Source organism: Nonomuraea sp. NPDC051941 (assembly GCF_044593615.1).
Map to the genome: position 1 here is coordinate 1 of NZ_JBIUCF010000072.1, position 52,269 is coordinate 52,269.

Here is a 52,269-nt window from a genome sequence, read left to right on the forward strand (position 1 = left end):
GTGAACTGACCATGAAGAGCCCGGAGTTCGCCGGCATGTGGTCCGAGCACCGGGTCAGGAAGTGGGACCTCGCGACCTACCGCATGCACCATCCGCTCGTAGGCCGCATGCAGCTCAACCTCCAGACCCTGAACGTCCCGCAGGAGGAAGGCCAGCGGATAGTCGTGGTGACCGCCGAGGCCGGCACCGGGTCAGCGGCGGCGCTGAGCCTTCTCGCCCGGGCCGGTGGTCCGAGCGGTGTTCGGCCCGTGCGCCGGACGGGGCGAACCGAGGCTGCGGGATCCCCGTGGCACGGGGCGGACGGCCAGGCCGGGGAGAGCGTTGATTCCCACCATGATCGCGATGTGTCACTGGAGCGCTAGGCGAGGTCGACGACTTCGTGCATGCGCAGCCGGCGGTTGAACTCGCCGGTGATCCGCGCGACGACGGTGCGCGGCAGCAGGCGCGCGGGCCAGGTCATGGCACGGTTCACGGCCCGGCCCGGGTAGGACACCGCGCGTCGCCGGGCGTAGTCGTCCAGCGTACGGGCCGCGACGGTGGCCGGCGCGTCGGCGACCCGGGAGTTGATCGTGGCCGAGGTGCCGTCGAAGAAGCCGGTCGCGATCGCGCCGGGGTGCGCGGCCATGACGTGGACGCCGGTGCCGCGCAGCTCCTCGGCCAGCGCCTCGGTGAAGGAGAGCACGAAAGCCTTGGTCGCGGCATAGCTGGCCTGGTAAGGCATGGGCTGGAAGGCCGCGGTGGACGAGACGTTGATGATGCCGCCGGAGCCGCGGGCGACCAGCTCGGCCCCGATCGCGTGGGTCAGCGCGATCAGACCGACGACGTTGAGCCCGACGGAGCGCAGTTGCGGCTCGAGCGGGCGGCTGAGGAACGGGCCCGCGCTGCCCGCGCCGGCGTTGTTGAGCAGCAGATCGACGGTCAGGCCGCGGTCACGCAGCTCCCGCAGGACCCGCTCCGGACCATCCGGAGCGGCGAGGTCACCGGTGATGACCTCGGCGTCCGACCTGCCGTGCCGTTCCCGAATGTGTGCGGCGAGCTCCCGCAGGCTCCCGTCCGAACGGGCCAGCAGGATCACCCGCGCTCCCCGGCGCGTCAGCTCCAGCGCGTACGCCCGCCCCAGCCCCTTGGACGCGCCCGTGACGAGCGCGGTGACGCCGCGATAGTCGTCGGCCACAAAGACCTCCATTGCTTCAAGTCTCGAAGCATTGACGCTAGCACGATCCTTCGAGACTCGAAACACCGGTAGAATGGCGGCATGACCACGCCCGAGCTCACCGCGGTGGTCGCCGCGACCCACGACATCTGGATGCGGACCAACGACCTGATCGGGCAGGCGCTGGCCAGGCACGCCCTGACACCGGCGACGTTCCAGGCGCTGTGGGCCATCGACCCGGCCGAGCCGCCACCCTCGATGAAGGTGATGACCGAGCGCCTGTACTGCAACGCCCCCAACCTGACCTTCATCACCAACCAGCTCGTCGATCGGGGGCTGGTGGAGCGCGCCGTGGACCCGGCCGACCGCCGCTCTCGCGTCCTGGTCCTGACCGCCAAGGGCCGCGAGGTTCGCGACGAACTGGTCCGGACGGCGCTGGAGAAGACCCCGCTGGCGGCTCTGAACCGCGACGAACTGCGGCAGCTCATGGTCCTGCTGAACCGCGCCGTCCGCTCCGGCTGATCTGCCCGAGGCGGCCCAGCGTGGGACCGTCGGCGTCCGGCGGTCCCACGCTCATGCCGTTCGGTGGAGCCTACGGTGCGATCGACCAGAGCTGGCAGGTGTTGTTGAGCCACATCCACAGCCGGGCCGGCGTGCCGTTCGCCGTGCCGCAGTTCTGGTCGTCGAGCACCATGCCGCTGTTCTCGACCACCAGCTCATATCGGCCGTTGCCCGCAGGGATGACCGCCCACTGCTGGCAGGTGTTGCCGAGCGGCTCCCACAGGTTGACGGCCGTGCCGAGGGCCAGCCCGCAGTTGACCGCATCGAGCACCTTGCCGGCGTTGACGTTGGTGATCGTCCACTTGTTCGCGCCGACGCTGTTGAAGCGCCACTGCTGGCAGGTGTTGCCGAGCGCCTGCCACTGGTCGATCTGCGTGCCGTTGGCCGTGCCGCAGTTGACCGCGTCGAGCACCTTGCCGCTCGTGAGGTTCGTGAGCCGGTAGGTGGCTCCGTTCACGGGGAAGGTGACGCTCTTGCTGTAGCCGACGGAGACGACGTTGGCCTGCACGGCGTTCTCCGTGGCGTCGCTCGGGTAACCGCTGGTCATCACGCCTTCGAAGAAGGATCCGACGGAGCCGTTGCTGTTGTCGCCGCCGATGCCGAGGATGATCGCGCCTTGCTTGGTCATCGGGTTGTAGCCCGCCTGGGTGGGCAGCGCCCCGTTGTACCGCGTCGCCAGGCTGCCGGACTGCGCGTTGCCGTCCTTGATGGCGTATGTCGAGGTGCCGTTGTTCTTCAGCATCGCCGTCACGAACGCGGAGCTGCGGCCGGTGTTCGCGGTCCAGGAGCCGTTGCCGCCGGCGAACAACCCGTTCTCGAGGTCCGCCGCGACACGCGGTCCGCCCGCGCACGGTGAGAACCAGCAGAGCGTGCCGAAGTAGATCGCGTCCATGTCGCCGTTGCCGGTGTCCATGTTGTTGGTCTCGGCGTTGCCGTAGTCGAAGCAGCACCGGTTGTTGACGTGAGTGCCCTCGGTCACCATGTACATGCCCTCGGGCTGGCTGCCGGTGGCGACACCGTTCGTCGCGTTGTTGCGGTAGCCGTTGCCCGCGGAGATGTAGACGCCGTAGACCTTGTGGCCACCTGCCGTCACGGGCAGAGCCGCCGCGTTCGCGCCTTGGTCGGCCGTGGGATTGGCGCCGCCGCCGGGAGCGATCGTGAGGTCGTTGTGGCGCGACGTCTGGTCGTAGATGCGAACGATCGTGCAGTACGTGCCCGAGCAGAAGGAGTCCTGGGTCGCGGCGTTCGCGTAACCGCCGGCGCTGAGCACGCCGATGTTGGTCGTCGCACCGTCGGACCAGCGCCGCACCTGGTAGAGCGCCCCGTTGTAGGAGCCGAAGAGCGCACGGGTGGTGCTGTGAGCGGCGACGCACGGTGTGCCGCCGCTCGCGTAGATGTCGCAGGACAACGTGCCGGCCGCCTGTGCCGTGCCTGGCACGGCGACCAGCGCGGTGACGACGAGCGCCGCGAAGGAGGCGACGGTGAGGGCCGTTCGCCGCCAGTGGCGCAGAGACCAGAAACCCATTGTATGCCTTTCGTGTGCGGCGAGGCAGCGCAGTGCCCGGCGATGACTATTTGAGAATTGTTAGCGCTAACAAAATTTGTCTGTTAGCGCTAACATAGTTACCTCTGTATCAACGGGCTATTGCACGGTTCCTTGGCGCGGGACCGTCGGCATGGCTCTACGCACTCTGACGTGCGCCGCAGGTCAGTCACCGGCGAGCGCTCCGCTATGACATGCAGGTTTCCGCTGCGTTTCGACCAAAGTGTCATCAACGATGCGGCGGCTGTCAATACCCGGCGAAGATCGCCTTCTACAGGAGAACTTGGCAAAAAGCGTTACGCCAAAACAGAACTGTCATGGCCCCGGCGCCATGGTGAGGCGTCGGGGCCGCGTGGATGAAGGTTGAGCAGTCGTTCGGCCGATTACCTCAGCGCGCGGCGCGCGAGGTGACGTGCTCGATGGCCTTGACGGCGAGCTCGGGCTGGTCGAGGTAGATGTAGTGCCCGCTGTTCTTGGCGGTGCTCAGCTTGCTCCGGCTGGACAGGCCGAGCCACTTGCGCTGGCCCGCGGTCCACGCCCGCTCCAGGCTCGGCCCGTACGTGGGGATGGCCGCCAGGTACTGCTTGCCGTGCTGGATCACCTTGACCGGGATGTTCCCGGCGGAACGGACCTTGCCGTCGGTGATGACCAGCTTCTCCGGGTTCTTTCCCTGGAATATCGCGAGGTTCTGTGCGCGCACCTCGGCCGCCGGGCCCTTGGCGGAGGCGGGGATCGTCGTGGAGATGTCGGCGACCATGGTCGAGGGTGTGGCGTCCATCAGGACCAGGCCCTTGACCCGGTCCCGGTGCTCGGGGGCGTACCTGGCAGCGATCAGCCCACCCAGCGAGTGCCCGGCCAGGACGACCGGGTTGTCACCGGCGATGCGGTCGAGCACCCCGGTCAGGACCTTGCCGGTGCTCGCGAAGTTCTGCGGCCCATCCGGCTGGTCGCTGCCGCCCGCACCCAGCCGGTCGTAGGAACACACCCGGTTCTTCGCGCTCAGCGTCTTCTGCAGGGCGGCCATCTTGCCCAGAGCGTCACCCCCGCCGTGCAGCAGGACGACGACCGGCTTGCCCTCCGCCAGGTCGCCCGAGCACGACACGTTCACCGACCGCCCGCCGACCTCGATCTTCTTGGTGCCGGAGAACGGATGAGCCTTCCGCGGCGTGGAGGCGAAGGGGTCCCAGTCCTCCGCCTTGGTGGAGGAGAAAGGGTCCCAGTCCGCCGCCGCGGCGCTCCCGGTACCGGCGAGTCCCACACCGACCACGGTGCAGCACAGTACGGCCACAGCGGATGCCTTGAACTTGCGGAGCATGATGTCCTCCAGTCAGAGAAATGACCGAATTGCTGCGGCCATGACGTAACGCTATGGAATCGACAGCCCCGGAATCGTCACCACCTGGGGGACATTCGCCGGTAGCTCGCACGGGGGACAAGCGCGCCGCACCAGACGTAGCCAAGGCCGGCAACCCAGGTATGGCAGGGCCGTCAAGGGCTGAGAGGCGGGCGCCGCGGGAATAGCATGGCCTGGTGGGCTCGTTGTGGCCGAAGTGCTCGCCCGGCGACGGGCGCCGTTCCCGGTGATCGCCCGTTCGGCTGCGGCCATGGCCACCACGACACGACCCTTCTTGATCCACCGCTGTGCCAGGAGTGTGCATGACCGACCGCCTCACCGCCGGGCTGATCAGCCAGGCGGCCGAACGGCTGCGGCCGGTGATACGCCACACCGCACTGGAGCCGAACCAGCGGCTGTCCGACCTGCTCGGTGGTCAGGTGCTGCTCAAGCGCGAGGACGCGCAGGTCTGCCGCTCGTACAAGGTGCGCGGGGCGTTCAACCTGATCGCCTCCCTCACGGATGAGGAACGGCGGCGCGGCGTGGTCTGCGCGAGCGCGGGCAACCACGGGCAGGGCGTCGCGTTCGCCTGCGCCCGTCTGGGGATCAACGGCCGGGTGTACGTCCCGTCCACCACGCCACGGCAGAAGCGCGAGCGTATCGCGGCGCTCGGCGGCGACCGGGTGGAGGTCGTGGTCGGCGGCGGCACCTACGACGAGGCGAGCAGCGCCGCGCACGCCGACAGCGAGCACACCGGCGCCATCTACGTGCATCCGTTCGACGACGTCAGGACGATGGCCGGGCAGGGCACGGTCGGCCTCGAGATCCTGGCGCAGTGCGGGGAGGCGCCGCACACCATGGTCGTCCCGGTCGGCGGAGGCGGCCTGATCAGCGGCATCGCCGTCTGGCTGCGCGAGCACTCACCCGCCACCCGCATCGTGGGGGCCGAGCCCGCCGGAGCGGCCAGCATGCGCGCCGCCCTCGACCACGGCGAGCCTCTCGCCCTGCCCGAGTTGGACACCTTCGTGGACGGCGCCGCCGTCGGGAGGGTGGGAGACGCCACGTTCCCCCTGGTCAAGGACCTGGTAGACGAGGTCGTGGCGGTCGATGAGGGTGCGGTGTGCACCGAGATGCTGGATCTCTACCAGACCGACGGCATCATCGCCGAACCCGCCGGAGCTCTCGCGGGTGCCGCGGCCCGTGAGCTGCTGCCCAACGCCTCCGGAGGGCCGGTGGTGTGCGTGGTGTCGGGCGGCAACAACGACGTCAGCCGGTACAACGAGGTGCTGGAGCGCTCTCTTGTGCACATCGGGCTGAGGCACTACTTCCTGGTGACCTTCCCGCAGCGCCCTGGCGCCCTGCGCCACTTCCTGGACGAGGTTCTGGGAGAGGGCGAGGACATCATCGTCTTCGAGTACGTCAAGAAGAACAACCGTGAAACCGGCCCGGCGCTCGTCGGCATCGAACTCGAGCGGGCCGGCGACCTCGACAGCCTCCTGTCCCGGATGAAGGCCAGCCCGCTCACGGTGGAGCGCATCCCACCGGGCTCGCCGCTGTTCACGTTCCTTCTCTGACGTCCCGTGCCCGCAGGCCACGCGTGCGGTCAGGCCGAGGTCTCGGAGGCGCCGCGTGCCGCCAGCATGCGCCGCATCAGGTCGATCTCGGCCTTCTGGGCGGCCAGGATGGCGCCGGCCATGCGGCTGACCTGGGGCTGCTCACTCTGAACGGCCGCTTGGGCCATCTGCACGCCGCCCTGATGGTGCGGGATCATCAGGCGCAGGAACAGCACCTCGGCGTCCTTGCCGTCGGCCTGCTCCAGCTCCTTGATCTGGGCCGCGGTGGCCATGCCGGGCATGGCCTTGTTCGTGCTGTGGTGGCTCTGGCCCATCCAGGCCATGCGCGGCTGCAGCGAGGCCTGGGACAGGCCCCACATGTCCAGCCAGGCGTACATCTGCCCGATCTGCTGCTGTTGAGTGGTCGCGATGTCGTAAGCGAGCGTCCTGACCTCGCGATCGCTGGTGCGATCCCGGACGATGAGCGCCATCTGGACGGCCTGCGCGTGATGAGCCTGCATGTCACGGGCGAACCCCGCCTCCACCGAGGCGTCCGCGGGCGGCCGGGGGTAGAGGAGTCCGAGGCTCAGGACGGCCACCGCGAACGCCAGCGCGGCGGTCGCGGGCACCAGCACGCGGCGCCGCCGCAGAACGGCCGGCAACCTCATGCGGACGGCTCCCCGACCCCGCCGGTGCAGGTCGCCCCCGGCTCGGGCGTGCCCGGGCCGTTGATGTGGGTGCGCAGGAACACCGGCAGTCGCGGATCGTCGGCGCTGTCGAGTTTGAGCTGCTTGCCCCAGGAGTTGAGCGCGACCGGGGACGACAGGCCCGGGTAGGGGGACAGGAGGACGAAGTCGCGTCCCCTGGCCTGGTCGAGCAGCATGTCGAGCTGTTCTTTGGGCAGTCCCGGACGGTAGGCCACCCAGACCGCTCCGTGCTCCTGGCTGTGGACCGCGTTCTCGTTGCGGATCGGATCGGTGTAGACGCCGCAGTTCTGCCAGGCCGGGGAGTGATCCCCGCCGACGGGCGGCGCCTGCGGATACGTGACCGGCTTGCTGGTGTGGTTGCGTTGCGTCACGTTGACCGTCTGCACCGCGTCCAGGGACGTGCGGGCACGGTCGTCGAGCCAGAACACCGTCACCGCCGCGGCCAGCGCGCCGACGCCGGTCACGGAGACGCCGATCACGGCGATCCGGCGCCGCCTCTCCTGCCGTCGCTGCTGAGCCTGCAGCGCGGAGAGCCGCTCCTTGATCGTGCCCTGCAGCTTGTCGCCCATTCGACTGCCTCTCCTTACGAGCTTCTACGTTACGTAGAAGTTCTACCGCATGTCGAATACAGAGGTCGTAAGAGCAGCTGGTGCACTCAGTTACAGAGTCGGCGTCCGGGGAAGCGGAACGGGGTGCTCATTCCTGTCGAACAGGACACCGGAGACCGTCACCCTTGGTGATCGTCATCATCGTCTCTCTGGGGGCGGCGTGCCTTCTGGGTATCGGCTTCGTCGCCCAGCAGCATGCCGCGTACCGCGAGCCGCTGGAGGAGATGCTGCACGCGCGCCTGCTCCTGAACCTCATGCGCATGCCGTTGTGGCTGGTCGGGCTCGGGCTGATGGTGTGCGGCCAGATCCTCGGCGCCATCGCGCTCCGGTATGCGGACGTGTCGCAGGTGGAGCCGCTTCTCGCGATGAACCTGCTGTTCGCCCTGACCGCGGCCCATGTCATCTACCAGGAACCGTTCGGCCGGACGCTGCAGCTGGGCGCCTTGCTGGTGAGCGGAGGAGTGGCGCTGTTCCTGTTCGCCGGAAGGCCCCAGGGTGGCCGCCTCCCCGATCCGGTCTCCATACGGTGGCTCGCGGCGCTCCCGGTGGTCGTGGTCGCGGGGGCACTGGTCCTCTTCGGCCTGCGGCGGACCCTGAAGGTCAAGGCGATCTTGCTGGCGGCCGCCGCCGGGGTGCTGTACGGCCTGCAGGACGTACTGACCCGCGGCTCCCTGCTCACGCTGGACAACGGGCCGAACATGCTCACGACCTGGCAACTGTACGTCTTGCCGTGCGTCGCCGTGGTGGGGTTGCTGCTCAATCAGAGCGCGTTCGACGCCGCCCCGCTCCAGATCTCGCTACCGGCCACCACGGTCGCGGAGCCGATCTGCGGGATCGTGCTGGGTGTGGCGATCTTCGCCGAGCGCCTGCAGGTCACCCCGGCGGCGATCGCAGGTGAGGTGGCCGGTTTGGTCGCGATGGTGACCGGCATCGTCATCCTCGGCCGATCCCCGTTCCTGGCCAAGCCCGCGCAGCCCGTGCTCCAAGGTCCGCACCGAAGGGAGCGGTGATCCGGACACGGACTCCAGGCTCAGAAGACCTGGGCCAGGCACCCCAGGGCGACGGCCACCACGATCGTGGCGACCGCCAGGGCTCTTACGGGTTTGGGTATGCGCAACACGTTGCCCCTCCAGGTTTCACAGGCAGTACCGCACGAGCCATTCGTCCTCGTCATAGACACCCCGCGCGGGGTCCGGCGCGGTGGCCGCACGCTCTTCGACCGTGTCCTCGAGCCGGATCCGCTCGGGCAGCCGACCGAAGCGGGCACGGCGTGCCGATTCGGCGGGGTCCTGCGCCGGCCGCACGTCAGGCGGCTTTCGCGTTGATGGTGACCGGGATGTTGCCGCGGGTCGCCTTGGAGTAGGGGCAGATCTGGTGGGCCGCGGCGCCGAGCACGTCGGCCGTCTGCTGGTCCACGCCTCCTAGCTCCAGGTTGAGCACGGCGCTGAGGCCGAACTCGCCGTCGTCGCCGTGGTGCAGGGTCACCTCCGCCGTGATGGCCGTGCTCGTCAGCCTGATCTTGCGCTCCGCCGCCGCCCTTCTGACCGCGCCGAGGAAGCAGGAGCCCCAGCCCGCGGCCAGCAACTGCTCGGGGTTGGTGGCCCCGCCCGCGCCGCCGAGCTGCTTCGGGATGGCGAGCGTCGTGTCGAGGAGGCCGTCGTCGGCCTGGACCCGGCCTCCGTTGCGGCCTTCTCCCGTGACGGTGACGACTCCGGTGTAGCTGACAGCCATGGCTTTCCCTCCAAGGTTTCCGGGGACGCATCGTGCGTCACCTGTTCAACTGGTGACGATATTGGCAAAGCCGTGCGTCACCTGTCAAGCCGGTGACGAGTCCTGGCGGCGGAACAGGCTCGGGTCCCGTTCGGCCCACAGCTCTTCCTCCAGGTGGTGGTCTCGCCACTCCTCCGGCGGGTCGGCCAGCCAGTCGTGGCCGAAGATCGTGTACGGATGATCCGCGCGCACGCGCTCCACCTCGTACTGGCCCAGATACGCCATCAGCGGCCGCCACCACGGCCCGTTCGCGAGGATCAGGTACGAGGCCGCCAGCCCCGGTTCGTGCAGCCAGCCGCGCATCATCCGCGCCTGGAACACGTCCGTGACGGGAGACGGCTTGGCCTCGAGGGCCGGGCAGATCAGATGCCGCGCGATCGCGATGTGCGCCCCGGGCGGCACCGCCCCGCGCCGGCTCACGTCGTGCCAGACGTCGCCCACGACAGGGTCGGCCTCCAGCTCGTCCGGCTCCGGCGTCCGCAGGGTCAGCCAGCTCATGAAGGCCCGCAGCCGATTGCTCTCGCGGCACCGGAGCAGGGAGAACGCCTCTGGCTGACGGCCAAGCCAGAACCGGACGGACGCGGCCGTGAACTCGCCGCCGCTCTCGCGCGCCATGGTGACGAGCTCGTCGTGGTCGGCGGGGGTCGCCTCGGACACCCGCACGTCGGCCTCGCCCACCTCCGAGACGTACCGGCGCACGACCCCGCCGCGCCGGCGCAGATGGCTGATCGTCCGCATGGCCGCCACGCTCTCCTGCGGTTCGCGGGCGTCGCGCAGGAGCTCGTCCATGACGTAATGGCGGATCCGCCGGTGCATCCGCTCGTAGCCGAGGGGGTCCCGCCACCGCAGGTCGTGGTCGAGGGCCTCGCACAGCACACCGTTGATGTCCAGACCGTGAGCGGCGGTGTCGACGCACGGTTGCGCCCGGAGCCAGTCGAACAGCTCCGCCGCCCGTCCACCCGGCACCACGGCGTCGAGGAGATCCTCGGTGGTGTGGCGGGCGTGCGCGGCCACGTGCAGCGCCCACCGGTGCGCGTCCGTCGGCGCGCTCCCGGCCAGGCGCGCGAGCACGTCGTCGACGACGTGGCGAACGGCGTCACGGCGCGGCGGTTGTCCCGTGGCCGACATGCTCCTGCCGACCTCGGCGGCGAGCGACAGGGCGAAGGGGTTGCCGGCGGCGAAGTCCACGATGGACCGCCGGAGGCCGGGGTCGACGCCGCGGGCCTCCACCAGCGCGGTGGACTCCGGAGCGGTGAGGACGTCGAGGTGGCGCATCACGATCGTCCCGGACCAGGCCGGATCGACGAGCCAGGCGGCGCTCGGCCCGGTCCGGCCCGCCACCACGATGATCGTGTCCCCGGGCAGCCGGCGGAGGTATTCGTCGCGCAGCCACGGTTCGAGGTCACTCAGCTCCTCGAAGGAGTCGATGAGCAGGATCGGGCCGGAAACGCCGGAGAGCTCCTCCGCGAACCGTCCGAGGTGTTCGCGCGCCTCCGCGGTCGCCGAGCCGTGGAGGTGCCACACCCGCCGCCCCGCGGCGATGGCGTCGTCGGCGAGCCGGCGCAGCAGCGTCGACTTGCCGATGCCGGCGGGGCCGCGGAAGAAGAGCAGGCCCGGACGTTCCCCTCGGCTCCTCTTCAGCAGGTCCCGGAAGGCGGCGCGCTCCGTGTCCCTCCCGACGAACCGCCAGTGGGAGGTCTCATCCGGGGCGCGTACGGCGGGCCGCTCGGCCCATGGAGCGAGGGCGAACTCGTCGTCGTGGTCCGCGTCGGCCCGCAGGATCCTGTCGTGGATCTCCCGCAGCCGCGGCCCCGGGCTGACGCCCAGCTCCTTGCCCAGCAGGTCGTAGACCGTCCGGTAGACCTCGAGCGCCTCCACCCGCCTGCCGCAGCGGTACAGAGCGAGGAGGTAGATCTCGTACAGGGGTTCTTCGAGCCGGTTCAGCTGGATGAGCAGCGGGAGCTCGGCCACCACCTCCGCGTGCTCCCCCCGCTCCAGGCGGAGCTGCAGCAACTCCTGGGTGGCGATCAGCTTCAGTTGTTCCAGCCGGAACCGCTCGCATTCGGCGGCCTCGCCCGGGACCCCGGCCAGCGCCGTGCCCGTCCAGAGGCCGAGCGCCTGCTCCAGACGGCTCGCGGCCGCCGCGACGCGCCCGCTCGCGCGCTCCTGCCTGGCGGTTTCGAGCAGATCGGCGAACTCGGTGGCGTCCAGCGCGCACAGCGCCGGGTCGAGCATGTAGCTCCCGGACTGGGAGCTGATCGCCGACTCCAGCCCGCATTCGGACAGCAGCCGCCGGATGCGGGAGATGTAGGTCCGGATGACGGCTTCGCCGGTGGCCGGCGCCCGGTCGCCCCACACTCCGGTGATCAGCTCACCCGTCCGTACGAAACTGCCGCTGTTGACCAGCAACAGCATCAGGACGGCCTGTTGTTGCGGGGCGCCGAGATCCAGGCGCGTCTCACCGTAGTAGAGGCCGGGCGGCCCGAGAACGGTGAACCTGCAGGGAGCCGAGACTCCAATCACGATCGGGCGTTTTCCTTACGATTGCGTGGTGCGGGCCCGCGGTAGTAGATCCCGGCCCGGACCGTCCTCGCGAGCGTCACGTGACGCCGTACGTGTACGTCATCCCAGGCCGGCACGGCCCACGCCGGGAAAAGTCAGAAAACTCACAGAGCACCGACAACCCGGTCAATGCGCCCGAAGTCCCGACCCAGCGTCAGTAGGGTCGGTCAGGGAGTAAGGCGTCGGTGACGCTACGCGAGAGGGCGGGGGAACCTCGATGAGCGGGGTGAGCTTCGGGCTGTTGGGCCCGATCAAGGTCTGGAGTGGCGGCGAAGAGCTGGACACGGGGTCCCCGCAACAGCGGGGAGTGCTCGCCCTGCTGCTCCTGAGCCAGGGACAGCAGATCACGATCGACGGGATCGTGAGCGCGTTGTGGGGTCGCGAGGCGCCGCGCAGCGCCGTCGTGAGCACCCGTACCTTCATCTCCCGCCTGCGCCGGGTGCTGGCCGACGGCAGTGCGGCCGGCCTGGGCACCGAAGCGGAGATCAGGTCGGTGGGCCGCGGCTACCAACTGGTCGTCGACCCCGGCGCGGTCGACGTGACGGTGTTCCGCCAGGCCACCGCCGCCGCCCGCGAGGCCCGCGAGCAGGGGAAGATCGCGGAGGCGTCCGGGCTGCTGCGTGGCGCGCTGGCGCTGTGGCGCGGACCGGCGCTCGACGGGTTGGGCGGCGCCTTCTTCGAGGGCCGCCGCGCCTGGCTCGAACGGCTGCGCGCGTCGGCGGTGGAGGAGCGCTGGGCGCTCGACATCGAGCAGGGCGACTGCCGCGACGCGATCGCCGGGCTGACGCTCGCGACGGCGGCGGAGCCCTATCGCGAGCGGTTGTGGGAGCTGCTGATGTGGGCCTTCGACCGCGACGGGCGTCGCGAGGAGGCCCTGTCGGCCTACCACCGGATCGCCCGGCTGCTGGACGACGATCTGGGGCTGGAGCCCGGCCCCGGGCTGCGGAGGATGTACGCCCGGATCAGGACGGCGGCCGGCGCCTCACTCGTCTGAGCCGCACGAGGTCCTGAGCACCCGCGCGAGATCGGCCCGGGAGCTCACCCCCAGCTTGGGGAAGATCCGGTGCAGGTGGGTGCTGACGGTCCGGTGAGAGAGGTACAGCCGCTGTCCGATCTCCCGGTTGGTCAGCCCCTCGGCGGCCAGCTGCGCGATGCTCAGCTCGTGCGGGGTGAGCTTCTCCCGCGCGTCCGGGTCGCGGTTAGGGCTCGACTCCCCCGCTCCACGCAGCTCCCGTCGTGCGCGCTCGCCCCATGCGGCCATGCCGAGCGCGTCGAAGGTCTCCCTGGCCGTACGCAGGTGCGTCCGGGATTCCGCGGCCCGGCGCCGCCGCCGCAGCCATTCGCCGAACGCCAGATGGAGGCGTCCGCGTTCGGCGGGCCATCCGGTCAGGTCCGCCCGCAGCGCGGCGGTGAACAGCTCCTCCGCCTCCTCGTCCGGGGCGAGCACGGCACGCGCGTAGCGCAACCCGATGTGCAGCGCCGGTGACGGCGTCGATGCGGCCAGCGGCTCCAGGTCGCGCAGGATGTCCCGCATGGCGTCGGTCCGCCCGGCGCGCACGGCGGCCTCGGTGAGCTCCGCGAGGCAGTAGGCGCGCAGGGCCAGCTGGTGGGCGGGGTCCGCGGGGTCGAGGATCCGGCTCAGGGCGGCGAACGCGTCGTCGAACCGCCCCTCGCTCAGGGCCGCGAGCCCGCGCGTGAGCTGGACGGTGGCCAGGACGGGCCGGGCGCCGACGGGGAGCGCGACGCGTTCCGCCTCGTCGGCGAGGGCTCTGGCCTGCCCGTGGTCGCCCCTCAGCGCGGCGATCTCGGCCTGGACGGCCGTGGCCAGCCCGTACACGAACGGCTGGCCGGTCTCCTTGGCGAACGTGGCGGCCTCCGCCGCAGCCGTCAGGGCCCCGGCCAGGTCGCCGAGCCGCGCCCGGCTCCACGCCAGAACGGCCAGCGCCCGGGGCAGCAGGCCGAGCCGGCCCTGGGCGCGCAGGACGGGCGCGGCCGCCGCGGAGAAGCGGGCGGCCAGGTCGAACGCCCCGACCTGCAGCGCCGCGCTGCCCAGGTAACGATCGCCTTCCGGGTCGGCGCCGGCCACGGCGGCCAGTTCGCGCAGCCGTTCCAGAGTGGTGCCGCCTCGCTCGAACGGCGCGACGTACGCCGCGACCGCGACCAGGCGCGGATCCCCGTCGGGAACGGGCAGCCGGTCGGCCACGTCCAGCAGCGCACGCCGGGCGGCCGGGCCCGGTTCGGACCAGAAGCAGCGCATGGCGGCGCCCCACAGGATCCGGACGGCCGGCTCGACCTGCCCGTCGGCGGCGACCGAAGCGGCCAGCTCGGCCAGCTCCGGAACGCGGGAGAGGTCCTCGCGTACCCCGTCCTCGAAGCTGCTGAGCAACCACGCGGCGGTGGCCCGCCGGCGCGGCGAGAGTTCGAGGGCCTGCGCGTCGCGCACCAGACGCTCGGACGTGCCGCGGCTGCCGGCCTCGACCGCGAGCTCGGCCGCTCCCAGCAGCCTGTCCGCCTTCCTGTCCTGCCTCTCGCTCAGCCGGGCCGCCTGCTCGTACGCCGCGATCGCGGCGGCGACCCCGCCCCGGCGCCGGGCCCGGCCGGCCGCGCGATCCAGCTCGGCCGCCACCGCCTCGTCGGCTCCGGACGTCGCGGCGGCCCGGTGCCAGGCCCGCCGGTCCGGCTGGTCGCGCAGCGTCTCGGCGAGAGCCAGGTGGGCCTGCCTGCGTTCGGCGAGCGCCGAAGCGGCCGGGATGGCCGACCGCATCAGGGGATGGCGGAACCTCACCGCGCCGATGCCGAGCTCGATCAACCGGACCTCGACGGCCGGTGCGAGGATCTCCAGCTCGGCCGCCGACCCCAGGATCACGCCCGTGGCCGCGAGCGTCTCGGAGACCGAATCGCTCTGGTTGAGCGCCGCGACCAGCAGCGCAGTGCGGGCCGGCGCGGGCAGGGCGGCGACCCGGGCGGTGAACGCGCGCTCGAGACGCTCGCTCAGCGGCAGCATCGGGCCGGGCTCACCCCGATGTTTCATGGCCGCCGGCAGTTCGGTCAGCGCCAGCGGGTTCCCGGCGGCCTGCGCCAGCAGCCACGCCCGGGCCGTCGGGGTGAGGCCGGTGGCGGTCGAGTCCAGGAGCTCGGCGGCGACCTCGTCGGAGAGGCGGTCGACGGGCATCGGGGACAGCCCTGCGTCCTGCAGGAAAGAACGCTCGCCCTCCCTGAGGGTCGCGACCATGCCGATGGGCTCGGACTCGATCCGGCGCGCCACGAAGGCGAGGATGTCGGCGCTGGCGCAGTCGAGCCAGTGCACGTCCTCGGCGACGACCAGCAGCGGCTGGACGGCGGCCGTCTCGGCCAGCAGGGTCAGCGTGGCGAGGCCGATGAGGTACGCGCTGAGCTCGGCCCCCTCGGCGAGACCCAGCGCGCAGCGCAGGGCGTCACGCTGCGGGGCCGGCAACGCGTCCACGCCCGCCCGGACCGGGTACAGCAGCTGGTGCAGCCCGGCGAAGGCGAGGTTCCGCTCGGCCTCCACGCCGGTCATCGTCAGCACGCGCAGGCCCGCGGCCGACGCCCCGGAGACGGCCTCCGCCACAAGCGCGGACTTCCCGATGCCGGCCTCTCCCCGCAGGAGGACGCCGCTGCGCTTCGCAGGGTCCTCGATGAGCTCGGCCAGGGCCTTCAGCTCGGCTTCGCGTCCAAAAAGGCGCATGCTACGGCGCACCTCCCCTCGGCCGCTCCGTTCGAATCCCGCCGTGACCCTACCGAAAGCGCCCAGGTAGGACGGACCGTCAACCCGACGTATACGTCCGGGACAGGCGCCTGCCCCAGGCGCCGATCATTCGTCAACGTGACCTCCTCCCGCTGCTTCTACGCTCCCCGGCATGTCGACCAACACCGAGGCCGCGGCCGTCACCGAGACCCGCCTCATCCACGCCTTCCACCGGCGCGCCACGACGTTGTTGTGCGAGGCCGCGCTCAAGCCCTCCGTCCCCCTCGCGGCCCTGGCCGAGCTGCGCGTTTTCCTCGTCAAGAACCTGCGCCACCATCACGAGACCGAGGACCGCCAGCTGTGGCCGATGATCGCGGCGGTGGCGCCGGAGGCGGCGGAACGGTTCGCCGCGCTGAGCGAGGAGCACGACGACCTCGATGTCACGCTCGACGTCCTCGAGGCCGTGCCGATCCGCGCGGACGGCGACCGCCCGGGACTGCTGCGGGCGGCCGAAGCGGTTCGGGGCCTGGTGCATCGGCATCTGGAGCACGAGGAGCCGCTGCTGTTCCCGGCGTTGCGCGAGCACATCTCGCCGGACGAGTGGGCCGCGTTCTCGCGCGCGACCGTCGCGACCTCGCCGACCGAGGCGGCACACCTGATCGTGGGGTTCCTCGACCAGGTCGGCACGCCGGAGGAGGTCGCGCTCGTCCTGTCCGGCCTGCCGGAGCCCGCGCAGCGGTTCGTGCCCGCGATGCGCGAGCAGGCGCGCGCCGCCCTCGCGGTCCTGTCCGGCGCCACGGAAGGCTGAGCGCACGCGACACCCGGACTCGCGGCGCCCTTCGTCGACCGGCCGGCCTGAGCAGCCCGGCTATGGCTTGTATGCGCGTCGTCAACCGTTCGTATGCAGGCGGTGCCTAGGGTCGTACCGGGGCAGGCTTGCCCGGCCGTACCGTTCGGGAAGGAGATCCATGACCGACGCCGCGCAGCAGTGTGTCGACCACGACGTCGGCGGCCTGTGCGGCGCTCAGCTCGGGCAGGTCCTCGGCGGCGTGCACCATCAGCGGCGGCAGGACCGTGGCCGCCCAGCCGGGTGGCAGGTCGGAGCGCAGGAGGCCCTCGTCGGTGGCGCGCCGCAGGAAGGCGTCGACCTCGTCGATCAGGCCGCGGCGGCGCTCGCGGAGCGTCTCCTCGCGGAGCATGCGGCTCGTTTCCACGGGCCATTTGCGGTTGACGGCGATGATGCCCTCGACGTAACGGTGCAGCGCGACCTCGACCGGGGCCTCGCGTAGCCTGGCCGCCTCGATGGCCTTCTCGACCGCGTCGTAGCGGGCTCCGTAGACGGCGGCCATGAGGTCTTCGCGGGAGGCGAAGCGGCGGTAGACCGTGCGGCGGTCCACTCCTGCCGCGGCGGCGATGGCGGCGATGGTCGCCGAGGGATCGTCGGCGAGCATGCGGGCGCCTGTGCTCAGGACGCGTTCGAGGTTGCGTGTCGCGTCTGCTCTCATCCGCACAAAGATACCCCTGTCGCGTGGCACATGAAGCAATTTAGTGTCACATTAGTGAGGCAGTTATCGTCGTCCAGGAGTGAGGGAAGCGTGGAATCGCTCGTCTCGACAATGGTGGGCCGGGATGGCGTCCAAAGGGAGTTGTCCGCGTTCATGGCGGCAGCCGGGGGGCAGGCCCTCATCCTCAGGGGCGAGACCGGGGTCGGCAAGAGCGCCCTGCTCGACCATGTGGCCGGCCTCGCGGCCCTGGAGCACCACCGGGTGGTCCGCGCCGCCGGGGTCGAGGCGGAGACGGAGCTGCCCTTCGCCGGCCTGCACCAGCTGCTCTATCCGCTGCTGCCCCACTCGGCCGGGCTCGACGAGGGCCACCGGGCCGTCTTCGACGTCGTCTTCGGGCTGCGCGAGGGCAGGGCGCCGTCGGTCATGTCCCTCGGCATCGCCGTACTCGACCTGCTGTCCCTGGCGGCGTCGGAGAAACCGCTGCTGCTGTTGCTCGACGACGGCCAGTGGATGGACGCCTCCAGCGCCGAGGTGTGCGGGTTCGTGGGGCGCCGGCTCACCGGCAGCCCCGTGAAGATGCTCGTCGCCGTACGGTCCGACGTCGGCTCGCGGTTCGACACGGCCGCGCTTCCCGAGCTCCCCGTGGCGGCCCTGGCGGAGGAGGCCGCCGGGCAGCTCCTGGACCTGCGCCATCCGCGGCTCGACCCGCACACCCGGCGCAGCGTCCTGGAGCACGCCATGGGCAACCCCCTGGCGCTCCTGGAGCTGCCAGCCTACCTTGACGGCGGCCACACCGGCCGCGACCTCGGATTCGGCAACATCCCGCTGTCGCGCCGCCTGCAGCACGTCTACGGTGTCCGCATCGAACGCCTGGCCGGTCCCGTACGCGAGGAACTGCTGCGCGGCGCCCTCGACGGCGTCGGGGCGGGACCGGGCGGCAACCGCGCCCCCGGCGCCCGCCACCGCATGCGCGAGGCCGACGAGGCGGTCGCGGCCGGCCTCCTGGACACCGACCCCGCCACCGGCGACCTCGTCTTCCGCCACCCGCTGGTCCGCGCCACCGTCGTCCAGCTGGCGACCCCCAACCAACGCCGGGCGGCGCACGCCGCGCTCGCGCGGGTGCACCGCGACGACGTCGAGCGGCGCGCTCGCCACCTGGCGGCCTCGGCCGTGGATCCCGACGAGGAGGTGGCCGCCGCGCTGGAGGCCGCGGCCGACTCGGCGACCCGGCGCGGCGGTGCGGTCGCGGCCGTGGCCTGGCTGACCCGCGCGGCGGAGCTGAGCGAGACCCCCGCCGACCGCTCCAGGCGGCTCGGTGACGCCGCCTTCATCGCCGGGCATGCCGCGCTCCTGGACCAGGCGCGGAAACTCGTCCGCTCGGACCTGCCGCCGGGCGCGAGCGAGTCCCCCGCCACGGTCGTCACATCGGCGTACGTGGCCCTGTACGAAGACGGCGACGTGCGATCCGCGCATCGCCACGTCGCGGCGGCGATCGAGAGCCTGCGGGAAGACGGCCCGCACGAGCCCGCCGCAATACTCTCCCGGCTGGTGAACGTGCTGCTGGCCATCAGCCAGTACGCCGGCGATGCCGCGCTGTGGGAGCGCACCGAGCAGCTCATGGACTCTCTGGGGGACCGGGTCGACACTCGCTCGGCGATCTACCGCGACGCCTGGAGCGACGTCGTCCGTCACGGTGCGGGCGTGCACGAGCGCGTCGAGCACGCGTTCGCCGACGGCTCGGAGCTGGAGCCGTGGGACGTCTCGCGCCTGTCCGTGGCCGCCTATCACGTCGACACGCTGCGCCAGTACCGCCCCTACCTGCAGCGCGCCGTCGACCGCGAGGTGGAGACCGGCGCCGTGGCAACCGGCATGACCATGCTGCACCTGATCATGCTCGACCAGCTGGCCGCCGGCGAGTGGGACGACGCCGAACGGACGGGACAGCGCGCGCTGGAGCTGACCACGTCCCATGGACACGCGCTGTTCGCCCACCAGACCCGCGCCTACCTCGGGCTCATGGCCGCCATGCGCGGCCAGGTCGAACAGGCCCGGGAGGCGCAGGCCATCCTGGACGCCTGGGCCCGCCCGCGCGGCGTGGGGTTCCTGACCCAGATCGCCGACGCCATCGGCACGGCGGCGGCCCTGGGCGAGGGCGACTACGAAGCCGCCTACCTGTACGCCATCGGCATCACGCCGCCAGGATCGTTCGAACGCTATGCCCATCAGGCCTCGCGCACGCTGCTCGACCTGGTCGAGGCCGCGGTGCACACCGGGCGCCTGGAGCAGGCCCGCCGGCACGCCCAGGCGGCCTCCGACGCCGGCCTGCCCGGCGTCTCTCCCCGGCTGGCGCTCATCACGTACGGCGCCCTGGCGCTGACGGCCGCCGACGAGAAGGAGGCCGAGGACATGTACGCCCGTGCCGAGGCTCACCCTGCCGGGGCCGGTTTCCCGTTCGAGCTGGCGCGCATCCGCCTGGCCCACGGTGTGCGGCTCAGGCACACCCAGGGGCCCAAGGCCGCCCGGCCTGTCCTGGTCCGGGCCGCCGAGTCCTTCGAACGGCTCGGCGCCACAGGCTGGGCCGAGCGGGCCCAGGCCGAGCTGCGTGCCTCAGGGACGCCCGTCCGGGGCTCGCTGTCCTACCTGACCACGCTGACCTGGCAGGAACGCCGCATCGCCGAGCTGGCCGCGAGCGGGCTGACGAACAAGGAGATCGGCGAACGCATGCGTCTGTCCCCGCGCACCGTCAGCTCCCATCTCTACCGCGTCTTCCCGAAGCTGGGCATCACCTCGCGCGCCGCGCTGCGCGACGCTCTGGGCAAGGCCGGCGACGGCGGCGTGTGAGCCCCCTTCACCACTTCGACGGGTCGGCGCTCACCCCTCGCTCGGCGAGCCAGACCAGCACATGGTCGACGACCGCCCGCCAGCCGCTGTCGACGACCAGCGAATGGGCCCGGTCCGGGAACTGCTTGAGGCTGCTCATGGCCGTCGAGTCGCCGTACAGCTTGTACACGGCCCGGGTGACGTGGTCGGGCACCAGCCGGTCCTCCTGCCCCGAGATCAGCAGCAGCGGGCCGCGGCGGGGGTTGCCGTGGTCCACGACCGCCCGCGGGTGCCGTACGGCGCCGCCGTGTCCCAGCTCGGCCAGCAGCCGGCGCGGCCCGGGGATCACGTGGCGCTCGAACAACTCGGCCGACTCCTGCTCGGTGACCGCGTTGGCGAACAACCGCCGGAACCTCTCCGCGTCCATCGACACCGGCCACGGCTCCCCGGAGGCCGGGCAGGTCGCGTGGCCGACCGGGGCGGGGGCGATGGCGACCGCGGCCCGGCCCTCGTTCGCGCCGAGGAGGTGCTGCGCGATGAGCCCGCCCACCGAGTGGCCGACGATCACGGGCGGGGTGTCGAACGAACGGACGATGCGCGCGTAGTGATCCGTGAGCGCGTCGAGCCCCAGCTCGTGGAGCGTCTCGGGATGCCGGCGGGCCTCGCCCACCGTGGCGGGCTCTCCCGGCCAGCCCGGCGCGTGGACGGCGAACCCGAAACTGGAGAAGCGCTGGTTCCATGACTCCCACGACGACGCGTGGAGCCACGCGCCATGGATGAAGACGACGGGAGTGGGGTTCACGGATCCTCCAGCTCGTACGGGCCGTGGCTCAAGAATCGTCCAGTGGCGCATGGGGCGGAACCGTCGAATGACTTAACGTTCCGCTCCGCCTCGCGCCGCTGGTCCGGAGGGTTTCGCGTGGCCCGTTCGCCGTGTCTCACCGTCATGTGACTGATGCGCCGGCTTCTCCCTGCCCGAAATAGTGCGAGATATCGCATTCCTGCTGTTTCGACATGGAGGATTCCACATGCTCAACAGGCGTACCTTCGGTAAGGTCCTCGGTCTGGCGACCGTCGCCTCGCTGGCGGGCCCGGCCGCCTCCGCCACCACGCGTGGGACGGCCCCGACGTCGCCGGCCGCCTCTTTCGCCGCCCTGAAGCAGGTCAAGGCCGGGCTGCTGGACATCGGTTACGCCGAGGCGGGGCCGGCCCGCGGGCCCGTGGTCATCTGCCTGCACGGCTGGCCGTACGACATCCACAGCTTCGTGGACGTCGCCCCGCTGCTGGCGGCGCAGGGCTACCGGGTGATCGTGCCCTACCTGCGCGGTCACGGCACGACGCGGTTCCTGTCCACGAAGACGTTCCGCAACGCCCAGCAGTCGGCGATCGCGCTCGACATCATCGCCCTGATGGACGCCCTCAAGATCGACAAGGCCGTTCTGGCCGGCTTCGACTGGGGGTCAAGGACCGCCGACATCATCGCGGCCCTGTGGCCGCAGCGGTGCAAGGCGCTGGTGTCGGTGAGCGGCTACCTCATCACGAACCTCAAGGCCAATCTCGATCCGCTGCCGCCGAAGGCCGAATACGCCTGGTGGTACCAGTACTACTTCGCCACCGAGCGGGGCCGGCTGGCCATGGAGAACAAGGACAAGCGCCACGACCTGACCCGGCTCGTCTGGGACACCGTCTCCCCGACCTGGAACTTCGACGACGCCACCTTCGAGCGCACGGCCGCGGCCTTCGACAACCCCGACTACGCCGCCATCGTGATCCACAACTACCGGTGGCGGCTGAGCCTGGCCGACGGTGAGCGCCGTTACGACGGCCTGGAGCAGCGACTCGCCGCGCGGCCGGTCATCAAGGTGCCGACCATCACCCTGGACGCCGAGCGCGACCCCTTCACGGCGCCGCCGGGCGACGGCTCGTCGTACCGGGAGATGTTCACCGGCGCCTACGAGCACCGCGCCCTGGCGGGCATCGGCCACAACCTGCCACAGGAGGCGCCCACCGCCTTCGCCCAGGCCGTCGTCGACGTGGACCGCTTCTGACCGCAATGCCGAGACAGCCTGCCGGATGAGATCCGGCAGGCTGTCGGCGTGTCCGCGCTGGTTCCGTCAGACGGTCTGCGTCCGCGGCGAGCGGGCACGCCAGGCCAGCAGCCCGGCCTGGATGATGAAGAACACGCCGCCGCCGGTGGCATAGACCGACAGCACGTCGAGCGAGGCGCCGTCCCCGAGAGCCTGGATGTTGTAGAAGATGCCCACGAGGAACGACAGGCCGCCGGCGATCAGGATCGGCCACTGCTTGCCCAGCTCCGGGCCGCGCCGCCGCAGCCCGACCAGCGCCTGCGCCGCACCGGAGACGACGGCCCAAGCGCCGAACACGTGCAGCACCGGCGCCACCCCGCCCATCCCCGCCAGGCCCACGGCGACGGCGGCCAGCGTGCTGAGCACCCCGTTGAACAGCGTCAGGCGGCGCTCCGATCCGTCGGGGAGCGCACGCAGGTCGATCAGCGACGACACCGCGTCGATCAGCGGATAGACGACCAGCAGGACGATCGCGAGGGTGTCGATGGGGTCGTGCGCCAGGGCGAACGCGGCGGCCCACGCCACGGCCAGGACTCCACGGCCCAGGTACAGCTTCAGCAGGGGTGACGCTTTCATGATGGGAGCCTTTCCAGGAAGTCAGTGCCGGACGGGGGCGCAGTAATAGCTGCCGGCGTCGGCCGGGTCGCCGTGGCCGGAGTAGCGGGAGATGAGCGGGTACCGGCACAGCTCGCGCGTCACCGTCTTGCCGGAGGAGTCCGTGATGGCGGCCTTCAGCGTCTGCGGGGCCTTGCCCTGCTCGACCCAGGCCGTCAGGGCGCCGAGGGCATCGGTGGGCTTCGGGCCGGTGCTCGTCTCGCCGGCGCAGTGGGCGACGCCCGGCGCCAGGAACAGCCGGTAGAAGTCGTCAACCTGACGCGCACCGCCCATGGCCAGCTCCACCCGCCGGCGGTAGTCCACGGTGCCCTGGGCGGGAATCAGCTGGTCGGCCTGGCCGTGCCAGGTGAGGAGCTTGCCGCCGGACCTGCGGAACGCCGACAGGCCGGGGTCGTCGGTGCCGATGATCGCGTCGTACTCGGTCTGGGACTGCTCGAAGAGCTTGGCGAACTCGGCGTAGGTGATCGTCGAGAGGTCGTAGGAGGGCTGCCGCTTCAGGAACGTCGAGACCCAGGTGGCCGGTACGGGGAACGGCGCGCCCACACGCTTGCCGTTCTCGTCGAGGCGGGTGCCGGCGAGGTCGAAGCCGGCTCCGATCGGGATGCCGGCCCACAACTTCTTGCCGGACGGGGTGCGGGGGCCGGCCCAGATCTTGCGTACGACGGCGGCGTCCGCCGCGGTGATGGTCTCCCGCCCGCCCTCGCACTCGACGCTCTTGCCGATGAGCTGCCGCGGGTCGAAGGCGCACGTGGCGGGGTCGCCGATCAGCCCGTCGGGAGCGCCGTCGAGCGGGTCGCAGGCCTTGACGGCGGCCTCGTTGAAGGCGTTGAACTTGCAGGGGGAGGGGAAAGTGTTCTCCTCGTTCATCACCACCTGCGGCCACAGGGTCGCGACCTCGAACTCGTCCCAGTTGATCGCCGGCGCGGTGGCCAGGATGCCGTCGAAGTCGTCAGGGTGGCGCTGGGCCTCCATGTAGCCCTGGCGGCCGCCGGTCGAGCAGCCGTTCCAGTACGCGTAGGAGACCGGCCTGCCGTAGACCTCGTTGACGACCTGCTTGCCGACGACCGCCATCTCGTGCTGGGACCGGTCGGCGAAGTTCTTCAGCAACGGTGTGTTGATCTCGCCGTCGCTGTTCAGGGCCCAGCCGGTGTCCAGGTACGTGCTGACACCGGCGTCGGTGGTCGCGGCGGCGTAGCCGCTCTTGATCGCTCCGGCCAGGCCCGCGCCGTAGTCGCCGGCGGCGAAGGCGCTGCCGCCCGCCGCCTGGAACCGGCCGGTCCAGCCCGTCTCGGGCAGCCAGACCCGCACCTTGGCGTGGTCGCCGACGCCCGGGTGGGTGAGCGTGACCGTGACATCGCAGTAGGCCGGCACGTCCGGAATTTTCACCACCTCGGTGAACGGCGGCACGGGCTGGATGGTCAGGGTGCCCGCCTCCTGGCGCACCGCCGTCACGGACTCCACCGTGGTGCCGGACGGGGCGTTCACAGAGATGGACGAGCACGTGAACGGGGTGGCGGCGGCGGAGCTCGCGGTTCCGGCCGAGGCCGCGGCCGGCAGGCACGCCGCCGCTGCCACTCCGGTCGCGAAGATGATCAGAAGACGTTTCATGACGTTCACTGTCGTTTCGCGACCGGCACCGGCACATCAGTCAGTTGACGGTCAGCACCGGCCGGCCGCTCCGGGTGCAGGTCAGCGGCCTGCCTACGGGGGCATCTGCGCAGTGCCGCCCATTGAACGGCTTGATGCGCTGAGGCGCGCGGGATGACTGACCGTCAAGTGACGGATGTGACCGCGGTGTTCCCCGCACGAGAGTGCTTGCACCAGACCAGCCACCTTCGCGTGAAGCATCCTGAAAGGGGAAAATCGTGGTCAGCATCAAGGGTGTCGGCAGACGGCGGCTCATGTTGGGCGTCCTGTCGACGGTCGCGATCGCTCTCCTCCCCGCCGCCCCCGCCTCCGCCGCCTCCGCCGCGCAAAAGCCCGCAAAGCCAACCATCGTGCTGGAGCACGGCGCCTTCGCCGACGCCTCCAGCTGGAACGCGGTGATCGAGGTGCTGCGCGCGGACGGCTACCCCGTCGTCGCCGCGGCCAACCCGCTGCGCGGCCCGGCCAACGACGCGGCCGCGCTCCGCAGCGTCCTGGACCACGTCTCCGGATCCAAGATCCTCGTCGGGCACTCGTACGGGGGCTCGGTCATCAGCGTGGCCGGCGCGAACGACCCCGAGGTCAAGGCCCTCGTGTACGTCGCCGCCTTCCTGCCCGCCCCCGGCGAGACCGCCCTGGAGCTGACGAACAAGTACCCCGGCTCCACCCTCCCCGGCGCCCTCGACCCCACCCCCTTCACCCTCCCCGACGGCACCGGCGGAACCGACCTGTACATCAAGCCCGGCAAGTTCCACCACCAGTTCGCCGCCGACGTACCGGCCGGCACCGCGGCCCTCATGGCCGCCACCCAGCGGCCCATCGCGCAGTCCGCCCTGGAGGAGAAGACCGAGGTCGCCGCCTGGAAGGACAAGCCCTCCTGGGCCGTCATCACGACCCAGGACCTCAACATCCCCGCCGAGGTCCAGCGCTACATGGCCAAGCGCGCCCACGCGCACTCCGTCGAAGTACGCGCCTCCCACTCCGTCGCCGTCTCCCAGCCCAAGACCGTGGCCGGGGTCATCGAGAAGGCCGCGCACGCCGCCCGCTAGCACCGGCCCGTTCCACGACGCCACCGGCGCCTTCCCCGAGACACGGCCACACCATGGAGGACCAGTGACCACCGAAGACACCCGTACCTATGACGTGGTCGTGATCGGGGCCGGCCCGGTCGGCGAGAACGTCGCCGACCGGACCACCGCCGCCGGCCTGAGCACCGTCATCGTGGAAAGCGAGCTCGTCGGGGGCGAATGCTCATACTGGGCGTGCGAACCGAGCAAAGCCCTGCTGCGGCCCGCGCTCCTGCGTGCCGACGCCGGCCGGGTACCCGGCCTGGCCCCTGCCGCCGCCGGACCGCTGGACACCGCCGCCGTGCTGGCGCACCGCGACCGCATGGCCGCCCACTGGAACGACGACGGCCAGGTCGAATGGCTCAAGACGGCCGGCATCGACCTCCAGCGCGGCCACGGCCGCCTCGACGGGCCACGACGCGTGGCCGTGACCACCCCCGACGGCGGCACCGTCCATCTGCGGGCCCGGCACGCCGTGGCCGTCTGCACCGGCAGCGGTGCCGCCCTCCCCGACGACCTGCCCGGGCTCGCCGCCCTGCGCCCCTGGACCAGCCGCGAAGCCACCAGCGCCCGGCGGCCGGCCGGACGACTCGTCATCGTCGGGGCCGGGGTCGTGGCCACCGAGATGGCCACCGCCTGGCAGGCCCTCGGCACCGAGGTCACCCTCCTCGCCCGCGGCAGCCGCCTGCTGCCTCAGCTGGAACCCTTCGCCGGCGAGCTCGTCGCGGACCGGCTGCGCGAGGCGGGCGTCGACCTGCGATTCGGCGTGACCGTCGCCACCGCCGCCCGTACGGACGGCGAGGTCCGCGTCACCCTCACCGCTTCCGGCGACGGCCGGATCACCGCTTCCGACGGCGGCCGGATCGTCGCGGACGAGATCCTCTTCGCCACCGGCCGCGCGCCCCGTACCGGCGACATCGGCCTCGAGACCGTCGGCCTGACCCCCGGGGACTGGCTCGCCACCGACGACTCCCTCACCGTCACCGCCGTCCCCGGCGACTGGCTCTACGCCGTGGGCGACGTCAACCGGCGGGCCCTGCTCACCCACCAGGGCAAGTACCAGGCCCGCATCACCGGCGCCGTCATCGCCGCCCGGGCCTGCGGCATCCCGCTGGACACCGGACGCTGGAGCCCGCACGCCGGCACCGCCGACACCGCGGCCGTACCCCAGGTCGTCTTCACCGACCCCGAGATCGCCAGTGTCGGCCTCACCACCGCCGAGGCCCGGCGCACCGGCCGCCGCGTCCACGTCGTCGACTACGACCTCGGCCACGTCGCCGGCGCCCTCCAGCACGATCCGGCCTACCGCGGCAGAGCCCGCGCCCTCATCGACCCCGATCGCCGCACCGTCGTCGGCGTCACGTTCGCCGGACCGGGCGTCGCCGAGCTCCTCCACTCCGCCACCGTGGCGATCACCGGCGAAATCCCCGTCGAACGCCTCTGGCACGCCGTGCCGCCCTTTCCCACCATCAGCGAGGTGTGGCTGCGGCTGCTCGAGACGTACCGGGACCAGACACGCTAACGCGGAGTTTAGCTTTGTAAGTGCTACATTGATGAGGCAGTTAGACGACATCGACCAAAGGAAGCACCCATGGCCAGGACATGGCTCATCACCGGATCGTCGCGCGGCTTCGGCCGCCACCTCGCGGAAGCGGTCCTCGAAGCGGGCGACCAGGTCATCGCCACCGCGCGCAGTCCCAAGCAGCTCGACGACCTGGTGGCCCGCCACGGTGACCGGATCCGAGCGGTCGCGCTCGACGTCACCGACGCCGCCGCGGCCGCCCGGGCGGTCAAGGAGGCCACCGACGCCTTCGGCAGCCTCGACGTGGTCGTCAACAACGCCGGCTACGGCAACAGCGCGCCGATCGAGGAGATGGCCGAGGACGACTTCCGCGCCCAGATCGAAACCAACCTCTTCGGCGTGGTGAACGTCACCCGGGCCGCCCTGCCCGTCCTGCGCGCCCAGCGATCAGGAGTCTTCGTACAGTTCTCCTCCATCGGCGGCCGCGTCGGCGGCACTCCTGGGATGGGCGCCTACCAGACCGCGAAGTTCGCCGTCGAAGGCTTCTCCGAAGTGCTCGCCAACGAGGTCGCGCCCTTCGGCGTCAAGGTCGTCATCGTCGAGCCGGGCGCGTTCCGTACCGACTGGCAAGGGCCCTCCATGGAGATCCACCCCGTCGGCCCCGAGTACGAGCAGACCGTGGGCGCCATCCACCGCTACCGGCGCGACACCGACGGCACCCAGCCCGGCGATCCCGCGCGCGCCGCCAGGATCATCATCGACGTCGTCGGCCACGACGACCCGCCCAGGCGGCTCCTCCTCGGCAGCGACGCCGTCGCCTCCGCCCAGAAGGCCGCCGAGCTCCGTGCCGCCGAAACCGAGAAATGGGCCGATGTCAGCCGCTCGGCCGACTACCCCGCCGACGAACGCTAGTCACCGCCCCGGCCGCGGGGCCGGTGGGGGCGGCGGGAGTGCGAGGACCGCGCGGACCGCGGCCGTCAGCCGTTCTCGGCTGTCGGCCCCGATCACGGGCCGGCCGTCCGCGGTCGGGGCCGCCAGCGCCCGCCGGAACACAGCGGTCGGCAGGTCGACCACGCACAGCGTCACCACCTCGACGCTCGCCCCGTCAGCACGATCCCACAGCGCCCGCGACAGGCGGGTCAGCAGCGCCACCAACCGCTTGTCCAGGGCGAACATCTCCTCGGCCAGCTCCTGCGGCACCTCGGGACCGAGCAGCTGGTCACGGCGCACCGCCACGAGCATCCGGGCGGCGGCGGGCCGGCGGTCGGCGAACACCGCGGGCACGCTCGCCACCGCCGCCACCGCCTCGACTGCCGCTTCGCGGTCGCCCCCTTGCACCGCGTCGGCCAGCTCGACCTGGAGATCCAGGAAATCTCCCGCCGCCCTCAGCCACAGCCGCCCGAGCAGCACCGGCAACGACCCGAACGCGTGGTAGATCACGCCGTTCGACACCCCGGCGGCCGTCGCCAGCGCTCGCACCGTGAACCGCTCCGGGCCGCCATCGGCCACCAACTGCTCGGCGACGTCCAGCAACCGGTCGAGATCATGAACTCGAGGACGAGGCATGCCTCGTATTATAACAGAGCACACGCTCCATAATCACGCGGTGGCGTCCACCCGGGTGCGGCGGCCGTCCCAGATCCGGCCGAGCTGAATGACGCTCATGCCGAACATCAGGACACCCAACGGGACGTGCAGGGTCTTCACGTGCGCTAGGCCCAGCGCTATCTGCGCCGACGTGACCACGAAGAAGCCGGCCGCGTACCGGATGGGCCTGGGCGAGCCGCCGCCCGGCCGCCAGACCAGGATCGAGACCACCAGGTGCAGCAGGGTCACGACGAACGTCGCGTATGCTCCAGCACTGTGCAGTGCCCCACCCCCGGGCAAGGACAAAAGCAGCCCGGCGGTGATCGCCTGGACGAAGACGGCCAAGGTTTGCAGGGTGATCGCGATCCGCAGGAACCTGAGGTTCGTGGGCGTGGACATATCGGGGCTTCCCTTCTCGATCCCGGTGTCTCGGCAGTCCGACGACACGACCGCCGGGAATGTGAGGCGCGGCGACCTCACGTTCCGGGAAGTTGTCTCGTCTGTCCGGGTGAGGGCGGAAACGACCGAGGAGCAGGCGACACCATGACCACCCCATCCGAGCCAGGGCTCGACCCGAGCCTGAGCGTGATCATGAGCGAGCGGCGCCAGCTGATCAATCTCGCCTACCGCCTCCTCGGCTCCCTTGCCGATGCGGAGGATGTCGTCCAGGAGGCCTGCGCCCGCTGGTACGCCATGACCCCGCAGCAGCAGCAGGCCATCAACTCCCCCGGTGCCTGGCTGACGAAGGTGGCCGGCCGCATCTGCCTCGATGTGCTCGGCTCGGCACGCGCGCGGCGCGAGCGCTACGTGGGCGAATGGATCCCCGAGCCGCTGCCCAAGCCTTCAGAGTGGGTCACCGCCGACCCGGCCGACCGGATCACCCTCGACGAGTCGATCAACATGGCCTTCCTGGTCGTGCTCGAGTCGATGACCCCGGCCGAACGCGTGGCGTTCATCCTGCACGATGTCTTCCGCTACTCCTTCGCCGAAGTGGCGGAGATCGTCGGTCGTACGCCGGTGGCGTGCCGCCAGCTGGCCTCCTCGGCCCGCCGTCGTCTTCGCGAAACACAGGCTCCTGCGGCTCCGGCGGCCCGACCCGGCATCGTCGGCGACTTCAAGCGGGCATGGGAAGCCAAGGACATCAAAGCCCTCATCGGCCTCCTCGACCCCGACGCCACGGCGGTCATCGACGGCGGCGGCCTCGTCAGCGCCGGCCTCCACCCGATCGAAGGCAGCGAGCAGATCGCCCGCTACCTCCTCGCCATCGCCGGAATGTCACCCGGCCTGACGATCCTGGAACGTACGGTAAACGGTCAGCCCGGTCTGGTGGCCCAGCAGGACGGCGTGACGGTGACGGTGGCGGCGTTCGACGTCACGGGCGACCGGATCAAGCACATCTGGGCGGTACGCAACCCCGAGAAGCTCCGGCCCTGGACGGCGCAGCCACAGCCTTAGGACCCGGCGTGCTCCAGGAAGGCGCGGACCTCTCCGGCCTCCGGAACGCCTAGCTCCTCGTACAGGCCGAGGGCCACCCGCCCGTGCTCGCAGGCCTGCTCCGCCCGCCCGAGCGCGAGGTGCGCGCGGGCCAGCCCGTCGTGAGCTCGCGCCTGCTCCGGGCGGTTGCGGGCCAGGTCGGCGAGCACGAGCGCGGCCGTGTGCTCCCCGATCGCCCAGGCCGGGTCGTCGGCCGCCTCGGCCAGCCCGTTGAGCGCGGCCGCCTCGTCGGTGGTGCTGCCGAGCTTGCGGTAGAGGGCCGCGGCCTGCTCGTGGCGGGTGCGGGCCTGGGCGAGCTCGCCCTGGTGCCGGAGGACGACGCCGAGGTGGTTGAGGATCATCGCCTCCCCTGCCGGGTTGCCGACCTTGCGGTGCAGCGCCAGTGCCAGGTCGAGATGGCGCCGGGCCTCCTCCGGACGGCCGGCGCGGTCGAGGGCCAGGGCGAGGATGCCGAGCACATTGGCCTCGCCCCAGGTGTCGGCGCCGATCCGGGTGAGATCGAGTGCCTGCTCCAGGTACTGCTCCGCCTGCTCGTCCTGGCGTCGGCGCAGGGCCACGTTGCCCAGGGTGAGCAGTGCCCGAGCGCGTTCGTAGGCCTCCTCGCACGCGTCGAGGGCCTGGTGGGCGTGCTCATCCGCGCGCTCGTACTCGCCGAGCCGCCAGTAGGTCCACGCCAGGTCGGCGAGCGCCCGCTCCTCGAACTCGCGGTGTCCGAACTTGCGGCTGCGCTGCAACGCCAGGGTGTGCAGCGTGAGCGCGTCGTCGTGGTGCGCCTGCCGGTCGAGGAAGGGGCGCATCGTCAGAGCCAGCATGCCCACGCAGATCTCGGGTCCGTGGACGGCGGTCGCGATGATGTTGGAGCGTTCGGCGTCGAGCCAGGCGATCGCCTCCGCGGCGTCCCGGATGGGCGCGATCGGGGCGGCCGGCTGGGGGATGCCCTCCCGCTGGCCGACGCTGTACGGGTAGAGCCGGTCCATCGCCGCCCGAGCGCGGTGCAGGTAGTAGGTGAGCAGTCGCAGGACCTCGCCGTCGTCCTCGGCGACCGAGCGCGCGTGCTCGCGGAGGAGGTCGTGGAAGGTGTAGCGGCCAGGTTCGAACTGCAGGAGCATGTGGGCGTCGAGGAGGCCTTCCAGGAGCTCCTCCGCCTCGTCCTCCGGGATGCCCGCCAGCGCGGCCGCGCCGCAGGCGTCGATGTCGCGCCCCGGCGCCAGCCCGAGCAGGCGGAACATACGCTGCTCGGCCTCGTCGAGCTGCTCATATGACAGGGTGAAGGCCGCCGACACCCCGTCCAGGAGCCGGCGATGTTCCCGCAGCCGGCCCGCCAGGTAGGACACGGTCCAGCGCGGGCGGTGCTGGAGGCGGGCGGCCGAGATCCGGATGGCGAGCGGGAGGTGCCCGCACAGCTGCAGCACCTCGCGTACGGCCTCCGACTCACGGCCGGCGCGTTCGCCCACGATCCGCTCGAACAGCTCGGCGGCGTCCTGCTCGCCCAGCACGTCAACTGAGAGCGCGTGGGCGCCGTCCAGGTCGACCAGCCGCCGCCGGCTGGTGATCAGGACGAGGGTGTCGGAGTGTCCCGGCAGCAGGGGGCGTACGTGCTCGGCGTCGAGAACGTTGTCCAGCACGGCGAGCGCGCGGCGATCGGCCAGCTCGGCGCGCCACAGGGCGCTCCGCTCGACCAGCGTGACCGGGATGCGGTCGGCGGGCACCCCGAGCTGGCGCAGGAGCGCTTCCAGCGCGGCGGCGGCGTCGAGCGGCTCCCGGCCCGCGGTGTGGGCCTGCAGGTCGATGAAGAGCCGGCCGTCGGGATAGCGGGCGGCCAGCCGATGGGCCACGTGTACGGCGAGCGTGGTCTTGCCGATCCCGGCCATGCCGTCGATCGTGACGACCGCCGGCCCGTGCTGCTCGCCCACCTCTCCTATCAGCCGGTCCAGCTCGGTGGTACGTCCGGAGAAATCGGGAATGTCGTACGGCAGGAACGTGGAGCGACGCGGCGGGCCAGCAACCACCGGCGCCGCGCCGGCCAGACGCAACGCCGGATCGTCCGCCAGGACCGCCCTCTCCAGCTCGATGAAGGCGTGCCCGGGATCCAGCCCCTGCTCGTCCGCCAGAGCCGTACGGTAGGAACGCGCCGCGGCCAGGGCGTCGGCCTGCCGCCCCGCCCGGTGCAGGGCCAGGACGAGGTGGCCGTTGAGCTTCTCGCGGAGCGGGTTGGCGGTCACCTGGGCGGCGAGCTCGTCGAGCAGCTCGCCGTGCCGCCCGGCGGCGAGCTCGCCCTCCACCAGGCGTTCGTAGGCCGACAGCCGCCGGTCGTTCCAGAGCTCGCGGACGCCGGTGACGTAATGCGCGTGCACGTCCTCCAGCGCCTCGCCGCCCCACAGCTCCAGGGCCTTGCGCAGCTCACCCGCGGCTGCCAGCTCGGTGAACTCCTGCGCGTCGACCTGCCCGGACTCCGGCTGCGCGACATAGCCGCCGGCACGCGTCTCAAGGAGGTTTACGGCTCCCGCTCCGCGCAGCACCTTGCGGATCGCGGTGATCGAGGCATGGATCTGCGACCGGGCGGTGTCGGGCTGGTCGTAGCCCCACATCGCGTCGATCAGCCGCTCGATGCTGATCACCCGGTTGGCGTTGAGCAGGAGGTAGGCCAGCACAGCCCGGTGACGTGGGGCGATGCCCGCCAGCGGCGCGCCGTCGACGATCATCTGGACGGGGCCGAGAAGAGTGAATCGCAGCATTCGTCCCCCATCACCTTCGCATCGTGCACGCATCGCGAATGTATCAACCTGGCCAGACACTCTGATCTCACACGAACCGCGACAGAGGAGAACACGATGGAAGCCCGGATGAAGAACCCCGCCACCCTCATCCCCGCCGCGATGCAGCCGATCATGCAGGTCATGAAGGCCGCTCAGTCGCAGGGCCTCCCCCAGGAGCTCATGGAGATGATCCACCTGCGGGTCAGCCAGATCAACCGCTGCAGCTTCTGCGTCGACGCCGGCCTGAAGAACCTGCGCAAGCTCGGCGAGAGCGACGACCGCATCGGCCTGATCGCCGCCTGGCGCGAGGCTCCGTACTACACCGACGCCGAGCGGGCCGCCCTGGAGCTGGCCGAGGCCTCGACCCGGCTGGCCGACCGCGACGACGCCGTCTCCGACGAGATCTGGGACAACGCCGCCGACCACTTCGACGAGCAGCAGCTGGCCTCGATCCTGCTGATGACCGCCGTCACCAACCTCTTCAACCGCCTGAACGCCCCGATCCGGCAGGTCGCCGGCACCTGGTAAGCCCCTGCTCACACGTACATAAGGAGACACCGACATGTCCGCCGTCCGCTCGCACCGCTACTCCGTCCCCGAGACCGACCTGGAGGAGTTCCTGGCCCGCCGCAGGTCGCTGATCGCGACTGTCCGGAAGGGTCACCCCGGGCTCACCCGCACCGTGCTGATCCGGCTCGACGACGACACGTACACCGACACCTGGCACTGGGAGAGCGCCGAGCAGCTGGGCGCCGCGCTCGCCGCCCTGCCCACCTTTCCGGAGGCGCCGCTGACCATGTCCCTCACCAAGGACGCCACCGCCCTGAACGGCCGGCTCGTCGACGAGCACTGAGCCGCCACTGACGAGGAGTCCACCACGTGTCCAGCTCGGCCGGCACCCCATCCACGACGACGAACCACTCGTACCGCTCGTACCGTGACGTGCTGCGCGACAAGCGCGTGGCCGGGCTGCTGCTCGGCGACCTGCTGGCCAACATCAGCACGGGCATGATCCTCGTGGCCATGCCCGTGCAGACCCTGCGCATCCACGGGGACATACCTCCGGCGATCGCCGTCGGGATGGTGGAGGCGGCCCCGTTCCTCCTGTCCACGGTCCTGGCGCTCGGCATCGGCCTGGGCCGGCTCCGGATACCGCCCCGCACCCTGCTGCTCGCCGACTGCGTGCTGCGGGCGCTGACCTTCACCGGCCTGGGCCTGGCCGCGGTGACCGACCGGCTCACCCTGCCCGTACTGGTCGGCGGGCTGCTGCTGGGCGCGGCCTTCCGGATGGCCGGTGCGAGCGGTCGCCGTCTGCTCGTCACCTCGATGGCGAGCGAGTCGGAACGGTACGGCGTCAACGGGCTGCTGGGCCTGAACAGCAACGTCGCACTCTACGTGCTGGGCCCCGTGGCCGGCGGGCTCATGGTGGCGGCCGACGGGCCGGGCGCGGTGCTGTTCGTCGACGCGTGCGGCGCACTGCTGCTGATGGCCTGCGTACTGCGCTGGGCACCACGGGCGCGGTCGAGGCCACAGTCACCGCCGCGGTCGAAGCCACAGTCGCGGTCAAAGCCACAGTCGAAACCGTGGCCGGAGCCGCAGTCGAAATCGGAGCGGTCAGAGCCGACGCCGGCGCCGCCGCTGGAGTCGGAGCGGTCGGAACCGGAGCGGTCAGAACCGCGATCGGAGCCGCAGTCGCGGTCGAAGCCACAGCCGAAGCCATGGCCAGAATCGCCGCCAGAGTCGCAGTCGGAGCCGCAGTCGCGGTTGGATTCACCGCCGGAGCCATGGTCGGAGTCGCCGCCGCAGTCGCAGTCGCAGTTGGATTCACCGCCGGAGGAGTCCACCCACGCGAGGCAGGACGAGTCGGGCTGGCGCATCCTGCGCCGCCGCCCCGTGGCGGCGCGGCTGCTGGTCGTGGTGTTCTCCTTCAACTTCCTCTACATGCCGGTCGAGGTAGCACTCCCCCTGTACGTCCAGGGCACCCTGCACAGCGGCGCGTCCGGCCTCGGCCTGCTCTGGAGCGCCCTGGGCGTCGGCGCGATCGCGGGCGCCGCCCTGGTCAACCTGATGCGCGGCCTCCCCCAGCGCCATCTGCTCATCACGATCATCGGATTGTGGGCACTCTGCCCGATCGCCCTGGCCACCGCGGACAACCTGACCGCCGCGATGATCGTGTTCGCCCTGGGCGGCCTGGTCTGGGCCCCGTTCACCCCCGTCGCGTACAGCTTCCTGCAGTCAGACCTGCGGCCCAGCGAACAACAGCCGGTAGTGACCCTCTGGACGACGGGGTCAACAATCGCGGCCCCACTGGGCCTCGTGGCCGGCGGCCCGCTCATCCAACTAACCGGCACCGACACGGGCCTGGTCGTCTCGGGCCTCCTCACCCTGCTCCTGGTCCCGCTCGCAGCCGCAACCGTCCTAACCCGCGGCCAGACCGCTGTCGAGACCAGCCGCAGAGCCCCCGGCACCACCACCCGCCAATAACGGCATCTGGCGCGCACGCCAACCCGGCTTGACGAGGCCGACAACAGAGACGCTGACACCAATAACCGCCGATAACCACTTCAGACGCGTACACCAACCCCGCTTGCCAAGACCAACCGCAAAGACCCCGGCACACCACCCACCCATAACCACTTCAGACGCGTACGCTAACCCGGCTTGACGAGGCCGGCTTCGTAGGCGGCGATGACGAGCTGGGCGCGGTCTCGGGCCTGCAGCTTGGCCAGCAAGCGGCCGACGTGCGTCTTCACGGTCCCGGGGCTCAGCTGGAGCTGGGCACTGAGCTCGGCGTTGGACAGTCCGTGGGCGATGAGTGTGAGCACCTCACGCTCCCGGTCCGTCAGATTGCCGAGCCCGTGGAAGACCCGCTGGGCCGGCCGCCGTACGAACTCCGCGATCAATCGTGTGGTGACGCTGGGCGCAAGCAACGTCTCACCCGACGCGACCACCCGGATCGCCCTCAGGAGATCGTCAGGGGGCGCGTCCTTGAGCAGGAACCCGCTGGCACCCGCACGCAGCGCCGCGTAGACGTACTCATCGAGGTCGAACGTGGTCAGGATGAGTACTCGGGTATCCCCGGCGATCTGCCGGGTCGCGGCGATGCCGTCCATCTCCGGCATCCTGACGTCCATGAGCACCACATCGGGGGACTCGGTCCGCGCGAGTGCCACCGCCTGGTGTCCGTCGGCCGCCTCCCCGACGACGATGAGATCGTCCTCCGAGTCGATCAGCAAGCGGAAGCTGCCACGCAGCAGTGCCTGATCGTCGGCGACAAGCACTCGAATCAAGAGATCCCCCACAACACACCCACCACAAGCAGGTTCAGCACCAGGCTCGCAGACGCGCTACCCAGGTCTCTGCCTCCCACATTGCGCCACTCAACACCACGGACACCGGCTCCCGCGCCAGGATCTTGACATCAGACACTCCCATATCCATCCATCCCCATCGCGCGGAACCACCGACCTCGAACGACGTCGCCGGAGTGAGTCACGTAGGTCACGGGATCTCCCATGATGCGTGTACGCCGAACCCACCCCCCGGCAGAGGTCCGGCCTCGAAGGTGCCGCCGTACATCATGGCCCGTTCCCGCATCCCCGCAAGACCGTGCCCGCCCTCCTTGCCCGGCAGCACTCGCCGCCCCGGCCCGTCGTCGATCACCGAGATCTTCAACAACCCGTCGACGACTGACACGCCGGCCCGGCAACGGGCAGGAGCGGCGTGCCTGACGACGTTGGTGATCGCCTCCTGAACGATGCGATAGACGGACAGCCCCATGCTGTCGGGCACGGTTCCGCTCACCGAGAGCTCGACCTGCACACCGGCCTCCGCCGCGCGTTGTGCCAGGGACGGCAGGTCGGCGAGGCCGGGGAGCGGCGTGCTCTCGGGTGCGCTGCCTGACGAACGCAGGGCGCCGAGCAACTGGCGCATCTCCACGAGCGAGCCGCGCCCGATCTGCTCGATGGCCCGTAACGCCTCGCGCCCTTCCTCCGGATGCTTGTCCAGGACCTTGGCCGCCACCCCCGCCTTGACGGTGATCATGCTCAGCGAATGGGCGACGACGTCGTGCAACTCGCGGGCAATCCGCAGGCGCTCGTCGACCACCGCCTTCTCGGCCTGCATCTTGGCCTCGCGCGCGGCGGACACCCGGCGGGTGCGCGCCGCCGTACCGAGACTCCAACCGGCTCCCACGACCAGCCAGGCCGCCCCGACGATGAAGACGGGATCCGGCCAGCCGTTCACTCGCGGTACGCCCATCACCGAGGTCAGCAGAGCGCCTCCGGTGACGAGCAGGCCCAGCACGAGGGCGATCGCCGACCGCCGCGCCGGTTGGGTGGCCGACACCGAGTAGATGGTCAAGGCCACTACCCCGACCATCATCAGCCGGTTCGCCTGTAGCGTGAGCAGAAGGAGGCTGGCCAGGAGCGCACCGTAGTATGCGGGCACCGGCCAGATCCGCCGCACGGCCACCGGCACCGCGAGCAGCCAGCAGATCAGCACCGACGCGGTGCTCACCGCCAGGCCCTCCGGATCCGTCGTGGCCCCCAGCGCGAGCAGCACCGCGACCACGGTGTCGGCGAGAACGAGCAGCCAGTGTGGGGGCCGCCGGACGAGCAGGTTCACAGCTCGACGCTATCGAGGAACGACCGCGAGCGAATCGGAGCACGATCCGTCAGACCAGGGTCGTACTCCGCTCTCTTACGCCCGCACCGTATGACCCTGGTCCGAGCCGCAAGACCGGATCTGGCTCCGATGTGCGCACCCACCGCCGTGCAGGATCGTTTCCCGCATGGATCGACGCACACTCATCGCCCTGAGCCTCGCTGCCTGCCTCGCCCTCTCGCTCGGCGGCATCGCACTGGCGTCGGCGCAAGAGTATCGCCTCGCCTGGAAGGAATGTGGTGACGGCCTGCGATGCGCCGAACTGGTCGTTCCCGTGGACTGGGCCGATCCGGGCGGCCCCAAGACCTCGGTGCACGTGGCCAGAATGCCCGCGACGGGCAGGAGCATGGGCCCGCTGATCGTCAACTTCGGAGGCCCGGCCACCAGCACGGTGATGCTCAGGCAGAGAGACGATCCCGACATCCCGCCGGAGCTGCCGACCCTGCTCAAGGAGTTGCGGAGCCGGTTCGACGTCATCGCCCTGGATCCGCGCGGGATGTCCGAGCCCGGCAGCGACAAGAGAGTGAGCTGCGAGAAGCCCTCGGCCTCCGTCTTCGGACTGGTCCTGGCGCGGACGAAGCAGGACTGGGACGCTCACGCCGCCAAGAACGCGGCCCATCAGGCGAGCTGCCGCAAGACGGCCAGGTCGGCGTGGTACGGAATGACGGCATGGAACGTGGCGCACGACATCGACGCGCTACGCGCCGCACTCGGCCAGGAGAAGCTCCGCTACGCGGGCAACTCTTACGGCACCGTCTACGCCCAGGCCTACCTGGAGCTGTTCCCGCAGCGGGTGGAGCGGATGTATTTCGACGGGACCGCCGATCACACCCAGCAGGAGTTCGAGCCCTGGTTGCGCAACTACGCGCGGACCCAGGAGCGACATCTCACCCGCTTCCGTGACTGGTGCGCCCGCCGTACGGACTGCGCCCTGCACGGCAGAGATGCGGGCAAGGCATGGGACGAACTGGTCGCAAGAGTGCGCCGCGCGCCACTGCCGGCGTCGTCCGGCAGGACGGTGCACGAGGGACAGCTGTACGCGGGCGCGGTCAAAGGCATGAACCCGGCGTACTGGCCGCGATTCGCGACTGCCATCCGCAAGGCCCTCGACGGCGACGCCGCCGGCTTTCTCACTGAGCTCGCGCCGGATCAGGGCGGCTCGTCCGTGAGCCAGGACTCCCTGTGCAACGACTTCATGCCGAAGCTGCCGACGTACGAGGAGTTCCAAGGCATCGAGGCCAGGCTTCGTGAGATCGCGCCGCGGTTCGGCTGGATCGAGGGACGCTTCGAGCTCGGGCGGTGCTGGGGGCGCAGCGGGGGCGCGTCCTGGGCGCCGCACCCGCTGCGGGTGAAGGACGTCCCACCGATCCTCTTCGCCATCGGGGAGCTCGACAACAACACCAACTACCTCGGGCAGCAGCACGTGGCGGAGCAGGTTCCGTCCGCGCAGGTCCTGTGGCACGGAGACGGCCACGCGGCGTGGGCTGCCAACACCTGCCTGCGGCGGCATGTCCTCGCCTACCTGACCGCGGGGACGCTGCCCGCGCGGGGCACGCGCTGCCCGGCCGAGCTGATTCAACGGGTGGGGAAATGATCGAAGTCATAGATCTGACGAAGGTGTACGGTTCCACGCGGGCGGTCTCGGGGCTGACGTTCGACGTCAAGCCCGGACAGGTCACGGGCTTTCTCGGCCACAACGGGGCCGGCAAGTCCACCACCATGCGAGTGATCCTCGGCCTTCACGCGCCCACCTCGGGCAAGGCGTTGATCAACGGCGTCCGCAAGCGCGACCTCCATGACCCCATGCGTGAGGTCGGTGCCATGCTCGATGCCACCGAGGTGCAGGGCGGGCGCAGCGCGTTCGATCACCTCCAGGCGCTGGCACATGCCGGCGGGATCGCGCGCCACAGAGTCATAGCGGTTCTCGAGGAGGTCGGCCTGGCCGGCGCGGCGCGCAAGCGGATCGCCGGGTTCTCCCAGGGGATGCGCCAGCGCCTCGGCATCGCGGCGGCACTGCTCGGCGACCCGGGGGTGCTCATTCTTGACGAGCCGGTCAACGGCCTCGACCCCGACGGCATCCGCTGGCTCAGGACGCTGCTGAGGTCTCTGGCGGCCGAGGGGCGGACCGTCCTCCTGTCGAGCCATCTGATGACCGAGATGTCCCTCACCGCCGACCGGTTCATCATCATCGGCCGCGGTCAGCTGATCGAGGACACCTCGATGGCGGAGCTGCTGGCCCGCTTCCAAGGCGACGTATCGGTCCGATCGCCCCACGCGGCCCGCTTGACCGGGGCACTCGAAGCGGCGGGTGCAACCGTACGCCGCACCCAGACGTCCGGCGCGAGCACGCCTTCGACTTCTACCTCCTGGGCCGAAGGAGAGCTGCTGGTGACCGGCTTGTCAGCAGCCGCCATAGGCGATGTCGCCCTGGCGAACGGCTGCGCCATCCACGAATTGACACCCCGCCAGGCATCGCTGGAAGAGGCCTTCATGGAGATAACCCAATGATCAACGTCGTCGCATCGGAATGGCTCAAGCTGCGCTCGCTCCGATCCACCTACTACGTCCTGGCCTCCACGCTCTCGGCCGTGGCGCTCACCGGCTTCGCCGCCCTCTCGATCTCGCGCTACTTCGACACCAAGGGTCCCGGCGGCGAACCCGTCGGCACGGGACTCACCTTCAGCGCCGACATTCCTCCCGTGCTCTTCGGCATGCTGGGCGTGCTAGCCATCTCCGGCGAGTACAGCACCGGCATGATCAGGCTGACGTTGACCACGCTCCGACGCCCGTGGATCCTGCTCCTGGCCAAGGCCGCCGTGGTGGCCACCGTGGCCGCGATCACGGGTCAGGTGCTGGCGTTCGCCACCTACTTCACCGCACAGGCGGTGGTAGGCGGACGCCCGATCGGCGCCTCGTTCTCCGAACCGACCGCCCTGTCCGAGGTGCTGTCGACAGGCGCAGGCTCCGCCGTCGCAGCGGTGATGGGGTTGTGCCTGGCCACGATTCTGCGTTCGACACCGGGAGCACTCATCGCACTGGTCGCCTTCCTGACGGCCCCGACCGTGATCGAGCGCTTTCTCCCCGCCCCTTGGAACGACTGGACAGGCTCCCTGACGATCCCCTCACTGACGAGGCAGTTAGCCGGCGTCCCCGACTCCGGCGCCTTCGCCCCTTCGTCGGCCAGCGCCATCCTCGCCGGTTATGTCACGATTTTCCTCGTCGCAGCAGCCCTGGCAATCACCCGTCGCGACGCCTGACCACAACTGACCCACACGGACGGCGTCCCACGACGGTATGGGAGCTGCGGCCCTCGGGCACACGAGGCCCCTTGCACCTCAGCCGCTTCCGGCCGCTCGCTTCCACCGCCTCCGTCGCTTCCACCTCGCAGCCTCAGGCCTTTCACGTCGGGCCTTTCGCATCGGGCCGACTCCGCCGCTTACACCTCGCCAACCTCGGACCTTTCACGTCGGGTCGACTCCGCCGCTTGCGCCTCGCCAGCCTCGAGCCTTTCACCTCGGGGCGCCTCCACCCCTTTCACATCGACCGCCTCGGGGGCTCCGTAGTATGCGCCGGAGATCCAACACATTTGGCTGACCAGACTCGTCCCTCCGCGCCCAGGCCGAAATTGCACTCAGACAGGGCAATCCGTCACTGGAAGGGACCTGCGTCAACGCTCCAGCTTGGGGCTCATGGCCGTTATCCGAGCCCCGGGCCGTGATGGCGTCCTCGACCGTGGCGTGGCGCGCCATCACACACGTCACGACGGCACACGTGTTCACCCGGCCTCCTGGGCGGCCCACCTGCGCCACACCGTGCGCTTCTCGGACGCGTTGCGCACGCTGCTCACCACCGGCTAACACGCGCTGCTCGAGCTGGGCCCGGGCCGTGCTTCAGCAGCCTGGCCCGGCAGCACCCGCTGCACCTCAGCTATTCGGCGTTGCTAACCCGCCTACGGCTACGAGATCGCGGCGTGGCTGCGGGAGCAGCTGTAAGGGCCGTGTCAGGACGGCGACGGCCCGGTATCAGAGCGGTCGGCGATCGTAAACGCCATGAACGGTTGAACGCCTGCCCGCCCAACCGAATCCCCAACAGTTCTGAGGAGCGCATCACCATGGCCATCACCCTCACCGACCAGGACAAGCTCACCCTTCGGACCGCCGCGTGGGGCGCCGTCTCGCTGATGTCCGCCGCCGGCGCCGCCGGCTCGGCCCACAAGGTCGCCACCGAGGGCTCCATCGCCCTGACCTCCGCCACCGGCCCCGTCGGACACGTGCTCGCCAAGGCGCCCAAGGGCGTCAAGTACGGCAAGACCGTGGCTGCCCTCGCCGACCAGGTGCTGCCGGCGCTGACCGCATCCATGAACCTGCTCAGGCAGCAGGACCCGGCCGAGGCCGACAACTTCCGCAGCACCGTCATGGTCGCCGTCGAAGCCTCCACCGGAGATCACCAGGGCCGGCCCAGCCCCACCCTGACCGACATGGCTCGCAAGATCACCGCGGCCCTCGACGCCGCCTGACGGGCTGCTGCATCCCCATCGACTCCGGGAGGAACCATGAGAACTATCTTCGGCGTACCCCACCGCAGCAAGGTCTTGCGGCGAGCGGCGGTCACGGTGCTGGCAGCCGCTCTGGTGGCCGGGGTGGCCACCCCCGCCGCGGCTACCGCACAGGACCGTCCTGAGCTGCATAAAGCCATCCAGGAGTGGATCGACGACGGTTTCGCCGGGATGCAGATGCGCGTCCACGACGAGCGGGGCGACTGGGTGGGCAGCGCCGGGGTGCGCAAGCTGGGCGAGAGCGCCAAGCCGCCGACGAACGGGCGCTACTGGATCGGCAGCACCACCAAGACCTTCATGGCGACCGTGGTGCTGCAGTTGGTGGCCGAGGGCAGGGTCGGGCTGGACGCTTCGGTGGCCGGTTACCTGCCCGACCTGGGCCTGGACCCGCGGATCACCGTGCGGATGATGTTGCAGCACACCAGCGGGTTGTTCAACTACACCGGCGATGCCTACGCCGACGGCGTATGGGTGCCGGGCCTGCCCTCCGTGGGCAAGGAGTGGGTGGACAACCGGTTCAAGTCCTACCAGCCGGAGGAACTGGTACGGTTCGCGCTGTCCAAGCCTGCCAAGTTCGCGCCCGGGACGAGCTGGGGCTACGCCAACACCAACTACACCCTCGCCCTACTGCTGATCGAGAAGGTCACCGGCCGCCCGTACGCCGAGGAGATGCAGCGCCGGATCCTGGGGCCGCTACGGCTGACGGGCACCTCGGTGCCGGGCAACCGGCCGGACCTCCCCGGACCACACGCGCACGGCTACTACCGGTACGAGGACGCCGGCCAGTGGAAGGTGGTCGATGTCACCCGCCAGAATCTCTCCCTGTTGGCCGGCGCCGGCAACATGATCTCGACGACCAAGGACGTGCAGACGTTCATGTCCGCGCTGGTGAGCGGCAAGCTCCTGCCAGCCGCGCTGATGACCGAGATGAGCACGCCGGACCCGAGGAGCGCCGGCCTCTTCGGCAGCTACGGCCTGGGGCTGTACGTGCTGGACACCGGCCCGGACTGCGCCGGCATCGTCCTCAACCACGACGGCAGCCCTCCCGGGGGCTACGGATCGCTGATGTACAGCACGCCCGACGGCAGCAAGGTCCTGACCGCCTCGCTGACCTCCGGAGACGCCGCGGTCGACACGGCGACGGTGTTCCCCAAGGCGTTGAACAGGCTCGTCAACGAGGTGTTCTGCGACGGCCGTCAGGCACAGTAGGCGAACCGGGCCACGCCGCGCTCACCGGGCTCGGCGTGGCCCGCCTGCATGGTCGCCCGGAACGTGGTCATCCGATGCCTGGCCGACCACCGGTGCCGCAGCACGCGGACCCGCCCCCGTCAACCGCTGCCCCCGCGCCGCACGCCGGCCTCATCCGTCCAGGGCTGCGGCAGATTTCACGCCCGCGCCGCACGCCGGCTTCGTCCGTCCAGGGCTGCGGCGGATTTCACGTCGCAGGCCACCGACGTTCTCAGGTCGACTGGCGACCGCGGAACGGGTCTACCTCCGTCGTTTCTGCTGGTCAGGCAAATGATGTTCGGCGGATACGACGGCAGCCCCACCTCGGTCCCTCGCCTCAGCCGATTCCATCTCTTCACCTCATCCGCTTCCGTCGTTTACACCTCAACAGTCGCAGCCTTTTCGCCTCCGCCCCTTGCACCTCAGCCTGCTGACACTGGGGCGAAGTGCTGCCGGAGAAGCCGCCGGTGCCATCCGCGGAGTGAAGGAGCGTCGTTCAGTGGGGTGCTAGCGGTACTTGTTGAGGGCTGTGGCGACGAGCTTGGCGGCGCGGTCGGCGGTGCCGAATCCGGAGCGTCGGGCTCTGACGGTGATGGTCACCTCGACGTTCGACAGTCGGAAGGAGATCTTGGTCTCGTAGACTCGCCACGGCCAGTTGGGCACCTGCCGGGTGTAGCTGAACGCCTCGTCGCCGACCTTCGGCCCCGTGCGGATCTTGGTCTTTTCGTTGCGCTTCGGCTCGTCCTCCATGTACTTGACCATCTGATCATGAGTCAAGTTGGCCGCGGAGGCGCTCGGCAAGCGGAACGCCATGATGTTCAGGCTGGAAGCGTCCTTATTGGACCAGGAGCAGGCGGTGTCGGTCAGGAACTGGCGCTTCATCGGACCGCCGAACAGCGAGCGCGTCTGGGCGCTGGTCAGCAGATCGCATGCCTCGAAGTCGCGGGAGATGACCGGGGTGGCCTCCGGCGACGAGCCGAACGTCGGCCGCGGGGAATAGGTATAAGTGATCGGAGGCGCGAGCATGGCGCCGAGTACGCGGATGACGTTCGGGAACAGGTACGGCACGACCGCCACCCCTGCCGCCACGACCAGCACCACCGCGAGCAGGGCACCCACGACCTGGACGCGGCGACGCCGGCGTGGGCGGCTGCCCGGGACAGTCCGCGTCCGTGGCGAAGTCGGGACGTCCGTCGTCTCGCCCCGCGAGAGGGTCCTCAACCAGCCGGCCACCTCGTCCGGGGAGCAGCGGCGTACCGGGTCCTTCTCCAGGATCGCGGCCAGCACAGGTGCCAGCGGGCCGGCCAGCCGGAAAGGGGCGGGCTCCTGCATCAGTACGGCGGCCAGGACCGCGGCCTCGTTCGGGCGGGGGAACGGCGGGCCGCCCTCCACCGCCGTGAAGAGCGTGGCGCCGAGCGACCACAGGTCGGCGAGCGGGCCGTCGGCCTCGCCGCGCAGGCGCTCCGGGGCGATGTAGCCGGGCGAGCCGGTCAGCATCCCCGTCTGCGTGAGCCCGGTGTCCCCGGCGATCGTCGCGATGCCGAAGTCGGTGAGCAGCACCCGCCCGTCGTCGGGGAGCAGGACGTTGGCGGGTTTGACGTCCCGGTGCAGGATGCCGGACGCGTGCGCGGCACCGAGGGCGTCGAGCATCTGCATGCCGATCTCGGCTACGCGGTGCGGCGGCAGCGGGCCGTCATCGCGTACGACCCGGTCGAGGGAGCGGCCGCGCACCAGTTCCATGATGATCCACGGCCGGCCGTCGTCCAGGACCACGTCGTGCACGGTGACGATGGACGGGTGGGAGCGCAGCGTCGCCGCGGCGCGCGCTTCCCGGAGCGTGCGTTCGGCCAGTTCGGCCCGCGACGCCTCGTCTAAATCCGACGGGAGCCGGACCTCCTTGATGGCCACTTCCTGTCGGAGGAGCTCGTCCATCGCCCGCCAGACGGTGCCCATGCCGCCCTGGCCGAGCTGCGAAAGCAGCCGATAACGGCCCGCGAGCAACGTCACCGTGCCATTACCGACGTCTCGGACTCCGCGACCATTCGTCGCCTCCTGTCGATATCCGGCTCAGCACGGGCACATCAGATAGTAAGCGAACGGATCGCGAGCGTCAGGGAATGTCGATCAAAGGTCACCCGACACCTTTGGACATTTGGCTCAGACCGATCTCAGCCTTCCTGGGGATACCTGGCTGCAGACGGTCGCGGCCGGCGCCGACATCGCGGGTGCTCGCGATGCAGGCGGCGTTCGGTGCTCACGGTGCTCACGGATCGGTGCTCACGGTGCTCACGGTGCTCACGGTGTGCTGGGCCGTTCGTTTGCTAGGTCTGGGCGTCCGATGATGACGTTTGCCGGTTTTGACCTCAGCTGCCTGGTGGGCCCTTGGTGTCTGGCTCGATGAGCAAGGGGGCCGCGCCGACGTGCCCGCGCTGCGGCTCGGCCCTGGCCTGCGCACCTTTCAGCATGTTTACCAGTGGTGGGCGCCGTGGAGCTGGCCGCGGACCGCGCCGTCGGGGAACTCGGAGGTGTGCAGGTTGGCGTACCAGTTCTTCGGGTTCTTCTTGATTCCGTTGAGGACGCTGGTGTCCTTGACACGGACGGAGCCGGAGCTCGTGTTGCCGCGGGTGGTGCCGTTGGACAGCAGGTCGATGACAACGGGGCCGTTCGTGCCGGCCTTGCCCCGGTGAATATGGAAGGCGGTGGGCTTGGCGACCTTCTTCCACTGGACGAAGTAGTAGAGGCGGTTGCCCTTGATGCGGAACTTCGCGGCCGCCAGGCCGTTCCGGTCGTTGACCTTCTTGCCGGCCTCCGGCACCTCGTTCTTGCCGAGAAGAACTGCGGTGAAGTAGTACGTCTTGGCCGCGCTGGCCACCTTTGCGTTGGCCACCTTGGCGCTGGTGAACGTGGCGGGGGCGGCGCTGGCCGGTGCCGAGGTGACGGCCAGGGCCGCGGTCGAGGCCAGCGCCGCGATGGCCGCGCCGGCCACTGCACGCCGCCACTGGATACGCCCGTTGCTGATCTGCTCGAAAGTGTTCATGGGTACCTGCCTCCGGTTGGTCTTACGGATCTCTTCGGACAGGGCAGGACGTTAGTGAGGTGGTCTCCGACGTTCTGTGGACAAATCCGCATAAGGCGCTTGGGTGATCAGTGTCACAAAGCCCAAGGCGGACAGACCAAAACCCGTGCCGACTCCGTGCAGGGCTCAGACGAGCGAAGGGCGGTGAGCGGCGAGTGAAAGCTGGCGACGGGCAGATGAAGGCCCGCGACGGGAGTGCCAAGGCCGGTAGACGGCGGGTAAAGCCTGGCGACGGGCGGGTGACGGCTGGGGGCGAGCGGGCGAAGGCTGGGGGCGGGTGTGAAGGGGTGACGGTATTTGGCTTGGCGCGGGTGGGGTGCTGAGTGGCGTGGTTTTGGGGTGGAGCTGGCTCGGCTGGTTGCTGATTGGTATGTGGGTTACTGGGTGACGTCGAGTTCTGCGCGCATGCCCATGGCGTAGTGCCCCGGGAAGTTGCAGATCAGCTCGTACCGTCCAGGCTGCAGGGTCAGCGTCGCCCAGCCTGCGGACCCGGGGGCGATGCCTCCGCCCTCGCCTGCGGCGCAGTTGTGGGACGCCTCGCCGATGGAGCCCGTCTCGCTTACGCGGCTGTCGGCTCCGATCGGCTGCTTCCCGATGGGCTTACCCGCCGCGAGTGGCAGTACGACCACCTCGTGGGCCAGGGTGCCGGTGTTGGAGGCACGGAGAGACACGGTGCCTGCTGTGACCTTGGCCGGCTTCACGGTCAGGCGCATGGGCGCTGCGCCGGCCGTGTCGGTCAGGTCGACGTCCACCACCTTGCCCGGCAGCGGTGGAGGGGTGCATTCTTGGGCGAGCCGCGACTCGGCCGCCTGCCCCGTGGCCGTCGATGTGCCGGTGGGCAAGTGCCCTGTGGCCGTTGGAGTGCCGGTGAACAGTGCGGCTGTTATTGCGACTGCTGCGGTGCCTGCGGACCAGACGTCGTGAGGCTTCATCGGGCTCACCCCCCGAGTGCGCGTGTGCTCACCCGTCTCCCGCGTCATGGTCGAGCTCGACCGGCGAGCATCCCTCTTCCAGACTACGCGTGGCACACCTACCAGGACTCGCGCGAGCCCATCAAGCGCCGTATGGCCTCCCGTGAGCGGCGCATCCTCGTACCCAGGCGGGTTTGACTGCGTTCGTGGGGAGCGGGTTGGAGGTGATCATCGTGGGAGCTGCCGGCGGCATTGCCGTGGCCCTCGTCGGTGCTCCTCTTCCGGGTGAGTGCCGGGCGACAGGGATCGGAAAGGGTGGGTTGAATACGTAAGCGCCGGATGTTGAAAGTTTCAGTCACCACGTGGCTGTCGTCGCAGATGGGCGGGACGCGCGGGTCGCGGCGATTGAGGTCCCGCGGTTGCGATGCCTACGGTGCTGGGGTCCGCACACGTGATCCCGTCAAGGAGTCCGTCATGCGCGCCCGTGTCGTACCTGCCCTGATTCTGGCCCTGATCGCCCTCATCGTCAGCGCTCCCGAGGCACGCGCTCAGGTGCTCGGGGGTTTCGACTTCGCCAGGGCGGAGGTGTCCGTCACGGGGCTGCAGGTGCCGTGGGGGCTGGCGTTCCTGCCGGACGGCAGCGCGCTGGTCTCCGAGCGGAACACCGGGCGGATCCTCCAGGTACGGCCCGGCCAGACCCCCACCCAGGTCGCCACCGTGAACGGGGTGAGCGCTTCCGGTGAGAGCGGCCTGCTCGGCATCGCGGCCAGGGACGGCTGGGTGTACGCGTACTTCACCAGCACCGCCGGGGACAACCGCCTGGTCAGGTTCCAGTTGAGCGCCCCTCAGACACAGACGGTGATCTTCTCCGGCGTCCCGAGCGCCACCATCCACGACGGCGGCCGCCTGGCGTTCGGCCCGGACGGCATGCTCTACCTGAGCACCGGCGACGCCAGCAACACCAGCAACGCCCAGAACCTCAACAGCCCCGCCGGCAAGATCCTGCGCATGACGCCAACCGGTGGGGTGCCTTCGGACAATCCGTTCGCGGGATCCCGCGTCTGGAGCTACGGCCACCGCAACGTGCAGGGCCTGGCCTGGGACTCCCAAGGCAGGATGTACGCCAGCGAATTCGGCCAGAACACCTGGGACGAGATCAACCAGATCGTCGCGGGCGGCAACTACGGCTGGCCCACCTGCGAAGGCAACTGCGGCAACTCCTCCTTCCGCAACCCCATCGTCACCTGGACGACCGCCGAGGCGTCGCCGAGCGGGCTCGCGTACGCCAACAACACGCTCTTCGCCGCGGCGCTGGGCGGCCGGCGCCTCTGGACGGTGCCGCTGACCGGCAGCGGCACTCCCGGCACGCCGGTGGCCGAGTTCCAGTCCGTGTACGGACGCCTCCGCGCGGTCGCGCTCGGACCCGACGGCTGGCTCTGGGTGACGACCAGCAACCGGGACGGCCGCGGCACACCGGTTGCCCAGGACGACCGCATCATCCGCATCCCGCCCGCCACGAGCGGAACCGACACCACCCCGCCGACCGCCCCCGGCAACCTGGCCGCCTCCGCGACCACCTCCACCGGCACCACGCTGACCTGGACCGCCTCGACCGACAACGTCGGCGTGACCGGCTACGACGTCCTGCGCGCGCCGGGCTCGTCCGGCGGCACCTTCACGCAGGTGGGCACCGCGGCGACCGCCTCGTTCACCGACACCGGGCTGACCGCCGCCACCACCTACCGCTACCAGGTACGCGCCCGCGACGCGGCGAGCAATTTGTCGCCGGTGTCCAACACGGTCACGGTTACCACCGGTCCGGGCGGCACCACCGGCGGATGCACGGCCACCCCGACCACCCAGACCCAGTGGAGCACCGGCTACGTGATCCAGCCGGTCACGGTCGCCAACACCGGGACCGCCACGACCACGGGCTGGACGGTGACGTTCACGCTGCCCAGCGGGCATGCCGTCACCGGCTCCTGGAACGCCACGCTGACCGTCAGCGGCCAGACCGTCACGGTCAGGAACGCCGGTCACAACGGCACGCTCGCGCCCGGCCAGAGCACGACGTTCGGCTTCCAGGCCAGCCGCCCCAACGGCGACACCCAGACTCCTTCCGCCTATCGGTGCACGAGTCCCTGACCTGGCCGCCCGTTTCGCTGGGGAGACTGATCGACGTCGCGCGGCGAGCCGGATAGCGGGATCCGCTGCTGATGGTGGCTTCGGGGATTGACCAAAGATGTAAGGCCGTACATCGATCGATGTACGGCTCATTTCGCCCGACGGGACGACAGGGAGCAGCCACCCCGCCACCAGGCTTGATGGTGTGACCAGACGTATCGACGCGCTTGACGTGTTACGGGGCGTGGCCATCATGGGCACGCTCGGCACGAACATCTGGATCTTCACCGCGCCCGGCGGGTCCGCCGAGTTCCTTCAGTTCGGGGGCGGCGTCGGTGTGGTGGAGACGTTCCTGCGGTTCCTGTCCAACGGCAAGTTCCTCGGGCTGTTGACCCTGCTCTTCGGCGTCGGCCTGGAGCTGCAGTACCGCAGCGCGGTCCGGCGCGGGCTGACATGGCCGGGCAGGTATCTCTGGCGCGCGACGCTGCTGTTCGCCGAGGGGGCGCTGCACTACGTGCTGGTCTTCGAGTTCGACGTGCTGATGGGGTACGCGATCACCTCGATGATCGTGGCGTACCTGGTGGGCAGGAGCCGCCGCGCGGTCACCGCCTGGATGGTCGCCGCGGGGGCGGTGCACGTCGCCATGGTGACTCTGATCACGGCAGCCCTGATGGCGGGGCCGACGGGTGGCGGCATCCCGATCTACCCCCAGGACGGCTGGCTCGACCAGGTCGCCTTCCGTCTGCGGCATGTCGCCGTCTTCCGTGCGGAGCTGGTGTTCATCATCCCCATGGGCATCGTGCTGTTCCTGCTCGGCGCCCGCCTGCTGCGCGCCGGCGTCTTCGAGGAGGACGGCGCGGGCCTGCGGAGGAAGCTGATCGTCATCGGCCTCGGCGTCGGTGTGCCGCTGAACCTGGCCACCTCCTTCGCTGGGCCGGCCTGGTTCGCCGTCGACCGATATCTCGTGGCGCCGCTGGTCGCTCTGGGTCTGCTGGGGCTGATCACCTCGATCGTGCTCGGCATGCGTGGTGCGCCGGGCGTGCTCAGGAGGGGGATCACGGACGTGGGGCGTACGGCGCTGTCCTGCTACGTCTTCCAGAATCTGGCGGCCAGTGTCCTCTGTTACGGCTGGGGTCTGGGGCTGACGGATCGGTTCGATGGGCTGCGGCCGTGGTGGGTGCCGGTGGCGTGGGCCGGGATCTGCGTGCTGTTCATGGTGCTGTCGTCGTTGTGGCTGCGCCGGTTCAGTCGCGGGCCGCTGGAGCTGGCCTGGCAATGGGCCTACCAGGCACCGGCCCTGACGCGACGCTCGTGACAGAGCAGCGGCCAGGCGCGGGTGACGGGCCGAGGCGGCTGACGGCATGAGGGCGGCTGGCGGTCGCCGGGCGACTGGCGGTCGGGGGTGGCCGACGGTCTGGGGCGGCCAGCGGCAGGGGGCGGCGGGCGGGGCGGCTGGAGGGGGGTGGGGAGACCGTACGCTGGGTCGCGAGTCCGGGACAGGGAGGCGAGCGGAGGATGCGCTACCGGCGAGCGGTGGAGAGGCTGCGGCAGCTCGCCCAGGCCTGCGAGCAGACCCGCCGCGTGCCGGCGGACGAACCCTTCCTGCGCGCCGCGCACGTCTTCGGCGACCTGCTCACGGGTGCCGACCCCGTCGATCACCTCGAGATCGTCCTGGTGCTGAACCTCCCGCCGGAGGAGGTGACCTGGGGCTCCCAGCCGCCCGGCACCGCGTGGCTGGTCGATTTCCTCCGGCTGGACCAGGGCGGGGTCGCGTACTGGTGGCGCTCCCATCTGGATCCGGTGGAGAACCATCGCATCCACGACCCGGTGCGGTTCTGGTCGCTGGACGGGCCCGAGCAGGACGTGCTCGACGCGCTGGCCGAGCGGCGCTTCGACCGGGTCCGTGAGGTGACGTCCCGGCCTCAGGAGGAGCCCGCCCAGGTCGCCGGGGAGTTGCGGGCGGCGCTGGACCATCTGCGTGCCGTACGCGACTCGTACTGGGACCGGCAGTGGCGCCGGCGGCACCGCAGCCTGGGGCGATACCCCGAGCACCACCTGTGGGAGGCCGTTCAGGGCTATCTGGACCTTCTCGACGCGCACGAAGACGAGCGCGAGCACGAGGACGGGCATGAGGAAATTCGATTGCCGCCGGAATCCGCGGAGGGCTAGGGTCGCGATCACCATCTCGTGACGGAGGAGTTGCTTTTATGCGTGTCGATGAGCTGACCGTCCCGGTACATCAGCCATCACACGTAAGGACTCACGATCTTGGATCTGTCACGTAGCTTCACCATCCGGGAGAGCAGCCACCGGATCATCGACCCGTTCACCCCTGAGAAGCTGGCCACGCTCGGCGCGGCGATCGGGCTGCGGCCCGGAGCCACCGTGCTCGATCTGTGCTGCGGCAAGGGTGAGATGTTGTGCACCTGGTCCCGTGATCATGAGATCACCGGCGCCGGGGTCGACATCAGCACCGTCTTCCTCGCCGCCGCCCGCGAGCGAGCCGCCGAGCTCGGCGTCGGCGAGCAGGTGACGTTCACGCACGGGGACGCCTCCACGTACGTGACCGGCGAGCCGGTCGACGTCGCGGCGTGCGTCGGCGCGACGTGGATCGGCGGCGGGACCGCCGGTACGGTCGCGTTGCTGGAGCGCAGCCTGCGCCCGGGCGGCACGATGCTGATCGGCGAGGTGTTCTGGCGGGCCGAACCGCCCAGCCAGGAGGCCGTCGAGGCGTGCCACGCGACCTCGCGCGACGACTTCGGGACGCTGCCCGACCTCTTCGAGCTGTTCGACGGGCTCGGGTACGACGTCGTCGAGATGGTGCTCGCCGACGAGGACAGCTGGGACCGGTACGTCGCCGCCCAGTGGCGCAACCTGCGTACCTGGCTGGACGCCAACCCCGGCGACGAGCTCGCGCCCGAACTGCGCGCCGAGCTGTCGCGCGAGCCGATGCGTTACGTTCGCTTCCAGCGGCACCTGCTCGGCTGGGGCGTGTTCGCCCTCATGAAGCGCTGAGCTCCGCGGGGGGGGGGGGGGGGGGGGGGGGGGGGGGGGGGGGGGGGGGGGGGGGGGGGGTTGGTGGGGGGGGGGGGGGGGTTTTTTTTTTTGTTTTTTTTAT

45 protein-coding genes and 1 pseudogene are annotated in these 52,269 nt (G+C 70.5%); 25 read left to right on the forward strand and 21 right to left on the reverse strand.

The features are described 5' to 3' along the window. A pseudogene (locus tag ACIHFD_RS61410) lies at window positions 1-362 on the forward strand (hypothetical protein); the annotation flags it as partial. On the opposite strand, the gene ACIHFD_RS61415 reads toward ACIHFD_RS61410, so the two are convergent. Continuing rightward, complete coding sequence (locus tag ACIHFD_RS61415; protein ID WP_397374858.1) at window positions 359-1,186, reverse strand: SDR family NAD(P)-dependent oxidoreductase; 828 nt, start codon at window positions 1,184-1,186, stop codon at window positions 359-361. The pseudogene ACIHFD_RS61410 and the gene ACIHFD_RS61415 sit on opposite strands and share 4 nt — an antisense overlap. 69 nt (window positions 1,187-1,255) lie before the next feature. Between ACIHFD_RS61415 and ACIHFD_RS61420 the strand changes: the two genes are divergently transcribed. Then, window positions 1,256-1,675 (forward strand): MarR family winged helix-turn-helix transcriptional regulator, encoded by a 420-nt coding sequence (locus tag ACIHFD_RS61420; RefSeq protein ID WP_397374859.1) that lies wholly within the window; start codon window positions 1,256-1,258, stop codon window positions 1,673-1,675. Between the two features lie 70 nt (window positions 1,676-1,745). Here the strand turns inward: ACIHFD_RS61420 and ACIHFD_RS61425 are convergent, their stop codons facing one another. Further along, the gene (locus ACIHFD_RS61425) at window positions 1,746-3,239 is read right to left on the reverse strand and encodes an arabinofuranosidase catalytic domain-containing protein (protein WP_397374860.1); all 1,494 of its coding nucleotides are present in this window, start codon (window positions 3,237-3,239) and stop codon (window positions 1,746-1,748) included. A gap of 406 nt (window positions 3,240-3,645) precedes the next feature. Next, a complete protein-coding gene (locus ACIHFD_RS61430; RefSeq protein ID WP_397374861.1) occupies window positions 3,646-4,572 on the reverse strand; it encodes an alpha/beta fold hydrolase in 927 nt (308 codons plus the stop codon). A 341-nt stretch (window positions 4,573-4,913) separates the two neighbouring features. Here ACIHFD_RS61430 and ilvA point away from each other — a divergent pair, with 341 nt between their 5' ends. Next, complete coding sequence (gene ilvA, locus ACIHFD_RS61435) at window positions 4,914-6,164, forward strand: threonine ammonia-lyase IlvA (protein ID WP_397374862.1); 1,251 nt, start codon at window positions 4,914-4,916, stop codon at window positions 6,162-6,164. 29 nt (window positions 6,165-6,193) lie between these two features. Here the strand turns inward: ilvA and ACIHFD_RS61440 are convergent, their stop codons facing one another. Continuing rightward, complete coding sequence (locus ACIHFD_RS61440) at window positions 6,194-6,811, reverse strand: DUF305 domain-containing protein (RefSeq protein ID WP_397374863.1); 618 nt, start codon at window positions 6,809-6,811, stop codon at window positions 6,194-6,196. Further along, window positions 6,808-7,419 (reverse strand): DUF3105 domain-containing protein, encoded by a 612-nt coding sequence (locus ACIHFD_RS61445; protein ID WP_397374864.1) that lies wholly within the window; start codon window positions 7,417-7,419, stop codon window positions 6,808-6,810. Before ACIHFD_RS61445 ends, ACIHFD_RS61440 begins: the two co-directional genes overlap by 4 nt. 167 nt (window positions 7,420-7,586) lie before the next feature. Here ACIHFD_RS61445 and ACIHFD_RS61450 point away from each other — a divergent pair, with 167 nt between their 5' ends. Beyond that, on the forward strand, window positions 7,587-8,468 hold the full coding sequence (locus ACIHFD_RS61450; protein WP_363979203.1) for a DMT family transporter: 882 nt from the start codon (window positions 7,587-7,589) through the stop codon (window positions 8,466-8,468). 126 nt (window positions 8,469-8,594) lie between these two features. On the opposite strand, the gene ACIHFD_RS61455 is transcribed toward ACIHFD_RS61450, so the two are convergent. The 3 genes from ACIHFD_RS61455 to ACIHFD_RS61465 all read right to left on the reverse strand — a co-directional run bounded on the left by ACIHFD_RS61455 (window position 8,595) and on the right by ACIHFD_RS61465 (window position 11,751). After that, a complete protein-coding gene (locus ACIHFD_RS61455; protein ID WP_397374865.1) occupies window positions 8,595-8,762 on the reverse strand; it encodes a hypothetical protein in 168 nt (55 codons plus the stop codon). A 1-nt stretch (window position 8,763) separates the two neighbouring features. Beyond that, window positions 8,764-9,189, reverse strand: a complete 426-nt coding sequence (locus tag ACIHFD_RS61460) for an organic hydroperoxide resistance protein (protein ID WP_397374866.1) — start codon at window positions 9,187-9,189, stop codon at window positions 8,764-8,766. A gap of 84 nt (window positions 9,190-9,273) precedes the next feature. Continuing rightward, window positions 9,274-11,751, reverse strand: a complete 2,478-nt coding sequence (locus ACIHFD_RS61465) for a BTAD domain-containing putative transcriptional regulator (RefSeq protein ID WP_397374867.1) — start codon at window positions 11,749-11,751, stop codon at window positions 9,274-9,276. A 256-nt stretch (window positions 11,752-12,007) separates the two neighbouring features. On the opposite strand from ACIHFD_RS61465, the gene ACIHFD_RS61470 reads away from it, so the two are divergent. Further along, on the forward strand, window positions 12,008-12,784 hold the full coding sequence (locus ACIHFD_RS61470) for a BTAD domain-containing putative transcriptional regulator (RefSeq protein ID WP_397374868.1): 777 nt from the start codon (window positions 12,008-12,010) through the stop codon (window positions 12,782-12,784). On the opposite strand, the gene ACIHFD_RS61475 is transcribed toward ACIHFD_RS61470, so the two are convergent. Further along, entirely contained in the window at window positions 12,773-15,496 is a 2,724-nt protein-coding gene (locus ACIHFD_RS61475; RefSeq protein WP_397374869.1) for an ATP-binding protein, read from the reverse strand. The genes ACIHFD_RS61470 and ACIHFD_RS61475 overlap by 12 nt on opposite strands. A 172-nt stretch (window positions 15,497-15,668) precedes the next feature. Between ACIHFD_RS61475 and ACIHFD_RS61480 the strand changes: the two genes are divergently transcribed. Then, on the forward strand, window positions 15,669-16,304 hold the full coding sequence (locus ACIHFD_RS61480; protein ID WP_397374870.1) for a hemerythrin domain-containing protein: 636 nt from the start codon (window positions 15,669-15,671) through the stop codon (window positions 16,302-16,304). 106 nt (window positions 16,305-16,410) lie between these two features. Here ACIHFD_RS61480 and ACIHFD_RS61485 read toward each other — a convergent pair whose 3' ends face one another. Further along, window positions 16,411-17,001, reverse strand: coding sequence for a TetR/AcrR family transcriptional regulator (locus ACIHFD_RS61485; RefSeq protein ID WP_350723892.1), 591 nt, complete (start codon window positions 16,999-17,001; stop codon window positions 16,411-16,413). A 111-nt stretch (window positions 17,002-17,112) separates the two neighbouring features. Between ACIHFD_RS61485 and ACIHFD_RS61490 the strand changes: the two genes are divergently transcribed. Further along, the gene (locus tag ACIHFD_RS61490; RefSeq protein ID WP_397374897.1) at window positions 17,113-19,842 is read left to right on the forward strand and encodes a LuxR C-terminal-related transcriptional regulator; all 2,730 of its coding nucleotides are present in this window, start codon (window positions 17,113-17,115) and stop codon (window positions 19,840-19,842) included. A gap of 7 nt (window positions 19,843-19,849) precedes the next feature. On the opposite strand, the gene ACIHFD_RS61495 is transcribed toward ACIHFD_RS61490, so the two are convergent. Beyond that, entirely contained in the window at window positions 19,850-20,623 is a 774-nt protein-coding gene (locus ACIHFD_RS61495; RefSeq protein ID WP_397374871.1) for an alpha/beta hydrolase, read from the reverse strand. A 226-nt stretch (window positions 20,624-20,849) separates the two neighbouring features. Between ACIHFD_RS61495 and ACIHFD_RS61500 the strand changes: the two genes are divergently transcribed. Beyond that, entirely contained in the window at window positions 20,850-21,869 is a 1,020-nt protein-coding gene (locus tag ACIHFD_RS61500) for an alpha/beta fold hydrolase (protein WP_397374872.1), read from the forward strand. 66 nt (window positions 21,870-21,935) lie between these two features. Here the strand turns inward: ACIHFD_RS61500 and ACIHFD_RS61505 are convergent, their stop codons facing one another. Together ACIHFD_RS61505 and ACIHFD_RS61510 are read right to left on the reverse strand one after the other, a co-directional pair. After that, the gene (locus ACIHFD_RS61505) at window positions 21,936-22,484 is read right to left on the reverse strand and encodes a hypothetical protein (RefSeq protein WP_350723898.1); all 549 of its coding nucleotides are present in this window, start codon (window positions 22,482-22,484) and stop codon (window positions 21,936-21,938) included. A 21-nt stretch (window positions 22,485-22,505) separates the two neighbouring features. Next, the gene (locus ACIHFD_RS61510; RefSeq protein ID WP_397374873.1) at window positions 22,506-24,131 is read right to left on the reverse strand and encodes a tannase/feruloyl esterase family alpha/beta hydrolase; all 1,626 of its coding nucleotides are present in this window, start codon (window positions 24,129-24,131) and stop codon (window positions 22,506-22,508) included. Window positions 24,132-24,388: 257 nt separating this feature from the next. Between ACIHFD_RS61510 and ACIHFD_RS61515 the strand changes: the two genes are divergently transcribed. From ACIHFD_RS61515 to ACIHFD_RS61525, 3 genes are all read left to right on the forward strand, one after another. Further along, window positions 24,389-25,216: an alpha/beta fold hydrolase gene (locus ACIHFD_RS61515; protein WP_397374874.1), complete on the forward strand. Its 828-nt coding sequence runs from the start codon at window positions 24,389-24,391 to the stop codon at window positions 25,214-25,216. A gap of 64 nt (window positions 25,217-25,280) precedes the next feature. Further along, window positions 25,281-26,756 carry a dihydrolipoyl dehydrogenase family protein gene (locus tag ACIHFD_RS61520; RefSeq protein WP_397374875.1) on the forward strand — a complete coding sequence of 492 codons (1,476 nt, stop codon included), beginning with the start codon at window positions 25,281-25,283 and terminating at the stop codon, window positions 26,754-26,756. Window positions 26,757-26,825: 69 nt separating this feature from the next. Continuing rightward, complete coding sequence (locus ACIHFD_RS61525; RefSeq protein WP_397374876.1) at window positions 26,826-27,668, forward strand: oxidoreductase; 843 nt, start codon at window positions 26,826-26,828, stop codon at window positions 27,666-27,668. On the opposite strand, the gene ACIHFD_RS61530 is transcribed toward ACIHFD_RS61525, so the two are convergent. Continuing rightward, entirely contained in the window at window positions 27,669-28,322 is a 654-nt protein-coding gene (locus ACIHFD_RS61530) for a helix-turn-helix domain-containing protein (RefSeq protein WP_350723907.1), read from the reverse strand. Between the two features lie 33 nt (window positions 28,323-28,355). Beyond that, window positions 28,356-28,742: a hypothetical protein gene (locus ACIHFD_RS61535; protein WP_397374877.1), complete on the reverse strand. Its 387-nt coding sequence runs from the start codon at window positions 28,740-28,742 to the stop codon at window positions 28,356-28,358. A gap of 144 nt (window positions 28,743-28,886) precedes the next feature. Between ACIHFD_RS61535 and sigJ the strand changes: the two genes are divergently transcribed. After that, window positions 28,887-29,798 (forward strand): RNA polymerase sigma factor SigJ, encoded by a 912-nt coding sequence (gene sigJ, locus ACIHFD_RS61540; RefSeq protein WP_397374878.1) that lies wholly within the window; start codon window positions 28,887-28,889, stop codon window positions 29,796-29,798. Here sigJ and ACIHFD_RS61545 read toward each other — a convergent pair. Next, window positions 29,795-32,572, reverse strand: a complete 2,778-nt coding sequence (locus ACIHFD_RS61545) for a BTAD domain-containing putative transcriptional regulator (RefSeq protein WP_397374879.1) — start codon at window positions 32,570-32,572, stop codon at window positions 29,795-29,797. The two genes, sigJ and ACIHFD_RS61545, sit on opposite strands and share 4 nt — an antisense overlap. A 96-nt stretch (window positions 32,573-32,668) precedes the next feature. Between ACIHFD_RS61545 and ACIHFD_RS61550 the strand changes: the two genes are divergently transcribed. The 3 genes from ACIHFD_RS61550 to ACIHFD_RS61560 are packed head-to-tail and all read left to right on the forward strand — an operon-like array spanning window position 32,669 to window position 35,077. Continuing rightward, window positions 32,669-33,121 carry a carboxymuconolactone decarboxylase family protein gene (locus ACIHFD_RS61550; protein WP_350723914.1) on the forward strand — a complete coding sequence of 151 codons (453 nt, stop codon included), beginning with the start codon at window positions 32,669-32,671 and terminating at the stop codon, window positions 33,119-33,121. 34 nt (window positions 33,122-33,155) lie between these two features. Beyond that, the gene (locus ACIHFD_RS61555) at window positions 33,156-33,446 is read left to right on the forward strand and encodes a hypothetical protein (protein ID WP_397374880.1); all 291 of its coding nucleotides are present in this window, start codon (window positions 33,156-33,158) and stop codon (window positions 33,444-33,446) included. Window positions 33,447-33,472: 26 nt separating this feature from the next. Further along, window positions 33,473-35,077 (forward strand): MFS transporter, encoded by a 1,605-nt coding sequence (locus ACIHFD_RS61560; protein WP_397374881.1) that lies wholly within the window; start codon window positions 33,473-33,475, stop codon window positions 35,075-35,077. 167 nt (window positions 35,078-35,244) lie between these two features. Here ACIHFD_RS61560 and ACIHFD_RS61565 read toward each other — a convergent pair whose 3' ends face one another. Then, entirely contained in the window at window positions 35,245-35,883 is a 639-nt protein-coding gene (locus tag ACIHFD_RS61565; protein ID WP_397374882.1) for a response regulator, read from the reverse strand. 211 nt (window positions 35,884-36,094) lie between these two features. Then, complete coding sequence (locus ACIHFD_RS61570; protein ID WP_397374883.1) at window positions 36,095-37,219, reverse strand: sensor histidine kinase; 1,125 nt, start codon at window positions 37,217-37,219, stop codon at window positions 36,095-36,097. Window positions 37,220-37,385: 166 nt separating this feature from the next. Between ACIHFD_RS61570 and ACIHFD_RS61575 the strand changes: the two genes are divergently transcribed. From ACIHFD_RS61575 to ACIHFD_RS61600, 6 genes are all read left to right on the forward strand, one after another. After that, window positions 37,386-38,852, forward strand: a complete 1,467-nt coding sequence (locus ACIHFD_RS61575; RefSeq protein ID WP_397374884.1) for an alpha/beta fold hydrolase — start codon at window positions 37,386-37,388, stop codon at window positions 38,850-38,852. Further along, window positions 38,849-39,766: an ABC transporter ATP-binding protein gene (locus ACIHFD_RS61580; RefSeq protein WP_397374885.1), complete on the forward strand. Its 918-nt coding sequence runs from the start codon at window positions 38,849-38,851 to the stop codon at window positions 39,764-39,766. Before ACIHFD_RS61575 ends, ACIHFD_RS61580 begins: the two co-directional genes overlap by 4 nt. Next, on the forward strand, window positions 39,763-40,515 hold the full coding sequence (locus ACIHFD_RS61585) for a hypothetical protein (RefSeq protein ID WP_397374886.1): 753 nt from the start codon (window positions 39,763-39,765) through the stop codon (window positions 40,513-40,515). The genes ACIHFD_RS61580 and ACIHFD_RS61585 overlap by 4 nt, the downstream gene beginning before the upstream one ends. 432 nt (window positions 40,516-40,947) lie before the next feature. Further along, window positions 40,948-41,115: a hypothetical protein gene (locus tag ACIHFD_RS61590; protein ID WP_397374887.1), complete on the forward strand. Its 168-nt coding sequence runs from the start codon at window positions 40,948-40,950 to the stop codon at window positions 41,113-41,115. A 254-nt stretch (window positions 41,116-41,369) separates the two neighbouring features. Further along, window positions 41,370-41,774: a hypothetical protein gene (locus ACIHFD_RS61595; protein ID WP_397374888.1), complete on the forward strand. Its 405-nt coding sequence runs from the start codon at window positions 41,370-41,372 to the stop codon at window positions 41,772-41,774. Between the two features lie 36 nt (window positions 41,775-41,810). Further along, complete coding sequence (locus ACIHFD_RS61600; RefSeq protein ID WP_397374889.1) at window positions 41,811-43,022, forward strand: serine hydrolase domain-containing protein; 1,212 nt, start codon at window positions 41,811-41,813, stop codon at window positions 43,020-43,022. A gap of 525 nt (window positions 43,023-43,547) precedes the next feature. Here ACIHFD_RS61600 and ACIHFD_RS61605 read toward each other — a convergent pair. The 3 genes from ACIHFD_RS61605 to ACIHFD_RS61615 all read right to left on the reverse strand — a co-directional run bounded on the left by ACIHFD_RS61605 (window position 43,548) and on the right by ACIHFD_RS61615 (window position 46,958). After that, entirely contained in the window at window positions 43,548-45,047 is a 1,500-nt protein-coding gene (locus ACIHFD_RS61605) for a serine/threonine-protein kinase (RefSeq protein WP_397374890.1), read from the reverse strand. A gap of 460 nt (window positions 45,048-45,507) precedes the next feature. Further along, window positions 45,508-46,077 (reverse strand): CHRD domain-containing protein, encoded by a 570-nt coding sequence (locus ACIHFD_RS61610; RefSeq protein WP_397374891.1) that lies wholly within the window; start codon window positions 46,075-46,077, stop codon window positions 45,508-45,510. A gap of 416 nt (window positions 46,078-46,493) precedes the next feature. Continuing rightward, window positions 46,494-46,958: a plastocyanin/azurin family copper-binding protein gene (locus ACIHFD_RS61615; protein ID WP_397374892.1), complete on the reverse strand. Its 465-nt coding sequence runs from the start codon at window positions 46,956-46,958 to the stop codon at window positions 46,494-46,496. A 543-nt stretch (window positions 46,959-47,501) separates the two neighbouring features. Between ACIHFD_RS61615 and ACIHFD_RS61620 the strand changes: the two genes are divergently transcribed. The 4 genes from ACIHFD_RS61620 to ACIHFD_RS61635 all read left to right on the forward strand — a co-directional run bounded on the left by ACIHFD_RS61620 (window position 47,502) and on the right by ACIHFD_RS61635 (window position 52,166). Beyond that, a complete protein-coding gene (locus ACIHFD_RS61620; protein WP_397374893.1) occupies window positions 47,502-49,172 on the forward strand; it encodes a PQQ-dependent sugar dehydrogenase in 1,671 nt (556 codons plus the stop codon). 184 nt (window positions 49,173-49,356) lie between these two features. Beyond that, the gene (locus ACIHFD_RS61625) at window positions 49,357-50,466 is read left to right on the forward strand and encodes a DUF418 domain-containing protein (RefSeq protein ID WP_397374894.1); all 1,110 of its coding nucleotides are present in this window, start codon (window positions 49,357-49,359) and stop codon (window positions 50,464-50,466) included. Window positions 50,467-50,666: 200 nt separating this feature from the next. Continuing rightward, a complete protein-coding gene (locus tag ACIHFD_RS61630) occupies window positions 50,667-51,320 on the forward strand; it encodes a hypothetical protein (protein WP_397374895.1) in 654 nt (217 codons plus the stop codon). A gap of 99 nt (window positions 51,321-51,419) precedes the next feature. Next, window positions 51,420-52,166: an SAM-dependent methyltransferase gene (locus ACIHFD_RS61635; protein ID WP_397374896.1), complete on the forward strand. Its 747-nt coding sequence runs from the start codon at window positions 51,420-51,422 to the stop codon at window positions 52,164-52,166. The last annotated feature ends 103 nt before the right edge of the window (window positions 52,167-52,269 follow it).

What these genes read in the sequence shown, in the direction of transcription:
- ACIHFD_RS61415 (WP_397374858.1), bottom strand. Translation starts at nt 1,186, where the DNA reads ATGGAGGTCTTTGTGGCCGACGACTATCGCGGCGTCACCGCGCTCGTC.
- ACIHFD_RS61420 (WP_397374859.1), top strand. Translation starts at nt 1,256, where the DNA reads ATGACCACGCCCGAGCTCACCGCGGTGGTCGCCGCGACCCACGACATC.
- ACIHFD_RS61425 (WP_397374860.1), bottom strand. Translation starts at nt 3,239, where the DNA reads ATGGGTTTCTGGTCTCTGCGCCACTGGCGGCGAACGGCCCTCACCGTC.
- ACIHFD_RS61430 (WP_397374861.1), bottom strand. Translation starts at nt 4,572, where the DNA reads ATGCTCCGCAAGTTCAAGGCATCCGCTGTGGCCGTACTGTGCTGCACC.
- ilvA (WP_397374862.1), top strand. Translation starts at nt 4,914, where the DNA reads ATGACCGACCGCCTCACCGCCGGGCTGATCAGCCAGGCGGCCGAACGG.
- ACIHFD_RS61440 (WP_397374863.1), bottom strand. Translation starts at nt 6,811, where the DNA reads ATGAGGTTGCCGGCCGTTCTGCGGCGGCGCCGCGTGCTGGTGCCCGCG.
- ACIHFD_RS61445 (WP_397374864.1), bottom strand. Translation starts at nt 7,419, where the DNA reads ATGGGCGACAAGCTGCAGGGCACGATCAAGGAGCGGCTCTCCGCGCTG.
- ACIHFD_RS61460 (WP_397374866.1), bottom strand. Translation starts at nt 9,189, where the DNA reads ATGGCTGTCAGCTACACCGGAGTCGTCACCGTCACGGGAGAAGGCCGC.
- ACIHFD_RS61470 (WP_397374868.1), top strand. Translation starts at nt 12,008, where the DNA reads ATGAGCGGGGTGAGCTTCGGGCTGTTGGGCCCGATCAAGGTCTGGAGT.
- ACIHFD_RS61475 (WP_397374869.1), bottom strand. Translation starts at nt 15,496, where the DNA reads ATGCGCCTTTTTGGACGCGAAGCCGAGCTGAAGGCCCTGGCCGAGCTC.
- ACIHFD_RS61480 (WP_397374870.1), top strand. Translation starts at nt 15,669, where the DNA reads ATGTCGACCAACACCGAGGCCGCGGCCGTCACCGAGACCCGCCTCATC.
- ACIHFD_RS61485 (WP_350723892.1), bottom strand. Translation starts at nt 17,001, where the DNA reads ATGAGAGCAGACGCGACACGCAACCTCGAACGCGTCCTGAGCACAGGC.
- ACIHFD_RS61490 (WP_397374897.1), top strand. Translation starts at nt 17,113, where the DNA reads ATGGTGGGCCGGGATGGCGTCCAAAGGGAGTTGTCCGCGTTCATGGCG.
- ACIHFD_RS61500 (WP_397374872.1), top strand. Translation starts at nt 20,850, where the DNA reads ATGCTCAACAGGCGTACCTTCGGTAAGGTCCTCGGTCTGGCGACCGTC.
- ACIHFD_RS61505 (WP_350723898.1), bottom strand. Translation starts at nt 22,484, where the DNA reads ATGAAAGCGTCACCCCTGCTGAAGCTGTACCTGGGCCGTGGAGTCCTG.
- ACIHFD_RS61510 (WP_397374873.1), bottom strand. Translation starts at nt 24,131, where the DNA reads ATGAAACGTCTTCTGATCATCTTCGCGACCGGAGTGGCAGCGGCGGCG.
- ACIHFD_RS61525 (WP_397374876.1), top strand. Translation starts at nt 26,826, where the DNA reads ATGGCCAGGACATGGCTCATCACCGGATCGTCGCGCGGCTTCGGCCGC.
- ACIHFD_RS61530 (WP_350723907.1), bottom strand. Translation starts at nt 28,322, where the DNA reads ATGCCTCGTCCTCGAGTTCATGATCTCGACCGGTTGCTGGACGTCGCC.
- ACIHFD_RS61535 (WP_397374877.1), bottom strand. Translation starts at nt 28,742, where the DNA reads ATGTCCACGCCCACGAACCTCAGGTTCCTGCGGATCGCGATCACCCTG.
- sigJ (WP_397374878.1), top strand. Translation starts at nt 28,887, where the DNA reads ATGACCACCCCATCCGAGCCAGGGCTCGACCCGAGCCTGAGCGTGATC.
- ACIHFD_RS61545 (WP_397374879.1), bottom strand. Translation starts at nt 32,572, where the DNA reads ATGCTGCGATTCACTCTTCTCGGCCCCGTCCAGATGATCGTCGACGGC.
- ACIHFD_RS61550 (WP_350723914.1), top strand. Translation starts at nt 32,669, where the DNA reads ATGGAAGCCCGGATGAAGAACCCCGCCACCCTCATCCCCGCCGCGATG.
- ACIHFD_RS61555 (WP_397374880.1), top strand. Translation starts at nt 33,156, where the DNA reads ATGTCCGCCGTCCGCTCGCACCGCTACTCCGTCCCCGAGACCGACCTG.
- ACIHFD_RS61575 (WP_397374884.1), top strand. Translation starts at nt 37,386, where the DNA reads ATGGATCGACGCACACTCATCGCCCTGAGCCTCGCTGCCTGCCTCGCC.
- ACIHFD_RS61580 (WP_397374885.1), top strand. Translation starts at nt 38,849, where the DNA reads ATGATCGAAGTCATAGATCTGACGAAGGTGTACGGTTCCACGCGGGCG.
- ACIHFD_RS61585 (WP_397374886.1), top strand. Translation starts at nt 39,763, where the DNA reads ATGATCAACGTCGTCGCATCGGAATGGCTCAAGCTGCGCTCGCTCCGA.
- ACIHFD_RS61590 (WP_397374887.1), top strand. Translation starts at nt 40,948, where the DNA reads ATGGCCGTTATCCGAGCCCCGGGCCGTGATGGCGTCCTCGACCGTGGC.
- ACIHFD_RS61595 (WP_397374888.1), top strand. Translation starts at nt 41,370, where the DNA reads ATGGCCATCACCCTCACCGACCAGGACAAGCTCACCCTTCGGACCGCC.
- ACIHFD_RS61600 (WP_397374889.1), top strand. Translation starts at nt 41,811, where the DNA reads ATGAGAACTATCTTCGGCGTACCCCACCGCAGCAAGGTCTTGCGGCGA.
- ACIHFD_RS61610 (WP_397374891.1), bottom strand. Translation starts at nt 46,077, where the DNA reads ATGAACACTTTCGAGCAGATCAGCAACGGGCGTATCCAGTGGCGGCGT.
- ACIHFD_RS61620 (WP_397374893.1), top strand. Translation starts at nt 47,502, where the DNA reads ATGCGCGCCCGTGTCGTACCTGCCCTGATTCTGGCCCTGATCGCCCTC.
- ACIHFD_RS61630 (WP_397374895.1), top strand. Translation starts at nt 50,667, where the DNA reads ATGCGCTACCGGCGAGCGGTGGAGAGGCTGCGGCAGCTCGCCCAGGCC.